This is a genomic window from Rhizobium sp. Leaf453 (assembly GCF_001425605.1).
GTDB lineage: Bacteria > Pseudomonadota > Alphaproteobacteria > Rhizobiales > Rhizobiaceae > Pararhizobium.
In genome coordinates this window covers 57,672-115,342 of record NZ_LMRG01000002.1, presented here as the reverse complement: position 1 = coordinate 115,342, position 57,671 = coordinate 57,672, and the positions used below count along the sequence as shown (strand labels likewise).

The following is a 57,671-nucleotide window of genomic DNA, read 5'->3' as shown; positions in this document are numbered from 1 at the left end:
GCAGCCAGATGGTGGCGGCGACCGCCATGGGATCTCCACGGAGAGCGCGAAGAAACCAGGCGAAGCGTCCGCTTGCCGCCTTGCGTTCGCCGAGCAATTCTGAAGTCGCTTCGGTCATTCCACCCTCACGCGCGGGTCGATCGAAGCGTAGAGCATGTCGACGAGAATATTGGTGATGAAGATCACCACGGCGACGGCGAAGATCGATGCCTGCACGATGGCAAAGTCACGCTTGAGAATACCGTCGATCAGCAGTTTGCCGATACCGGGGAATCCGAAGACGACCTCGACGACCCCACCGCCGCCGGCAAATTGCGCAGCCAGATCGCCGGTGACGGTAATCGCCGGCAGGAGTGCGTTGCGCAGCGCATGCACGAAGATCACGCGCTTGCCGCGGGCACCCTTGGCGCGGGCGGTGCGAACGAAGGTCGCGTTCAGCGCCTCGATCATCGATCCCCGCACGATCTGAACCAAAGTTCCGAATGGCCGGGCGAACAGACAGGCAATCGGCAGGACCCAATAGACCGGGCCATCGAATCCCGATGTCGGCAGCAGGCGGAACGTGACGGCAAAGAGCAGCACGCCCATGAGGCCGAGCCAGAAATCGGGAACGCTGGCGGCAGCCTGGGAGAGGACATTGATGCCACGATCGATCCAGCCACCGGCATTGACGGCTGCGATGGAGCCAGCGACGATTGCTGCAAGGAAAGCAAGCGTTAAAGCGATGGCACCGAGCGCAAGCGTATTCGGCAGGGCTTCGAGCACAACGTCCATCGCCGGCCGGTTGTGCCAGAGGGACATGCCGAAATCGAGCCGGAGCATGTCTCCGGCCCAGTCGAGGAACTGGGCCAGAAGGGATCGGTCGAGCCCGAGGCGTACCCGCATGGCCTCGCGTGCAGCATCGGATGCATCGACCGGCAGATAGAGGTTCACGGGATCGCCGGTGAGCCGCACGAGGATAAAGGCGGATGTCATCAACGCCGCAAGCGCAAGCGCGGCGAAGATCGTCCGTCTGACGAAATAGGCGAGTGACATCCGTTCTCCTCGGGCACCGAGCGGAGGGAGGATCAGCGATAGCTGATCGTCTTCAGCTTGATCTCGTTACCGGCCTGAACATCGGGCGTATAGTTCACCTCCGGCGCGACGCGCGCGATCGTCACCATATGGAACAGCGGCACGATGTTGATCGCATCGACAGCGAGATATTTGAACGCTTCCTGGAACAGGCGCTTGCGTTCATCGCCGGTTGCCTTGGACGCATCGGCGATCAATGTATCAAGCTTCGGGTCGGCGATCGACGATGTATTGCCATCGCTGGTGAAGCGGTTGGGCAGGGTGAAGACCGCGTCGCCTTCGGTATTGTCGATCTGCGTCTGCAGGATAGACGGCTGGCGGCCGGCATCCCACGGCTTCAGGAGTTTCTTCAGCCAAGGGCTGGTTTCCAGCATTTCGAGACGAACATTGAAGCCGGCGTCAGCAAGCATGGCCTGGATCGCCTCGAGGCTTTCGGATGAATTCGGATAGATGCCGATGCGTCCGTAGATGACGATTTCCGTATCGACCGGGACGCCATCGGCGCGCGCGGCGTCCAAGAGGCTGCGGGCTTTTTCCGGATCGTAGGTCCAGACCGGGATATCGGGGTTGTAGCCGAAAACCGAGGGCAGGACGACCTGCATCGCCTTCTGGGCCTGCGCATGGAAGATCGTGCCGATCAGTCCGTCACGATCGATTGCAAGGTTCAGCGCCTCACGCACCCGTTTGTCGTTGAGGGGCGCAACCTCCTGATCGATCCGCAGCAGGGAGGTTTCTGCATTGGGGAATGCGTGGTCGTTTGCCGTCGTGCCGTCCTGCGGTGCGATCTCGTAGGCGATCTGCGCCTCGCCGGTGTCGACCATCGCAGCGCGAACCGCCGATTCCGCACGCCAGAGAACGGTCGCGTTCTGGATGGCGGGCTTGTCACCCCAATATTTGTCGAAAGCCGTCAGCGTGATCGACTGACCCGGTGTCCAGGCTGCGAGCTTGTAAGGCCCCGTGCCGATCGGCTCGCGCGACTTGGTGTCGGCAGGCGTGGCCGGCGATCCGATATCGAGGGTGGCCAGCTTGTTGGGCAGGATGGGCTCGACGATATCTGTACGGATGACAAGCGTCTTCGCATCGACGGCCTCCGTGGTCAGAACAAGCCCTTTCAGCGTGGCAAGGCCGACTTCGCAGGCGAGTGCAGGATCTTGCGCGCGCTTCAGTGCTGCGGCGACTGCGGCTGCATCGAAGGGTTTGCCGTCATGAAAGGTCACCCCTTCGCGCAGCGTGAATTTCCAGGTGAGGTCATCGACCTGCTCCCAGGCGGTGGCGAGGCTGGGCTGGACCGAACCGTCTGCGGGGCTCAGGTTGACCAGCGTTTCGGTGATGTTGTTGCGCAGGACGCGGGCGTTGCCCGAGAGGTCCGTGTCGCAGGGATCAAGCGACTTCGGCTCGTCTGTGACGACGACACTTAACTTGTCTGACGCGGCATGGCCTGGCATGGCCACGCCGGCAGCCAGCGACAATGCAAGAAGCCCGATTTTCGCCGATCTGCCGATGGAAATGGTTGTCACGATATCCTCCTCCCGCAAGGCCTCGCCGTTGCTGTGTTGTATCAGGTAGACCTTGCCGTGAAAGCTGCCGGTTGCTCGCCATGGGCGCAACCGAGCCGCTTTACTTCCTCCCGCAAGCGCGTAGTGTCATATCTGACATTCGCCGGGCAAAAATGCGCACATGAGCGGCAAATGTCAACATTGATAATTCAAATGAGGAATAAATGGTTCATGAATGAACTCAAGCATGGTTCGCCGGTGGTGGAAAAGACCGCGCATCTCTTGGAGGCGGTTGCCGATGCGCGCACCGGAATTTCGCTTGCATCGTTGGTCGAGCATCTGGGCGTGCCGCGTTCCACAGTGTACCGGATCCTCAATTCATTGAGTGCGCATGGGCTTGTCGCGCGTGTCAACGGCGGCTCGATTTACGAGCTCGGACCGAAATTCGTCGAGCTGGCGCGCCGGATTTCTCCCGGTGCGGACAAGGCATTTCTGGTCGAGGCGGCGAAGCCGATCTTGACGGCGGCGGCCGACAGGATCCTCGAATCCTTCAAGCTTGCGGCGCCCGAAGGCCATGAAATGATGACCATATTTGCTGCGCCAAGCCCGGGCGACTATTCGCTTTTCATCAAGGTTGGCGGCCGTTCCAGCAAACATGTCGGGGCAGGCGGCAAGCTCGCGCTCGCGTTTTCCGACTATAGCGAAGTAGAGTCCTATTGCGCTGCCGGTCTGGAGGGGCGCACCCCCTACACCATCACTGATCCGGATGCGCTGAAGGAGGCGCTCGCCGATATCCGGCGCAACGGATATGCGGAGGACAATCAGGAATCCAATCTCGGTGTGCGGGCAATCGCGACGCCGGTTTTCGATTCCGGTAGCCAGCTTGTCGCGACCGTCAGTGTTCCATTCATCGGCGAGGCGACACCGGATCGGGCGCGTTCGATCCGGCGAGAAGCACTGGATTGTGCCGTTCTTCTCACAAAAGCGATAGACGGGCGGCATCCATTATCCAAATAAGAATTATGAATTTCTATATTGAACATTCCAGCTTTGCCTGTTAGTGCTCCTGCAACACGCAATGGAGGACTTCATGACAAATTTGGATTCTTCGGTTCGGGCAAAGCTTGCGCGAACGAATTCGGCAACCCTCAGCACCCTGCTTTTAAAGCGGGGGCTGCGCAATACGGCCATTCGCGGTGTGCGTCCGCTCTCAAATCAGGAAAAGCCGATGATCGGACCGGCGGTGACCGTGCGCTATATCCCGGCCCGCGAGGATATCGACGGCTCCACCTACAGTTCCGACCCCTCGAACCACCAGCGCAAGGCGATCGACACCATTCCGGATGGCCATGTTCTGGTCTTCGATTGCCGCGCGCTTGCCGACGTCGCCGGGATCGGTGCGATGCTTGCGCGGCGTCTTGTCTACCGCAATGCCGCCGGCATGGTTCTGGATGGCGGCGTGCGGGATACCGCAGATATCGCATCCCTCGGTTTCCCGACCTATTGCCTCGGACCGGCGGCACCTGCCAACCTGGTTGCGCATCATGCGTCCGACATGAACCAGCCAATCGCCTGCGGGGGCGTCGCGGTCTATCCCGGCGACATCATCTTCGGCGACGGCGAGGCCGTCATCGTCATCCCACGCGAATATGTCGATGAGATTGCCGATGAAGCCGTCGCCATGGAGGAGCAGGAGGAATTCCTGAAGACCGAAATCGAATCCGGACGTTCCACGCTCGGAGTCTATCCGCCCAACGAAGAAACACTTGTGCGTTACGCAGAGTGGCAAAAGTCGCGTTCAGCGGTGAACTGAGAACGCGGCGAATAATCCGTTGCAATTCCAAGGTTACCGCCCGGAATATGTCGTGCCGGGCAGGAGATCGGCACGACAACAGAACTCGCATGTGTGGAGTTCCTGAAAAGATATCTACCATTTGATGCGTGAAGGGTCTTCCGCCGCCACGTGGCTTACGACAATATGGTCGAAGCACGAGCGATCCAGACACAACGAATCACGCTGATGGGGGCAGGTCATGTTGCCGGACTTTCGAATGGTGTTCGAGTCAGCCCCAGGCCTCTATCTGGTCCTCGACCGGAACCTGACCATCGTCGCGGTGAGCGATGCCTATCTGAATGCGACGATGACGGACCGGGCCGTTATCGTCGGCATGAATATTTTCGATGTCTTTCCGGATAACCCGGAAGATCCGACCGCGTCGGGAACCCGAATTCTGGGGGATTCGCTTCGACGTGTCGTCGAAACAGGTGTCGGTGACGCGATGGCCGTCCAGAAGTACGACGTGCGAAAGCCCGACGGAAGCGGCTTCGAAGCGCGGTACTGGAGCCCCTTCAACAAGCCGGTCCTCGACGAGAATGGCAAGGTCGCCTATGTCATCCACCGGGTCGAGGATGTCACTGAGTTCATCGGACTGAAGAACAGGGACAGCGCGCAGCTCGAAGCCAACGAACAGTTGCGCAGCCGGGCGCAGAAAATGGAGCTGGAAATCTTCCAGCGCGCGCAGGAGGTGGCCGAAGCCAATCGCAAGCTTCGCGATCTCGATCGGCTGAGGACGGACTTTTTCGCTAATGTCAGTCATGAGCTGCGGACACCGCTGACGCTGATCCTCGGCCCGGTCAGGAAGGTTCTGTCGGACGCCTCCTTGTCTGGCGCCGATCGTCGAGACCTCGAAGTTGTCGAGCGAAATGCACTCACCCTGTTGGGTCAGGTCAACGACCTGCTCGATGTCGCGAAGCTTGAAGCCGGCAAGTTCGATCTTGTCTACACGCGTCTGGACGTCACGCGCTTCAACCGGACCCTGTTGTCCAGCTTCGAGGGTTTGGCGCGCGACCGGGGAGTAGCATTTCGCTCGGTCGAGCCCGCTGACCTCGACATGGAGGTCGATGTCGAAAAGCTGCAGCGCATTCTGCTGAATCTCCTGTCAAATGCATTCAAGTTCACGCCTTCAGGCGGTGATGTGGAACTCTCCCTCGAACGCGTCGGCGGCAACGCGGTGTTCAAGGTTGATGATACGGGCCCTGGGATTCCTGAAGAAGACCGCGCCATTGTGTTTGAACGCTTTCGGCAGCTGGACGGCGGCAAGCGGCGGACGAAGGGTGGAACCGGGCTGGGCCTGGCGATCGCCCGGGAATTCGCTTCGCTGCTGCACGGCACACTGCACGTCGATGCCAGCCCGTTGGGTGGCGCGCGTTTCACACTCGTTGTTCCGCTCCGTGCGCCGGAGGGATTTCCAGTCATTGTGGATGAAACATTACAGCAAGCCGGCCTGTCGGACATTGTCAGCCACGAACTCGCGAAGGTTCCCGGAACGGCAGCCGATGTGCCGGGCGTGGAAGGCGGTGCCCGCATTCTCGTCGTCGATGACAACGCCGACATGAGAAACCATATCGTAAGTTTGCTGGCGGAACGCTATCGCGTGGAGACGGCTGATGATGGTTCTGCCGGCCTCGCTGCCGCCCGCCAGTTTCTTCCCGACCTTGTCATCACCGATGTGATGATGCCGGTGATGTCCGGTGATGATATGGCGCGGGCATTGTTGGCTGATCCGGTAACGGCGGAAATTCCCATCTTGATGCTGACGGCAAAGATGGATGATCCCTTGAAGATGGAACTTCTTCAGGAGGGCGTTCGCGATTACATCGCCAAGCCGTTCTCGGCGCGGGAACTTTCGATCAAGATTGAACGGCTGATTGCCGAGCGCCGCAAGGTTCTGGAAGAAAAGTCGATTCTCATCGAGAAACTCCGTCGGTCGAACAGGGACCTGGAGCAGTTTGCCTATGCGACTGCCCACGATCTTCGTTCCCCTCTGCGGTCTATCCATGTGTTGGCGGATTGGATCCACGAGGACGCTGAAGGATTGCTGCCTTCGGAAAGTGTCGATCACTTGCAGAAATTGCGCAATCAGGCCCGCCGCATGGAGAAACTCCTTCAGGACATTCTGACTTATGCGCGGGTAGACCAGATCAACGGGCCTGCAGGCGAGGAGGGCGTTCAGGCGAGTGCGCTTCTGACTGATGTTGTCAGTCTGATCGACCCGCCAGCCGGCTTCGTCGTGAATGTCGATCGCAGATTCAACGGGATCGCGCTTCCACGCATGCCGCTCCAGCAGATTTTTCACAATCTGATCCACAATGCCGTCAAGCACCACGATGGGGTTTCCGGCCGCATCGATATCGATGTCTTCGATCTCGGCGACCGATTTGCCTTCTCGATTCAGGACGACGGGCCGGGCATCGATCCCAAATATCATCAGAAAATCTTCGATATGTTTCAAACCCTGAAACCACAGTCACAAAAAGACGGTAGCGGAATGGGACTGGCGTTGACGAAGAAACACATCAACGGGCACGGTGGTCAGATCACCGTTGAATCGGAGCCGGGTATGGGAGCCCGATTCTCATTTACATGGCCAAAAGCGGCGGCCGGACATCGAGGGCAAGATACGAAATGAATGACAGACTGATCGACGTGCTCATTGTCGAGGACAACGACATCGACACGGAAGCAGTGAGACGTGCCTTTCGGCGGGCAGATTTTCCCAATCCGACACATATTGCCGGCGATGGCGAGGAGGCGCTCGATATGCTTCGTGGCAGCCATGGCCGGAAGAAATTGCCGCAGCCATGCGTCATCCTGCTGGATATCAACATGCCGCGCATGGACGGTATCACCTTGCTCGACGAATTGCGCCGCGACGATGAATTCAAGCAAAGTATCGTCTTCATGTTGACGACCTCCGGACACGAGGCCGACCGGAAGTCGGCTTACGATAAGAACGTGGCCGGCTATTTTCTCAAGGAAAATCTGGGGGCCCTCGTGGAGACGCTGAAGCCCTATTGCCGGGGCAACGAATTTCCGGGCTGACCGCTTCACGGCTTGATCCCGTGAATGCATGCGAAAAGCCGCGTTTAGAGGCTGTGCTGCATTCGTCCGAGAACGTTGGCCAGTCGTTGTGTCCCGATATCGGCTTCTGCTTCCGTCAGGCCGGAGAAACCGAGCAGAAGGCGTGATTGCGCGGCTGCATGGACATACATCGGGGAGACGGGAATGACGATGACGCCGGCCGCATGCGAGGCTCGTGTCAGCGCCTTGTCGTCCGTCCACGTGCCCGTGCTGCGGACGGTAAAATGGATACCCTGCGCCGGGAGGGGGGCGATGAAATGCTCTGAAAGCCGGTCCTCCAGCATGCCGGCCAGCAGATCGCGCGACGCGCGGTAGCTCTCCCTCAGTCGGCGCAAATGGGCGGGAAAATATCCTTCATTCAGGAAATCGGCGACGACCAGTTGGTGCAGAGGGGCGGGGAATCGGTCGATGATCGGCCGTACAGCCCGAAAGGCTGGAACGAGATCGTCGGGCACGATCAGATAACCGACGCGAAACCCCGGAAGAAGCGCTTTGCTGAATGTCCCCGCGTAAATCACGCGGTTTGTCGGATCGAGCCCCTGCAGGGAGGCAATCGGCCGGCCCTCGTATCGGAATTCGCTGTCGTAATCGTCCTCGATGATCCAGCAGCCGCGCCCCTGTGCGAAAGCGAGCAATTCCAGCCTTCGGTCGAGCGGCAGGGCCGAGCCGGAGGGGTACTGGTGCGATGGTGTAACGTAGATCGCGGCGGGTGCCGGCGCGTCATGGGCGTGCAGTGTCGCGGTTATCAAGCCTTCGTCATCGACCGGCATTCCGTGGATTTCCGCCCCGTTTAGCAGAAAGGCCTGTCGTGCCGGTGGATAGCAGGGGTCTTCGATGAACGCCGTTTCTCCCGGCGAAACCAGCACGCGGATCGCGAGATCGAGCGCCTGCTGAGTGCCGGAGGTGATGAAGAACTGGCCGGGCTCGCATCGCACGCCCCGCGACGCTGCGACATGGGCAGCGATTGCGCTTCGCAGTGAAATCTCGCCTTGCGGGTCACGGTAACTGTCCGTGACATAGTCGATATGGCGGTGTGCCAGCCGCTTCAGGAGGCCGGCCGTTCGTGCGTCATGGATGACACGGCCAGTGGCGAAGGGCACCTGCGCCGGTGCGGCCATCTCCATTTGCATGACCCGTCGTGCAGCGACGGAGATATCGCGTCGGTCCATGCCGGCCGTCGTCGTCTGTGCCGCATGGCTCCCGACCGGCATTGGCGGCAAGCCGGAGGCGACATAGGTTCCGGATCCATGCCGCCCGACCGCGTAGCCTTCCGCGATCAGCATGTCATAGGCTTCGGCGATCAATCCACGGGATAGTGTCCATTCGGCGGCAGCCGTGCGCGTCGAGGGCAGGCGTTGATCTGGTTTCAGGATGCTCGCAACGATGGTATCGCGCAGTTGCAGATAGAGTTGCCGCACGGCCGACACTGGGGACGATGGGGTGATCGTCGGCATAAAGCCGGCGGCCGCACTTTCGCGCCGCATTGTGCGGGCACGAGGTCCTTGTCGCGAAGTGGTCCGCATCGGCATCTCGAAGTGGCTCTGGATTTATACGCTATTGTGGCGCTTTCTCCTGCCACATTCAACCACGGTTTCGAGATCCCATGCGCTCATCATCCGCTCCCTTCCTTTTCGCCGGCACAATGCTTGCTGCCGCCGGCTATGGCGCCACCTTCCTTCTGTCGGCCTATTACCGTGCCCATGGCGGCAGTGATGTCGATACCGGCCTGACACTCGGCGCCGCTATGGTCGGCACATTTACGGGCGTCCCGCTCGTCGGCTGGTTCTCAGGCCGGTTCGACGCGGCCCGCATGAGCGCGATTGCCAACTGTGCCGTTGCACTCGGTTTTCTGTTGCTCGCGTTCACCACGGGCGGCGGATTCGGGCTGGCGCTGGTTTCCGGTTTCTTCATCGGTCTCGGATGGGGCATGTTTTACATCGGCGCGCCGATGGCGCTATCCGAGCGGGTGACGGATGCCGACCGAGCGTTCTGGTTCGCCCGTTTCGGTGCGTTCCAGATGGCGGGTATCGGCGGAGGTCCGGTGATCCTCAATCTGCTCGTCCAGCAGGCCGGTCTGTCGGTCGAGACCGCTTTCCAGATCGTCGGCCTAGCTTGCGTCAGCGCATCGGTTCTGCTCTGGACGTTCGGCTCGGTAGCGCCCGGTGGTGCGCGAGGAGTGGCGCTTCGACCCTGGGTGCGCTCCATCACGGTCATCGGTCGCAGTTCCTCGGTGCGTCCCATCCTGATGGTGGTTCTCGGTGCCTGCGTCTTTTCCGGCCTTTTCACCTTCCAGACGACGCTGGTCGAGGGTACCTCCGCCAATGCTGCAAGTTTCTTTGCTGTCTATGCCGTGACGGTGGTCGCAGCGCGGCTGACGCTCGCCCGTTTTCTGGCGACACTGCCGCAGGTCCATCTGGCGACGGGGCTTCTGATATCCATGATCCTCGGCGTCGTGGCGATGTTCGGCGTCGGCATCCACCCGGCTTTCCAGATCCTGTCGGCGGTCCTCACCGGCATCGGTTATGGCCTCGTCTATTCCGTGATCCAGACCTGGGCCGTCAACAACACAGAGCCTGCCTATCGCCATGCGGCGCTGACCTGGTTCGTCCTGTCCTACTTCGTCGGCATCTTCGGCTTTCCGGTTCTCGGCGGCTGGGTTCTTGTGCATCTCGGACGGGAAGTGTTCCTCGGCATGCTGCTGGCTGCCGGGGTCGTCGAACTGCTGATTGCATCCAGTATCGGCTTGCGCAGGGCACAGGCTGCCTGATCAGATAGGCAACTGAACGCCAGCCGCCGGCTCTTCTCCGAAAGGAATTTCCATGACAGATATCACCGTTCGCCCGCTCCGCCTCGAAGACCGCGCGCAATGGGAAGTGCTCTATCAAGGTTATGCGACCTTCTACAACGTCGCTCAGACGGGAGACATGCGCGACACGGTCTGGTCCTGGCTGCACGATCCCGGCAAGGAGGCGCGGGGCCTTGTCGCTGCCGGTCCAGATGGAAAACTGATCGGCCTCACCCATTTTCGGCCCTTCGCCCGTCCGCTCTCAGCCACGACCGGCTGCTTTCTCGATGATCTCTTCGTTTCGCCAGACGCGCGCGGATCTGGCGTCGCCGATGCACTGATCGAAGCCGTGCGCGCGATCGCTGACGGAGAAGGTTGGTCCGTGGTGCGCTGGATTACAGCCGAGAACAATTATCGCGGCCGCGCGGTCTATGACCGGGTGGCGACGAAGACCCACTGGGTCACTTATGACATCAAGATTTGACCGGGGCGCCGGCTGCGGCCCGCGCCTGATGCTGGATAGGCTTGCAAATGCCCCTCACCATCTGCGGAAAGCGTCTGGTGAGGGGCGTGGCAATCAAGCGTAGCGTGCGGCGTACCAGGCCTTGAACAGCGTGTACTGGTTTTCCAGGTGCTTCTGCTGCGAGGCGCTGAGCTTGTCCGTCTCGTTGAAGTGCAGCGTGTATTCCGTGTCGCCGTTCAGCACCATCAGATGCTTGTAGTGCAAGACGAGGTCCGGGCCTTCGTCATAGGTGGAGAGCACGGTCAGCGCTTCCTCGAGTTCGAGTGCGTCGCGCCGCGCCGTAGCGTCGCCCTTGGCGGCTTTTTCGCAGAGCGATACCAGATGCAGGACTTCCTTCGGTAGGGCATTGCCGATGCCGGTGATGGCGCCGCCGGCGCCGCAATTGACGAAGCCATGATAGACGCCGGTATCGACACCGACCATCAGCGTGAGGGCGTCGTCACCCGATGTGATGTTTTCGGCAGCGTAGGTCATGTCCTTCTTGCCGCCGAATTCCTTGAAGCCGATCAGGTTTGGGAAGCGTACGCGCAGGTCGAAGAACAGATCGGCGCGGGTGGCGAAACCGTAGTAGGGGCTGTTGTAGATGACCGCCGGCAGGTTCTTGGCGGCTTCGAGGATGGCCGAGAAATGATCACGCTGGGCCGAGGCGGAGGAGCCGCGCGACAGCACCCGGGGAATGACCATCAGGCCCTTGGCACCAACCTTGGCAGCATGCGCCGCGTGGCTGACGGCGGATTTGGTGTTGATCGCGCCGGTGCCGACGATGACCGGGACGCCGGCTTCCGCCAGCCGTCGTACGCCTTCCTGTCGTTCTTCGTCTGTGAGAAGCGGCCAGTCACCCATGGAGCCGCAATAGACGACTGCGGACATGCCCGCGGCGATCAGTTCCTTGCCCTTGCGGACGAGCGCATCGAAATCGGGTGTACGGTCAGGTTTGCAGGGGGTCATGAGTGCGGGAATGCAGCCGCTGAATATGTTCGCCGTCATTGTCATCTCCTGGGTGCGGGTATGTCCGAATTGCTTTGATGGGAACTGATATATCAGAAGGCGGTTCTGGTGTCTACAGACGGGTTCTCGTCAATAGGAGATTTTATAAGCAAATAATAAAACTGTATTTTCTTGGAAATTTGGTTTGATATTTCAATGGGCCCGCTACGCCACGTAGATGGCGACGTGACGGTCTTCGCGAAGGTATTGGAAAGACTGGTTAGGTGCCGCAGCCACTTGGCTGCCGGCCGGCGCGCGACATCAGGGATAGGTCGCCGCTACTGAACGACGACCTCTGAACTCGATGTTCTGATCGCCGTGCCGTCCATCGTCACGGAAACCTCGACCTGATACCGCCCTGATGGCAACGCACGCTTTTTTCCGGCGAAAGCGGAATAGGCAGCCTTGTTTCGGTCGAGCGGCTCGCCGGTATGGTCGAAGAGCAAATTCCCGGCGTCATCCTTCAGGACAAATCGAATGACGCTTCCGCGCTTCAGATTTGCAAACCACGCCCAGGTCACGAAGATGCCGTCGGCGGTCGATGCGGTCGGTGGTGGGCCTTCCTGAACGAGGGCCTCATAAGCGACCGGCTTTCCGGCGACGCCCACAGCCAGAATGTCCGGCTTTGTCGGCTCCAGGCTTGCGACGATCTCCGGGGAAAACAGGGAACCGGTCGATTGAAACGCTGGCGAGCACCCTTCGGAGAGCTTTCGGCCGGTCAGCGGATCGAGCGTGTCGCCATTGTGTTTGACCGTGATGTGCACATGGGGAAATTGAGCCAGCCCTGATGCGCCGACATCGCCGAGCCTGTCGCCTGTTTTGACCGCATCTCCCGGTTTGACCGCAAGACTGCCTTGCCGCAGGTGGCAGTATTGCACTTCGTATCCGTCCTGAAGCTGCAGGACCAGACCGTTGCCGCACTCCTTGCCGGCAATGCTCGCCCGGTCGCTTTCGGTTTCGACCAGATGGTCCTGTTCACCGTCGCGAACCCGCAGAACCGTGCCATCAGCCACTGCGACGACCGCGTATCCGCTTTCCACGTCCTTCATCGAAAGAATGCGCAGATCGGTCCCCGTATGGCCATCATAGGTCATGCCGCCGCAGAGCGGATCGGCGACGGCATCGCCCTCTGCCATGTCGGAATATTGTTGCATGAAGCATGTTTTCCCGAGTTCACACTGCGCCGGCAGGCGAAGTTCGATTGCGAAGGCAGGAGCGGAAAGCAGTACGGCGGGAAAGGCGCCGGATAGAAGATGACGTGCAAGTCTGGACAAGGGCTTATCCCGGTTGAGGACGAGTTGGCCTGCACCCTACCATAACAAGGGAGGACAAATAATGACTTTCCTGCGGTCAGGCAAAGCTTGGTGCGGATCGTCTGATCCGGTTGGGTCCATGCCATCATGATCAGTGTTGATCGAATTCCATCATCCGAACGGTTGACCGGCCTTCGAGTGAGACTATCCATGTTGATGAGCCAAAGACATCAGCAGGATAGACGGAACAATGCGGATAGCAGTTATCGGTGCCGGTATCATGGGGGCGGATCATGCCCGGATCGTGGCCGAGGAGCTTCCCGGAGCCAGGCTTCAGGTCGTTTGTGACATGGACGGCAAACGCGCCCGGCGTGTTGCCGATACTCACGGAGCACAGGATATTTCCACCGATCCCGCAGGCACGGTTACGCGCGGGGATGTCGATGCGGTTGTTATTGCGAGCCCGGACTTCACCCATGCTCCGCTGTCGCTGGCGTGCATCAAGGCAGGCAAGAGGGTGCTGTGCGAGAAGCCCTTGTCGCAATCTTCCGGCGAATGTCTCGATGTGATGCGGGCCGAACAGACAGCAGGCGAGAAGTTCGTGCAGGTTGGCTTCATGCGCCGCTTCGATCAGTCCTATCTGGAAATGAAGAAGGCTCTGACCGATGGAACGCTCGGTCGCGCGCTGATGATGCACAATTTCCATCGGAACGTGGCGACGCCGGCGGCGGATTTCACGGGCGCCATGGCGATCACCAATTCCGCTCCACATGAATTCGATGTGGTCCGTTACGTGCTGGGTAGCGAATTTGTCTCCATTTCCGCTTTCCAGCCCCGCCGTTCCGATGCGCTTGTCGCTCCGGTTTTCATGGTGCTGGAAACGGCCGATGGGCAGCTCGTCAATATAGAGGTCAACAACAACGCGTCCTATGGCTATGACGTTCGGGCCGAACTGGTCGGCGAGAACGCCAGCATTGCGATGAACCAGGTGGCGTTTACGCGGATTGATCGAAGCCTCGGCCAGAGCACGGGATATGATGCCGACTGGCATGGACGCTATGCCGATGCCTATCGGCGGCAGAACCGCGCATTCCTCCGCTTCGCGCAAACCGGTGTCTTTCCGGAAGGTGCGTCGAGCAGTTGGGACGGATACTGCGCCTCTATTGTCGCGGAAACCGGCGTGAAAGCGTTGCAGGAGGGCCGCAAGGTGCCGATCGAGATGATCGCCAGGCCGGACTTCTACGCCTGAAGCGAGGCTCGTACCCGAAACAGCAAGATTTTCAAAAGGGCAGCGGTTCCGGGATATTTTCCGGTCCGTAGAGGACGACCGGCACTTCGTTTTCCACCTGTATCGCCGCCGGTTCGCCGCCGAAGGAATAGTGCCGCAATATCAGATTGACGGCCTTGCGGACCTGGAGTTCAGGGCTCTGGTCTATGGTGATCGACATGAGGCCTTCCCGCAGCAATTTCGCCGTTTCCTGGGTCAGTTCGTGCCCGACGAAAACCGGGCGGTGCGCCAGAATACCGGCCCGGATCGCATTGGCGACGGCGATGTTGGCCGCGCCGACATTGTAGACCGCCGTTGCTTCCGGACAGCTCCTGAACGCCCTTCGCAGGCCGAGTTCCGATTGATCCCGGTTGTCCATGCCCTCGACGATTTCCGCGATGACCCAGGATGACGGGCTGTCCTCCAGAAAATGCCTGATGCCGCGCAGCCGGTCGGCGTGAGCCTGGAACCCCAGATGGTTGCACAGGATAATGATCTTGCCGGGTTCGCGGCCCATTCTGGTTAGGAAATAGCCGGCGGAGCGGCCGGCCTTGTAATGGTCTGTCCCGGCATAGCCGATGCGTGCGGCACCCGGAACGTCGGTGATGACGGTGACGACGGGAATTCCGCGCGCATTGAGGGCTCGAACGGCGTCATGGATCAGCGGATGATCCGGCATGGAGGAGACGACCGCATCGCAGGTCGTCCTGATCAAGGCCCTGGCGATGGTTTCAGCCTGCTCGTCATCGAGTATGGTGTGATGGATGACGATCGATCCGTCGATGGAATTGGATAGGCGCCGGAACTCGAAGCCCATCCGGGCGATCAGCGGCAGTTCGGGCCTTGCCAGGATGACATCGATACGGATCAGCCGGCGATGGCTCGACGGAAGCAACCGCCGGATGCCGAGTTCGCGCGCGGCCTGCAATACGCGCTTGCGGATATCCTCGCTGACATTGCCGCGATCGTTGATGACGCGATCGACAGTGGCGGTGCCGACCTTGGCACGTCTGGCGACGTCCGTCAGGGTGATCTTGCCGCGTTTGTTGTCGGACATAATGCGCGGCCTCTCCCAGGTGCACTCCGCCGTCATCACTACACCTCGGTTGATTGAAATCAATCAGGATAGTGCCCAGTTCTTCGCGTCTTTCGCCGTTCGGCTGATTGAAAAAAATCAGCAGCGCATTTGACCAGGTTTGGATCGTGACCGCATAAGGCGACATGGCTGGAAGGCTGACAACCGCGGGATTTGAGGAGACGAGGACGTGGCCCGGAATATCGATTTTGCACTCAACCATATTACGGCACCACGGCTTGGAAGCCGCGACTTTATCGATCTCGCGGCACGGCTGGGATGCGGCGGGGTCGAGCTCCGCAATGATCTTGCGGACAAGAACCTGACGTCGCGGGATTTCTTCGACGGTGAAAGCCCTGAAGCGATCGGCGCCTATGCCCGTGAGAAGGGCGTTCGGCTGCTCGGTCTCTCCGAGGCCTATGGTTTCAATCGATGGTCCGAAGCGATGAAGGCCAAGGTGGAACTGCTGATCGCCCAGGCGAAGGAGAGCGGCGCGGAGAGCATCAGCCTCATTCCAAGCAATGACGGTGTCAAGGAAACGGATGAGGCACGGCTCGGAGCCCTTCGCGAAGCCCTTGCCATCATCCGCCCGATGATCGAGGCCGCTGGCATCAAGGCGCTCATCGAGCCGCTCGGCTTCACGACATCTTCACTGCGACTGAAGCGCGAGGCCGTGGAGGCGATCACCGCCGTCGGCGGCAACGATTGCTTCCGGCTGGTGCACGATACGTTCCATCACTTCCTGGCGGGTGAAACGGAGTATTTTCCGGACATGACCGGGATCGTTCACATCTCCGGCGTCGTGGATCCGGAAGTCGCGACCAACCAAATGCAGGATGGTCACCGGATTCTTGTCGATGATCGGGACAGGCTCAGCAATATCGGACAGATTCGCGATCTTTCCGGTCTCGGCTATGCCGGCGCCTATTCGTTCGAACCCTTCGCGACATCCGTCCACGCCGATCCTGCTCTGGAAAACAGCCTCCGCGACAGCATCGCGTATATCAGGGCGGCGCTGGCATCCTGATCGGCTCTTCACCTTGGAATTGGGTCACACGTCTGCTGTGACCCATTTCGCATTTACTGGCTTGCCGCAGCATCCGGCATTTCCCACATCGGCAGGCGATCGGATCAATAGCCCTTGGCAATGTTCGCATCCAGCCGGATCACGCCGGTATGTGAACGATAGGACGCCACTTCCTGTTGCCCGAACATCCTGAGGATCGAGATATCGCTCGACGGGATGACGAGGTCGAAGCCTTCGTCGAGCAGTTTTTGCCAGGAGCGACCGGCGCTGGGCACCGTGCCGATCTTCTTTCCCGCCGCCTTGGCGATCGCGAGAACTTCATCGACGAGCGCGTTTACCTCGGGGTGATCGAGGTCGAGGATGTGGCCGGAATCGGCCGCCAGATCGTTGCGGCCGATGAACAGCATGTCGACGCCGTCGATTTCCGCGATGGCCCTGGCATTTTTGACGCCAAGGACGGTTTCGATCTGGCAGATGACCAGCGTGTGGTCGTCGATCGTATCGACATAGCTGTCGTTCATGCCGTAGTCCGATCCTCGTGCCACGCCGATCGCCAGACCCCGCACGCCTTTCGGGGGATACCGGCATGCCGAGACGACAGCCTGGGCAGCCTCGGCGGTTTCGACCATCGGCACCATGATTCCGTCGGCGCCCTGATCCATCAGGGTCTTGATGATGGCGGGATCATTGGCCGGGACACGAACCAGTGATGCAGCGCCAGTTCCGCGCGCCGCGCGCATGACATTCGCCGCATCGGTGACCGAGCCCAGCCCATGCTCCATGTCGATCATCAGGATATCGTAGCCGCAAAGGCCCATCATTTCGGCGACGGCCGGATTGAACAGTTGGATCCAGCACCCGAAGAGGGATTTGCTGTCTGCAAGGGCCGCCTTGGCTGTGTTGGGGATCATCCGAAAACTCCTCTATTCCTCTGCGGTCATAGTTTCAGAATCGAAGTCGATCCGTCTCCCAGCAGGCCGCGCGTAATGCTGCCGTTCGAAGGGAGCAGCGGGATCAGGCAGGACTGGACCGCGTGATAGAGATCGGGCCTTCCGACAAACACCCGGTTCACTGGCTGCAACTCCTCGTCGAGTTCCGGGATCCAGCCGCCTGACTGCGGGCGGCGGTCGATGAAGTGGTTGTTCACAAAGCCCCAGATCCGGCGATACCATTCCTCGAAGCGTGGATCGTCATCGACAGCGCCAAGCAAGGCGGCAGCGCCGATGCCTTCCGCAGCCGGCCACCAGTAGAGATCGCTGCGATCCGGTCGGTCATCCCAGTCAAGCGTGTAGAAGAAGCCGCCCACCCGATTGTTCCAACCGGTCTCGATGGTCTTCAGGAAAAGGCCCTTGGCCGCCTCGATCATCCAGGTGTGCGCGCGACCGCCAAGTTCCCAAAGCTGCAAGAGAAGGCGGCTCCATTCCAGCGCATGGCCGGGTGTCGTGCCACGCGGTCTGAACATGGGATCGCCGGCGTAATCGAGATCGACGGACCAGTCGCTTCTGAAATGCTCCGCAACCCGCCAGCCCTGTTCGCGGGCGTGCCGGTTGATGATGAGCGATGCGATGCTTTCCGCCATATGCAGCAACTGCCGATCGCCGCTCGCCTCGTATGCGGCCATCAGCGCTTCGGTGAGATGCATGTTGGAGTTCTGGCCGCGATAATCGCTGATCTCGCTCCAGTCCTCGGCAAACTCTTCCCTGGTCGCGCCGGCGGATTTGTCCCAGAAGCGCTTGTCGAGGATCTCAAGGATATCGGCCATCAGCCGATCGGCATCGGGATGGCAGACGACCTTTGCAGAGGAGGCCGCGAGAATGACGAAGGCGTGGCCATAGGCGAGCTTCGCCGGGTTCGTCGCCCCTTCATCGTCCACGCCCCAGAAATAGCCGCCGTTTTTCGTATCGCGATGGCGCTTCCAGATGAAATCCATGCCGTGATCGACATTGCGATCCGCGCCGGGCAGGCCAAGAAGATGGGCAATCGAGAAGCAATGGACCATGCGCGCGGTGTCATGCACCTGCCGTAGCGCACCGGCATGTCCCGCCTGGGCGGGGTTGGGCTGGCCGTTATCGGCAAGGGTTGAAAAGCCACCCTTGGGATTGAAGGACGTGTACTGGAAGAAATCGAACAGCGAGCGGGCCTGGGAGAGCAGCCATTGCCTATGGGCGTCGCGTTCGACGTAACGGGGGCCGGTCATGCCGATCCAGCTTGGCTTGGGTGTATCCGTCATGCGTCGCCCCAGAGTGTCGGCCATATCGAGGGTGCCCCCATCTCACGTCCTCCTCTTGAACGGCTCGAACCAGCCGAGCCCGGCGATCGTCGTGGTTGCCGGCACGTATTCGCAGCCCACGAAACCGCTGTATCCGGCAGCATCCATCATCTCGAAGATGTAGGGATAGTTCAGTTCTTCTCCGTTCGGCTCGTGCCTTGAGGGAACACTTGCGATCTGCACATGGCCGATCAAGGGAAGCAGCCGCTGAAAGGAGCGGGCGATGTCGCCGTGCATGATCTGGCGATGGAAGATGTCATACTGGATGCGGATGTTCGGCAGCCCGATATCGGCGATCAACTGCTCCGTGAACATGAAATCGTTGAGAAAATATCCCGGCATGCTGCGAGGATTGATGGGCTCGAGAAGCAAGACGAGATTTCGCTCGGCGAGCCGTCCGGCAACATATTCGACGGAGCGCCGGTAAGCGGCTGCCGCTTCCGGATCGCTTCGGTCCGCCAGGCCCGCCATTAGGTGCAGGCGTTTCGCGCCCGTTGCTTCCGCATAGTCGAGGCCGAGTTCGACGCTTGCCTTTACATCTTCGAAACGGTCGGGAAGGGAGGCAATGCCTCGCTCTCCGGCATCCCAGTCGCCGGGTGCCAGATTGAACATAGCCTGGGTAAGATCGAGGGATTTCAGCATGTCCGAAAGCCGGTGCGCGGGAATGCTGTAGGGAAAGAGGCACTCGACGGCGCTGAAGCCGGCCTGCGCGGCGGCTTTGTATCGATCCGGGAAGGCAACCTCGTTGAACATCATCGTCAGGTTCGCAGCGAATGTGGGCATGATGGCGACCCTTTCAGCTCTTGTGCTCGGGCAGCGTCGCGCCGGACAATTGGGCGTAGATGCGGGCGACGGAGGAGTCGTCATCCTTGCCCATGCCGGCGCCCGCCGCCGCCAGATACATCTGCAGCGCGGCGGCGGCGATCGGCGCAGGGTAGCGTTCGGAGCGCGCCATATCCTGGATAATGCCGAGATCCTTCACGAAGATCTCGACGGAACTCAAAGGACTGTAATCTCCATCCAGGACATGCGGCATCCGGTTTTCAAACATCCAGGAATTGCCCGCCGATGCAGTAATCACGTCATAGACGGTTGCAAGATCGAGCCCGATTTTCGAAGCTAGTGTGATTGCTTCGCAGGCGACCGCGATATGGACGCCTGCGAGCAACTGGTTGATCATCTTCACCGAGGCACCCACGCCCGCCTTGTCGCCGAGGCGATAGACCTTCTGTGCCAGGGCGGAAAGGACAGCCTCTGATTTCTCGAATGCTTCCGGTTCGCCCGAGGCCATGATGGTGAGTTCTCCGGATGCGGCACGCTTGGCCCCGCCGGAGATCGGCGCATCGAGGAAGAAAACGCCCTTTTCCTTTGCCCTTGCCGCAAGGCGCTCGGCATCCGCCGGGGACATGGTGGCAGACGAGATGAAAACTGCGCCTTGCTGCATGGATTCGATGGCGCCGCCGGTGCCAAAGAGAACCTGTTCCGTCTGTGCGGCATTGACCACGACCGAAACGACGACCGGTGCGTCCTGTGCCACCTCGCGCGGCAAAGCGCCCGAGGACCCGCCTGCGGCTTGCAGGCGTTGTCGTGCCTGCTCCGTGACATCGCAGCCGGCAACGGCGAAGCCTGCGCGCAGAAGCGATTCCGCCATGCCGAATCCCATGGAGCCGAGACCGATGACGGCGACCTTCCCGGGTTCGCCGTGAACATGAGTGGCCATGGAATCTCCTCCAATCCTGACCTGGATGGCTCCATCGGAGTAGGACCGAAGAGGCGCGGGTATTATTGTAAAATGTGATAATTGGGATTGCCGGTGGTGCCAAGCGGTTTCGGGGGCAAAGCCGTCGGTCCCTGCCATGGCGTTGGGTGTGCAATAGGCCGATTGGCAATGGCTTGAATTGCATTGATCTGGAGAAAGCTCCCATGCTCGAAGGAAAAGTCATCTTCATCACCGGGTCGTCGTCGGGCATCGGTCTGGCAACGGCCAAGGCCGCAGTCGACAACGGCGCGAAGGTCATTCTGCATGGCTCATCGAAGGACAAGCTCGAAGCAGCGGCGGCGTCGCTTGGCGGCGTCCCCCATGTTCAGGGTGACCTTGCCGCTCCGGACGCCGCAGAGAAGATTGCCGAGACTGCAATCGCCGTTCATGGCCGCGTGGATGTCCTGGTCAACAATGCCGCGATCTTCCCGCGCACTCCGCTGGAAGCCTCGGATGGCGAAGCCTTCGATCGGATTTTCGCGATCAATACGCGCTCGCCCCTGCTGCTGACGCGACGTCTGGTCGCCCACATGCGCGAGAAGGGGATCAAGGGTTCCATCGTCAATATCGGTTCAGTGAACGCCTATTCCGGGCAACCGGATCTTCTCGTCTATTCCATGTCCAAGGGCGCGCTCATGACCATGACGCGCAATATCGCCGATGGCCTTGCGGCGGAAGGCATCCGCGTCAACCAGTTGAATGTCGGCTGGACGCTGACCGAGACGGAAATCGAAACGCAGCGGGCGCAGGGCCGGCCCGACGATTGGCAGAACAGCCTCCCGGAGGTCTTTGCGCCGTTCGGGCGCATCCTTCTGCCAGAAGAAGTGGCCAATCAGGTTATCTTCTGGGCCTCCGACATGTCCGCGCCGGTGACAGGACAGGTCTATGATGTCGAGAAGTACACATTCCTCGGCCGCAACGTGATGAGCCGGGTGGTCTAGCCCCGACCGACTGCCGATTGAGAGGATGAATGCTGCCCTTGCAGCGGCGCGTTCGCGTACATACCTCACCATTAGTGTAATAAAGCATTTGAGATGAGCCATGGATAAAGCCGCACTCTCGCGATCGATCGTTTCCGTCCGCACAGTCATTCCGGAGGATGCGTTTACCGCGCGATCCCTTGGAACCCTGCGTGAGGGAAGCGGCGTGGTGATCCGGGCGGACGGACTCGTACTTACGATCGGCTACCTGATGGTCGAGGCGGAGGAAGTCTGGCTCACGGATCGGAACGGCAAGGTTACGGCTGGTCATGCCCTGGCCTACGATCAGGAAAGCGGCTTTGGACTGATCAAGGCGCTCGGGCCGCTCGATTGCCCGGCTCTGGTGCTCGGCGATAGTGCCAAGGCCAATCGCGGTGATCCCGTTGTCATGATCGACGGGCAGGGGCAGATGCGGGAGGCCGCCATCGTCGCCAAGCAGGAATTCGCGGGTTATTGGGAATATCTGCTGGACGAAGCGATCTTTACCGCGCCCGCTCACCCATCCTGGGGTGGCGCCGCGCTTGTCGGTCAGGACGGGACATTGCTGGGGATTGGCTCCCTGAAGCTCGAGATGAGCCGTGGCGGACAGGCATCCGATATCAACATGGTCGTTCCCATCAACCTGCTCCGTCCCATCCTCGACGATCTCCTGACCCGCGGAAAGGTGGACAAGCCGCCCCGCCCTTGGCTCGGCGCAATGACCGCCGAGACCAATGGTGACGTCGTGGTCATCAGTGTTTCGCCTGAAGGCCCGGCGGCACAGGCGGGGTTGAAAGGGGGAGACGTGATTTCCGAAGTCCGCGACGAAGAGGTCAGCGGCCTGGCGGACTTCTATCGGCAAGTCTGGAAAAGCGGCGATGCAGGAGCGGAAATTCCCTTCAGGATTCTGCGCAACGGGCGTGAAACCTGGCTGAGGGTCAAGTCTGCGGACCGTGACAGCTTCCTGAAAAGGCCTCAGCTTCAATAACGGTCGCAAGTGGTTCTGCGCAGACGAGCATATCCGGGTGCTTGAGACCGGGGGGGCGGGCCAGCGTGGCATGGTCATTCCTTTCTCTGTAGGTGAAACGGATCGGCGGCACAAACGGTGGTGACCCGTTTGCGCCGCCCAAGGCATGATAGCGGCTGGCTCAGCTTTTTTTCATCTCGGCGAGGTGCTTGCGATAGGCCGGCACCGGCATGCCGCCCCAGCCCCAGTTTTCGAGGTCGACCTCCTCGATCACGACGAAGGTCGCTTCCAGCGGCTTGTTGAGGACATCGAGAAGCACTTGGCTGACGCCCTTGATGATGGCCGCCTTTTCCTCTGCGGTGACTGAATTGCGGTCCGGCGTGGTTCCCTCGCGGGTAACCTGGACAGTTACGATTGGCATTGGCGTCTCCTTCCTGGTTGAATGACGAAATGTTGTGTCGAATTCGAATGCGCCCGGCTTCACCAGCGTCCGGCATTCTGGCCGCCATCGACATGCAGGATCTCGCCGGTGACGAAGGCTGCATTCTCCAGATAAAGGACGGCATCGACAATATCGTGGATTTCGCCCATGCGCCCGACCGGATGCAGCGCCGACAGCGCGGTATGGTTTTCCTGCGGGTGCATCGGCGTCTTGATGATGCCGGGCGAAACCGCGTTGACGCGAATGCCGCTCGTGGCGAACTCTATGGCCAGTTCCTGCGTTGCCGAGGCCAGCCCGCCTTTCGTCAGCGAGGCAAGTGCTGCCGGCACGCCTGCGATCGGCTGATTGACGATGCTCGTCGTGATGCTGACGATATGGCCGGAGCCCCGCTTCAGCATCTCGCGGGCTGCCCGCTGGGTGATGTGGAAGAAGCCGGCGACGTTGACGCTCATGTTGAGATCATAGTCTTCCTGGGTGAAGTCGACGAACGGCTTGGCGGTGAAGACACCGGCATTGTTCACCAGCGTATCGATCCGGCCGAACTGTTCGATCGCGCCGCGCGCGACCCGTTCGGCGGTCTGGGGATCGCCGATGTCACCGGCGATGGTCAGGATATCCGGATCCGCGCTGGGCTTGATCGAGCGCGATGTGGCGACAACCCGGTAATCGCGTTTGCGGTAGGCATCGACGAGGGCTGCGCCAATGCCCTGCGATGCGCCGGTGATGATGACGACTTTCTTCTGCGAGCTCATGAGTATGATCCTTGGTCAGATGCAGCGATCCTTCGATCGCCCTACGCCCTCGGCGTTGGTGCATCCTGTTTAGATCATTCCGGATATGAGCAGAATTAACCTAGTTGGGCAGACAGTCTGCCGATAATCGGCGGGATCAGTCGATCTTGTCAGCTTCTGCGGCTAGACGTGTGAACTGCGCCCGCAAACGGGGCGTCGCGAAATCAACGAAGGCGCGCACCTTTGGAACCGACATGCGGCCGTGGGGCGCGACCAGATGCGCCGGCAGTGGCGGATGCTCGGCATCGGCCAAAACGATCTGCAGTCGCCCATCCCGGACATGTTCGGCGACATGGTAGGAATAAAGCCGGGTCAACCCGGTGCCTGCGACGGCTGACGCAACGGCGGCGCGTACACTGTTGACCGTCAAACGCGGTGAAAACTGCACCGTGCGCGGAATGGTGGAGCCTTCGGCCGGCGTAAAGTTCCAGGAATCAAGCCCGAAATTGGTGAAGGCGATGATCTGATGCTGGGCGAGGTCGCCGGGTTCATCGATGCGCGGGTGGCTGGCCAGATATGCTGGTGAGGCCACGACCACGCGCCGGATATTGCCGCCGAGACGGGTGGTGACCAGCGAGGAATCGGCGAGGTTTCCGATGCGTAGCGCAAGATCGACGCCTTCATCGACGAGGTTGACGAAGCGATCGAGCATCAGCAGTCGCACCGAAACGGCCGGATATTTCTCCAGGAAGTCATCGACGATGCGCCGCAGCACATCCTCGCCCAGGATCGGCGGTGTCGAAATCGTCACGACACCGCGTGGCGCGGATCGTTCGGCGCCGGCCAGCATGTCGGCTTCCTCGAGATCCATCAGCACTCGCTTGCAAGCGGTGATGTATCGCTGGCCGGCCTCGCTGAGCCGCAACGTTCGTGTCGTGCGATGCAGAAGTTGGACCCCGACATGCGCTTCAAGAAGGTTCAACGCCCGGCTGACGGCAGTCGGCGAGCGCTTGAGAAGTCGCGCCGCGCCGGCAAGGCTGCCTTCTTCGACCGCCGTGACGAACACTTTCATTGCATCGATGCGGTCCATGATGAGGCCGATCCGTCAGATTCCGGACCCGTCGAACTGCGGAGCGTCGTCATGCTCCCAGGGCGAAGGCATCGATGCGCGGCTGAGATTGGCGGATGGCATCGGCATCCAACACTTCAGTTCCGGCTCGGCATATTCGATGACGCAACCGGGCGAGGAATCGGCTGCACGCCAGCCTTCCGAACCGAACTGGTCGCCATGCGACCAGTATGCGAGATCGACTTCCGCCGGTCCTTGCTCTGACGGGCGAACCGTGACGAGGATTCGATTGCCGTTTTTCGGGGCGCTCGCCATCGGCCGCCATCTGTCGGATTCGATCATGATTTTTCTCCTGCCTCGCGACGGGGAAAGTGTCGCCTCGCGATGGAAGGCGGTCAACCCAAACTTTTAGCATGCCCGTCGTCCGGGCATGCGGCAGAATTTCCAAGGTTAATCAGGATGCTTCGACAGCGCTGATCACAGCAGCCTGCCATTGGCCATTTCCCGAAAACCGGAAACGATTGTGGGCAAGACGGGGCGCTTCGCAAGGATTGCCAGCATCCGCCGTTGCGCCCACCAGCAGAGGAGGCCCAGCCCGACTCCGCCGAGAACGGAGGCGATGGAAAACAGGACGGGATCGATTGTCCCCGACAACGATGCGAGGATCAATTCCGGGGCGAAGCGATGCAGGAGATAGATATGAAAACCCGCCGCTGAAATTGGAACGATGAGGAATTTTGCCCATTTACAAAGGGGAATCCGAGGCAAGAAAAGGAGCGCGGCGAGAACGGGAATCTGCAGCATGTATTTGACCCGTGTGCCGATCCAGATGCTTTCGTAAAAGGCAAAGAAGACGAAGATCACGGAGCCGATAACAAGCAGCATGGCACGCTTGTTGGTAGTATCCGCCAGCGCGGCAAGCCAGCCGATGGTGGCGAGATAGAGAAACCAGGGCAGCGTGAAGATCTGGCGATTGCCCGGAAGCTCCCAGAACATCGGAATAACGAGACGAGCGAAAATCGCGGCGGCGAGCAGGACGAGTCCGGCCGCGAAAGGATCGCGGGTCGAGATTCCTCTGACCGCAGGAATTGCAAAGAAGGCGGTAAAGACGAGAATCAACTGGCAATAGGCCTCGATGAACCAGTAGAGATAGGGCACCATCGTATGCCGTTCCGGATCGGCGAAGCCCATATTCCCGACCATGAAAACGGAAGCCCAGGGGATGTCACCCCAAGTGGCCGCATAGGCAGATACGATGAGGTAATAGGGGATGAGCACGGCGATCGCCGAACGGAAAAGCCGGGACAGGTTGCAGTGCAGGATGGCGTCCTGCTGATACCGTGCAAAGCCAAAACCGACGAGGATCAGCATGGCTGCCGATCCGCCGGGTATCGGCCAGAGCGTTTCGTGCTGAAGCACAACCAGCAGGATCGCAAGCGCGCGGATGATGAAGGTGGTGTCGAGTGTCACGCGGACTTTCGCGGGCCGGCCGATGGCGGAGAGTTCCGCGACCGACAGGGTTTCCCAGTTCACTGGGGTTTCCCCGAGAATGTCTTCCAGCCCGATGGAAAGCTGCACGAACCGCAGGGAGTCGCCGCCGAGCGAGAGGAATGTATCCTGCGGGCGAACACGCGCGGGATAGAAAAGCTGGGCAAAGATGTCCTGAATGGTTTCGCTCTTCCGGTCCGTATCGCTGGATCGCGCCGCGAACCGGTTCGCCAGCTCCGCGTAATCGATTTTCCCTGCTGCCGTTCTTGGAAGATTGGCGCACATGGTCACGCCGATCTGGCGCCATGTCAGGCCACTGGCGTCGGCGAGACTGCTTTGAACCTCGCGTTCTCTTCCTGTCTCTGTGCAATAGGCGTGGATTTCCGTGTCATTGCCGACAACGGCGCAGCGTATGCCCCGCTTTTCGAGAGCCTCTTCCATGGCATCGTGACTGATACGCAGGCCGGCGATTTTCGAGATACGTTTCAACCGCCCGCAGATCTGGAACAGGCCGTCCTCGTCGAATTGCGCGAGGTCGCCGGTTTTCAGCCGATCGAGTTCCGCGCCACGCGCGAGATCGGTGCGGGACGTGGCGTAACCCATCATGACGTTCGGGCCGCGATAGACAAGCTCGCCGACTGAGTCCGATGTCGTGATTTCGCTGCCCTTGTCGTCTTCGATGCTGAGCATGCCGCCGGGAACGGCGATGCCGATCCGGCTCTCATTGCCCTCAAGCTGCCGGGGCGGAACATAGGCCAGACGAGCGGTGCCTTCGGTCTGGCCGTACATGACGAAGAGTTCAGCATCCCGTTGCCCGAGCGCCCGATTGTATTTTCTGATCAGGTCGGGCGAGAGCCGCCCTCCGGCAACGGTCATGAACCGCAGTGAAGCGGGAATGTGGTTGCGGAAATCGATGCTTTCCAGCAGTTCATAGGAATAGGGAACGCCGGACAGATTGGTACAACCGGACTGTTCGAGGCGGTCGAGGAAACCCGGTTGCGCGATCGACTGCCTCGGAAAATAGAGGCTCGCGCCGACGGCGAGATGGGAATGCAGGACCGAAAGCCCATAGCAATAGTGCAGCGGCAGAACCACGCAGCTTCGATCTGTGGCGGTAAGGCTGAGGTATTCTGCGATGGAAGCGGCATTGGCCTCCATATTGCCGGTCGACAGGCGAACGGCCTTGGGAATGCCCGTGCTGCCGGAGGTCATCATCACCAGACCCAGGTCGGGATGCAGGGTTGTGCCCTGTTCGGTGGCATGGACCGTTTTCCACCGCCCTGCCACGGGCCGCTGGATCAGGTCCGGAGCGAAAGCGTCAGTGACGCCGGAAGCCTGCCTGGGTTCAAGCGAGGGCATTGTCAGGACGGCGTGTCCGCCGGCAAGCGCCGCGAGATAGGCGACGATCGCGTCGAGCGAATGCGCCATCTCGATGGCTATCAGTTGCTTCCCGGCAGGGAGCGCCGTTGCCGCGCGATCCACCTCGGCCGCCAGTTCCCGATAGGAAACGGGTTTACGATCCGCAAACAGGAGCGCGGGTGTATCTCCCCATTCAGCCAGTCGGGAAACAAAATGTGGAGGCATGGCGATCGGGTTCACTCGGACAATTTAGCGAGCGCTTTGTTAGATAGGTGATCGCATTTGTCAAGTTATCGCGCCGGTGCCGCATGCTGTAAGCGGAAGCAATCCGGCTGGACAGGATTCGCTTCAGCCCGTTCGCCCGACGCGGGACAGGAAGATGACGGGAAGGATGCCGATCGCGACGATGGCAAGTGCGGCAATGGAGGCTTCTTCATAGGTACCGCGGGCTGCCTCGCCATAAAGATGGGTCGCGAATGTTTCCAGATTGAGCGGCCGCAACAACAGTGTCGCCGGCAGTTCCTTGACGCAATCGACGAAGACGAGAAGGCCGGCCGCCGTCAGCGCCGCGCGCGAAAGGGATAAGTGGACGCGGACGAAGGTTCCGGTCGCGGTTTGCCCGAGAAGGCGAGATGCTTGGTCGAGTGATGCAGGAATGCGAGCCAGTCCGGAATCGATCCCGCCGGCCGAAATAGCCAGGAACCGGACTATGTAGGCGTAGACCAGTGCAAGTCCCGATCCCATGAAGAGAAGACCGGTGGCAAATCCGAGCCATGTCGTTGCAGCGCGATCGATCGCCTGGTCGAATGTCGCAAGCGCAATGAGAACACCGAGCGCGACAACGCTGCCGGGCGCGGCATATCCGAGGGTCGAAACGCGGTAGCTCCATGTCGAGATCGGCCCCGGCCGCAGGCGGTTGGCGTAGGCGACAGCGAGGCCTGCCGCAAGCGTGCAGATGGTCGCCAGCAGGGCCAGTACGATCGTATTGAACGCTTCCGCGAAGAAGCGCTCGGACAGGCCGGCGAACTGGACCCGCTTCCAGGCTTCAGACGACAGATAGAGTGCGGGGGCGATGAAGCCGATCAGGATCGGCAGAGCACCGGCCGCAAACAGCAACCAGCCCTTGATCGGTGAAGGTCGGTGCGGTTCGAACCGCTGGTGACGCTGCGCACCGGTCGAGTATCGTTGCCGGCGTCGCGCCCAGCGCTCCAGCGCGACGAGCGTGACCACCACCAGCAGCAGAGCAAGCGCGATCTGCGCCGCGCCGGGAAGGTCGTTTCGGGTGATCCATGTCGTGTAGATCGAGACCGTCAACGTGCGCACGCCGAGAAACTCCGCAGCGCCCACATCGTTCAGCGTTTCCATCAGGGCCAGGCTGACGCCGACGGCGACGGCTGGCCGCGCCAGCGGCAGCGCCAGATGCCAGAACAGGCCCCGGCGCGAAATGCCGAGCGTGCGCGCCGCGTCCAGCAGATTGCCGGATTGAGTGAGGAACATCGCCCGGGTCGGGATGTAGACATAGGGATACAGCACGAAGCCGAGCAGGATGATGCATCCCGCCATCGAGCGAATGTCGGGGAGGCGGAACTCGCGCGGGCTGGTATAGCCCAGAATCCAACGGATGGCGCCTTGCACGGATCCGATCGGATGCAGGATATCGAGATAGGCATAGGCGATGATGTAGGTGGGCACAGCCAGCGGCAGCAGCAATGCCCATTCGAGCATGCCGCGACCGGGAAAATCATAGGCCGTAACCAGCCATGCCAGCGATGTCCCGAGAACGGCGGCGAGAATGCCGACGCCGATCAGAAGGATGACGGTGTCGCGTAGGGCGATGGGCAGCACATTTTCGAGAAGATGGAGCCAGAGCCCGGCGGATCCTTGCATGGCCTGAACGAAAAGGGCTGTGATGGGCAAGAGCACCAGCAAGGCCATCGCAATCGCGCAGGCAAGCCAGAGCGCGCCGCTGCGCTGCCCTCTCTTCCTATACCCGATGCTCACTGCCATGCGATGCAACCCATACCTCGGCGTCATTCAACACGGAGGAACCCAAGCCACGAGGCGCCCGTGACATCACGGGCGCCTCGTGCCGTGTTTAGTTGTCGAAGCCGACCTTGTCGACCAGTTCGCTTGCCTGCTTTCTATGGCTGACGATTTCGGCGAGAGACTTGTTGTCGATCTTCAGCTCGCCGAAGGAAGCGATGATCGGATCGGCCGCGATGCCGGCTTTCACCGGATACTCGTAGTTTGCTTCGGCGTAGATCTTCTGGGCTTCATCGGAGACGAGATATTCCAGAAGCTTCACCGCTTCCGCCTTGTTCGGCGCATGCTTGGCGACGGCCGCACCGCTGACGTTCACCTGCGTGCCGCCATCCTTGAAGGTCGGCAAGATCACCTTGATGGCATTGCCCCACGCGGTCTGTTCTTCTCCGCCTTTGCCCGAGCGCATCAGGCCGACATAATAGGAGTTGGCGATGGCAAGGTCGCAGATGCCGCCGAGGATATCCTTGGCGCCGTCACGGTCGCCGCCGGCCGGCTTGCGGGCCAGATTGTCCTTGAGGCCGGTCAGCCACTTCTCGGTTTCATCAGCGCCGTAATGGGCGATGTAGTCGGCAAACAGAGCCGTATTGTAGGGATGCTGGCCGGGGCGGATGCAGACCTTGCCCTTCCATTTCGGATCGGCGAGATCCTCATAATTCAAGGTGGCGAGATCGCTGTCCTTGGGCGCGTAGACGACGCGGGCGCGCATCGACAGGCCGAACCAGTTGCCATTGGCATCGCGAAGTTCCGCCGGTACGGCTTCGGTGAGAACCTTGGAGTCGATCGGCTGCGTCACGCCCTTGTCGACGAGATCGACGAGATTGCCGGCATCGACCATCATCAGCACGTCGGCCGGGGAGCTTGTCCCTTCGGTGGCCACGCGCTCGGCCAGCCCGTCCTTGAGGAATACGGTGTTGACCTTGGTGCCGGTCGTCTTGGTGAACGAATCCAGCAAAGGCTGGATGAGGCCAGGCTCGCGGGTGGTGTAAATATTGAGCTCCGCTGCGGCCGCGACGCTGGTGCTCGAGAGCAATGCGGCTGCCAGAAGCGTCGACTTTTTGCACAGTTGTTTCATGGTGGTTCTCCAGGTGAACAGGCCACGCTGTCGAACATTAATGGACAATAGCAGTCAAGTTTGTCGGGGCCAGTTTACCGTAACCAGTCACGCCAGTGTGACTGCCCGGTGCTCCAGATCGGCAAACAGCAAGTAGCTTTCGGGGAGCACGGCCAAGCCTAAAGTGTCCGCATCAGGCGGCACACGCTGCATCGTCCGGATTTGAAGCAGCGCGTCGAGACCATCGACATCGACGGAGATTTGCTCGATTTCTCCCATGAGGACGCGGTGCCGGACGCGGCCTGTAAAGGTCGCGTTTTTCTCGCTGACCGCAATTCCCTGCGGCCGCAGATAGACGATCACCTGCTCACCATCGGCGGCGTCGAGTGTGTGAGGAAGGCGGCCGAGCGGTGTTTCGATATGTCCACCGGAAAACAGGCCGGGAACCTTGTTGAACGCACAGAAAAATTCAGCGGCATAGGGTGTCTCCGGTCGGTCGTGGATATCGTAACCTGAGCCCTGCTGGACGATGCGTCCGTCTTTCATCAGCACCACCCTGTCTCCGGCCGATAGTGCCTCTTCCGGATCATGGGTTACCATGATCACCGTGGTCTGGGTCTGGCGGAGCAAGGACAGCGTTTCGTCGCGGACGCGTTCCCTCAGTCCGCGATCGAGATTGGAGAAGGGTTCGTCCATCAGCAGGATATCCGGCTTCGGCGCCAGTGCCCTTGCCAGCGCGACACGCTGTTGCTCTCCACCCGAGAGCATGTGGGGATGACGCCCGGACAGATGCGAAATGCCGACCTGCGCGATGACGTCGGCGGCGCGCTTGCAGGCCTCGGCCTTCGGTATGCCCTTGAGGCCGAACATAACGTTCTGCTCGACAGTCAGGTGCGGAAAGAGGGCGTAGTCCTGGAAAACGAAGCCGATATTCCGATTTTCCGGCTCAATGAACGCATCGGGGCCAGAGGCGGGTTGTCCATTCAGGAGAATTCGTCCCCTGTCGGGAACGTCGATGCCGGCAATGATCCGCAGCAGGGAAGACTTGCCGCAACCCGACTGGCCGACCAGACAGATGATTTCTCCCTTGGCGACATCGAGCGTTACATCGCTCAAAGCGGCGGTGCCTCCGAACGACCTGCTGATTCCGTGTATTTCGAGAGCGCCCATGCGTTTCCGTATCCGTGCTGATGCCTGGCAGCGCAGGTATCATAGACTGCCTTGTTCATCGAGAACCGATTTTCGGAGAGCCCGTCAACGTAATGCGCGGCTTTGTGAATGCCGGGCGGCGCAATGTCGCGGGATTGTCATTTCCGGCCTTGATCTCAGAGACGGAAGTTGAAAATCTCGGTTCATTCTTTGTGAAAGGCCATCCCATGATGCGCATGCTTTTCGTGTTGTTGATCGCTGTTTTTCCCACATGTGTCGTTGCCGCAGACGGCCCGCCGAAGGGAAAATGGACGATCGCGTCAGGTGTTCGATTCTCGGAGGGCGGTGGTGTCGCAGAGGTGGAAAAGGGTAATCCCTTTATCGGCAAGACGATCCGGTTTTCCGCGCACGCGGTCGAGGGGCCGGCGCCGTTTGGCTGCAACGATGCTGCCTATATCTGGTCCGACGTGCCTGCCGAAGGTTTCTTCCAGGGCTTTGCCGAAAATGCGGAGAAGGCGGCCACAAATGCCAGGCTGGTGCAACTTCCGGACCCGGCAAGGACGCTGGGCGTGACTTGCGACAAGGGCATTTTTGATTATCACCTGCGGGACGAGAACACGATGCTGATCATGCTCGACCTCGTTGTCTACACTTTCGAGCGGCCGAAATAAGCGGTTCGGCAGGCGGGTTGTTTCAGCCGGGACGGTCCCGGACGAGCTGCTGCCATGCTGCGCCGCAACAAAATAAAATCGATTAGAGAAAACTCAAAAGCGACAAAAATGGACGGATTGGCGGCAAGTCGTACTGGACAGTACGCCTCAATTTTGCTTGTTCGGCCTTCGAATTTTGTCGTGTCGGTGGGGAGAGCGGATTAGCATGGCAAGTAAGATTGGGGCGCTAAGGGAGGTGTTTTCCGGGGAATCGCGTGTTGCGATGACGCCGGACAGTGCCCAGGCATTGCAGAAGCTTGGTTATGGTTGCGTCATCGAAGCCGGCGCCGGCCGAGCAGCCGGCTTTTCGGATGACGCCTATCGCGCGGCGGGTGTCGAGATCGCGCCGTCTGCGGCTTCGGTGTGGGCCGATGCTGATGTGATTGCCAAGGTACGGCCGCCGGAGCTCGGCGAAGTCGCGCAGTTGCGGCCCGGCAAGACGCTGATCTCGTTCTTCTATCCGGCGCAGAACAAGGAGCTTCTGGATGCTGCGAAGGCGACCGGCGCGAACGTGATCGCCATGGACATGGTGCCGCGCATCTCGCGCGCGCAGAAGATGGACGCGCTGTCGTCGATGGCCAATATTGCCGGCTACCGGGCGGTGATCGAGGCGGGCAGCAATTTCGGCCGGTTCTTCACCGGCCAGGTGACGGCTGCCGGCAAGGTGCCCCCGGCCAAGGTTCTGGTGATCGGTGCGGGTGTCGCGGGCCTGGCGGCTATCGGCACGGCGACGTCCTTGGGTGCCATCACCTATGCGTTCGACGTGCGCCCTGAAGTGGCCGAGCAGATCGAATCCATGGGCGCCCAGTTCGTCTATCTCGACTTTACCGACGGTCAGGGGACCGGCCAGCAGGATGGCGCCGCGACCGGCGGGTATGCCGCGCCGTCCTCGCCGGAATTCCGCGAGAAGCAGTTGGCGAAGTTCCGCGAACTGGCGCCTGAGATCGACATCGTCATCACCACGGCGCTGATCCCCGGCCGTGACGCGCCCAAGCTCTGGCTGGAAGACATGGTCGCGGCAATGAAGCCGGGCTCGGTCGTGGTTGATCTTGCGGCTGAACGCGGCGGCAATTGCGACCTGACGGTGCCGGATCAGAAGATCGTGTCACCGAATGGCGTGACCATCGTCGGTTACACCGACTTCCCGAGCCGCATGGCCGCTCAGGCCTCAACGCTCTATGCGACCAACGTCCGCCACATGATGACGGACCTGACGCCGGGCAAGGACGGTGTCGTCGTCCACAACATGGACGACGACGTCATTCGTGGTGCGACGGTCGCCAAGGATGGCGAGATCACCTATCCGCCGCCGCCGCCGAAAATCCAGGCGATCGCCGCGCAGAAGCCGAAGGAAAAGGCGAGGGAACTGACGCCCGAGGAGAAAAAGGCAAAGGAGGTTGCCGCTTTCAAGGCGCAGACGAAGAGCCAGGGCATCCTGCTGTTCGTGGCGACTGCTCTGCTGCTCGTGGTCGGCTCGGTGGCGCCGGCGAGCTTCATGAGCCATTTCGTGGTCTTCGTGCTCGCCTGCTTCGTCGGCTTCCAGGTGATCTGGAATGTCAGCCATTCCCTCCACACGCCGCTGATGGCGGTGACGAATGCCGTGTCCGGCATCGTCATCCTCGGCGCGCTTCTTCAGATCGGCTCGGGCCATTGGCTCGTGGTGATCCTGGCCGCACTTTCGGTGCTGGTCGCCACGATCAACATTGTCGGCGGCTTCCTCGTGACGCGCCGCATGCTCGCCATGTTCCAGAAGTCCTGAGCCAGAGGCCACCATCATGACCATCGGTATCGTTTCGGCCGCCTATATCTCGGCTGCTGTCCTCTTCATCCTCTCGCTCGGCGGCCTGTCCGGCCAGGAAAGCGCCAAGCGCGCCGTCTGGTACGGCATTGTCGGCATGGCGCTCGCCGTCTTTGCGACCGTTTTCGGCCCTGGCGTCGGCAACTGGTTCATCATTCTTTTCATGATCGCTGGCGGGGCGGTGCTCGGTTATTATGTCGCCTCGCGCGTGCAGATGACCGAGATGCCGCAGCTTGTGGCCGCACTCCACTCGTTTGTCGGCCTTGCCGCCGTCTTCATCGGCTTCAACGCCCATATCGAAGCGGCCAACATTGCCGGCATGGATGAGGCGGCGCGATCGGCGCTGTCGGGCTTTGCGGGAATTCTCGCCCACAAGAGCCCGGTCGAACTGGCCATCATGAAGGTCGAGGTCTTCCTCGGCGTGTTCATCGGGGCTGTCACCTTCACCGGCTCGGTCGTCGCCTTCGGCAAGCTGGCCGGCAAGGTCGACGGCAAGGCGAAGAAACTGCCCGGCGGCCATTTCCTCAATGCCGCGGCCGCCATCTTGTCGCTGCTGCTGCTACTGATGTATGCCAACGGCGCGGGTGCGTGGACGCTCATCGTCATGACGCTTCTCGCCTTCTTCATCGGCTATCATCTGATCATGGGCATCGGCGGCGCCGACATGCCCGTCGTCGTGTCGATGCTGAACAGCTATTCCGGCTGGGCGGCGGCCGCCATCGGCTTCACGCTCGGCAACGATCTGCTGATCGTCACCGGCGCGCTGGTCGGCTCGTCGGGGGCGATCCTGTCCTACATCATGTGCAAGGCGATGAACCGCTCCTTCATCTCGGTCATCCTCGGCGGCTTCGGCGGCACGACCGGACCGGCCATGGAAATCTCGGGCGAGCAGATCGCTATCGACGCGGATGGCGTTGCCTCCGCCCTCAACGATGCCGACAGTGTCATCATCGTGCCCGGCTACGGCATGGCGGTGGCACAGGCCCAGCAGTCGGTCTCGGAGCTTACCCGCAAGCTCAGGGCCGCCGGCAAGACCGTGCGCTTCGCCATCCACCCCGTCGCTGGTCGCCTGCCTGGCCACATGAACGTGCTGCTCGCCGAAGCCAAGGTACCCTACGACATCGTTCTGGAAATGGACGAAATCAACGACGACTTCCCCAGCACCGACGTCGTCATCGTTATCGGCTCCAACGACATCGTCAACCCGGCCGCCCAGGAAGACCCGAACTCCCCCATCGCCGGCATGCCGGTGCTCGAGGTCTGGAAGGCCAAGCAGGTGTTTGTCTCCAAACGCGGCCAAGGCACCGGCTATTCCGGCATCGAGAACCCGCTGTTCTACAAGGACAACACCCGCATGTTCTACGGCGACGCAAAGAAGAGCATCGATCAGCTGCTGCCGATCATCTCCTGAACATGAGGATGGGGCCAAAAGGCCCCATTTATGCCTGCGGAATAGTTCGCCTTTGAAAGAGGGCCAACAAAACGCGGGGACTTTTCCTGTTGGCCTCGACAGCGTTGTCGCGGCAAATTATCTATAAAAAATGACGTCGCCGAATGAAGACACCATTGCCAGCCGCATCAGCCGAATCCTTGCCGACAGGATCGTGACCGGTAGCCTTGAGCCCGGCTCCAAGCTTCGTCAGGATCATATAGCCGAGGAGTTCGGGACCAGCCATGTGCCGGTACGCGAAGCCTTTCGGCGGCTGGAAGCGCAGGGGCTCGCGGTCAGCGAGCCGCGGCGCGGCGTTCGCGTTGCCTCGTTCGATCTGAAGGAGGTTCGCGAGGTTGCGCAGATGCGCGCGGCTCTCGAAGTGCTGGCGTTGCGGCACGCCGCCCCTCACCTGACGTCCGCCATTCTCGATCGGGCGGAGGAGGCGACGGTGGCAGGTGACAATTCCCGTGATGTCCGATCGTGGGAGGAAGCGAACCGGCTGTTTCATACCCTCATCCTGGCCCCCTGCAATATGCCGCGGCTGCTGACGTCGATCGGGGATCTTCATGCAGCCAGTGCACGGTTCCTGTTCGCCAGTTGGCGGTCGGAATGGGAAGTACGTACCGATCACGATCACCGCGCCATCCTGACATTTCTTCGACAGGGCAATATCGAAAACGCGGCCGCCGTTCTCGAACGCCATGTCCAGTGGATTGGCCAGAAGCCGGTCAGAAACGCTTCCGGCGCCACACGCGAAGCCTTCGCGATCGTTGGCTGATCGCAGAAATTTTCGGCGATATTTTTCAATAGGTTGATCCGGTTTGGATCTGTCGATGCTCCCCAGCGGTTGAATGTTTGCGTCCTTTGCAATGCTAAGGATGTTGCCTCATGGTGTCGCACGAAAAATTATAGATAATATCAGATTATATCTATAATAAGATTTCTGTGCGTATCTAAAGGGAGTTCAGTCGCAAGTGCTTCAGGAAAAAATCTCGAAACAGCCCGAAATGACCTCGCTTGCCGATGTCAGCGCCCGAGTTTCTTTTGATGACGCAAAAATTATCTATAATTTGCCCTTTAACGATCTCCTGTTCCGCGCCCAGTCGGTTCACCGCGAGCATTTCGATCCCAACGCGGTGCAAATCAGCAGGCTTCTCTCGATCAAGACCGGCGGCTGCGCCGAGGATTGCGGCTATTGCAGTCAGTCGGCCCATTCTCCGACAGGTCTGAAAGCGTCGAAGCTGATGATGGTGGAAAAGGTCATCGCCGAGGCTCGAAAAGCCAAGGCCGAGGGCGCATCCCGCTATTGCATGGGCGCAGCCTGGCGTAGCCCGAAGGCGCGCGACATGGATGTGCTGGTCGCCATGATCGCGGGTGTCAAGGCGCTGGGTATGGAGACCTGCATGACCCTCGGCATGCTGTCGCCGGGGCAGGCGGGCATTCTGGCGGATGCAGGCCTCGACTACTACAATCATAACATCGACACGTCGGAAGAGTTTTATCCCGAGATCATCACCACCCGCACCTTTGCCGATCGTCTCGATACGCTTGCCAATGTGCGGGATGCAGGCATGAAGGTCTGTGCCGGTGGCATTCTCGGCATGGGCGAAACGGTCGATGATCGCATCTCCATGCTGGTGACGCTGGCCAATCTGCCCGAGCCGCCGGAAAGCGTGCCAGTCAATATGCTGATCCCGATTGAAGGCACAAGGCTTGCGGATGCGCCACCTGTCGACTCCATTGATTTCATCCGGACGATCGCCCTTGCCCGTATCCTGATGCCGCGCTCGCATGTCCGGTTGTCGGCGGGCCGCACCCGGATGAGTGATGAAATGCAGGCGCTTTGTTTCTTCGCCGGTGCCAATTCGATTTTCGCCGGGGATGTGTTGTTGACGGCCGAAAATCCAGGTGAAGATCACGATTCCGCGCTTTTCCGTCGGCTTGGGTTGAAGCCGATGGAACTGGGGCAGGCCGAATGACATCGGCACGCCTTGCCCGCTACCAGACGACATTGGCGGGGTTGGAACGAAAAGGTCGCCGCCGTTCGCTCCTGGCACAGGACGGGGCCGACTTCAGCTCGAACGATTATCTTGCGCTGGCGGGTTCTCCGCGTCTGGCCGCCGCTGTCAACGCGGCCGCTCAACGCGGAGTACCAGTCGGCGCGGGAGGATCACGTTTGCTGCGTGGCAACCACCCGGAACATGAGGCGCTGGAGCGTGAGGCGGCGGCATTTTTCGGCGTCGAGCGGGTGGTCTATTTCGGAAGCGGCTATGCCGCCAACATGGCCCTGTTTTCCACCCTTCCGCAGCGTGGTGATCTTATCGTTCATGACGAATTGGTCCATGCCAGCGCTCATGATGGGATCAGGGCCAGTCGGGCGCAAGCCGTGGCAGTTGCCCACAACCATGTTGCCGCCTTCGAGAAGGCGATTGCGGCCTGGCGGGCGGAAGGCGGTGCGGGGTATCCATGGATAGCCGTCGAAAGCCTTTATTCGATGGACGGCGATCGCGCTCCCCTCGCGCAACTTGCGGAACTCGCTGACAGGTATGACGGATTTCTGGTGATCGACGAAGCCCATGCGACCGGCGTCCTCGGGCCGGGCGGTCGAGGATTGTCCGCCGATCTCGATGGTCGGGAAAATGTTGTTGTCCTGCATACTTGCGGCAAGGCTCTCGGCGCATCCGGCGCGTTGCTCTGCGCCAGCGCGACACTTTGCGACTATCTCGTCAACCGGGCGCGCGGCTTCATCTATTCGACGGCGCCGTCGCCGCTGATGGCCGTCGCCGTACGCGAGGGATTGAAAATACTGGCGGAGGAACCGCAGCGCCGGTCTTCCTTCGAAGCTCTGGTATCTTTCGCCAATGCCGCGCTGGTGGCAAATCTCGGTGTCGAGCCCGGCCAGTCACAGATATTGCCCATCATGATCGGCGACAACGGTCGAGCCGTCCGGATTGCCGCGCGCATGCGCGAGGAGGGATTCGACATCCGCGCCATCCGCCCGCCAACGGTCCCGGAAGGCACAGCGCGGCTTCGCATTGCCATCACTCTCAATGTCAACGAAGAGACCATCGAACGCATGTTTGTCCGGCTGCGGACAATCATGGCGGAGGAAACCCCATGATGCCTCGTTTCGTTGTCACCGGCACAGATACCGGCATCGGCAAGACCGTGTTTTCGGCGGCGCTCGCCGCCGCCTTGGGCGGCTCCTACTGGAAACCGGTGCAAGCCGGGTTGGACGAAGAATCCGATAGCGAGATCGTCGGCCGTCTCGGTGAAATCCCGCCGGCACGCATCCTGCCGGAGGCCTACAGGCTAAAGACGCCCGCATCGCCCCATCTCTCCGCGCGGATAGACAAGATCGAGATCAATCCCGAAAAGCTGGCGCTGCCGGAAACGGAGGGGCCGCTTGTTATAGAGGGGGCAGGCGGCCTGCTGGTGCCGCTGACGGACAATCAGGTATTCGCCAACGTTTTCGCGCGCTGGCACTTGCCCGTCATCCTCTGCGCGCGCACCGCACTGGGGACGATCAACCACACGCTGCTGTCGATTGAGGCACTGCGCAGCCGCGCAATCCCGATCCTCGGCGTCGCTTTTATCGGCAACGAGGAGGCCGAAACACAGCGGGTTATCGGCGCCATAGGCAATGTGAGAATTCTCGGTCGTTTGCCGCGTCTTGATCCGTTGACCCCGATGAACCTGCGACAGGCATTCCGGGATCGATTTTCCCTTTCCAACTTTCTGGAGCTGGCGGCATGAACCACACAGCTTCGGCGTCCCCGGTCTGGCATCCGTTTACCCAGCATGCGCTGGAACCGGCGATGAAGCGCATCATCCGCACGGAGGGAGCTCATCTCGTCGACGAGAACGGGTCGCCAATCCTCGATGCGATATCCTCTTGGTGGGTCATCACCCATGGCCATCGTCACCCGGTGATTATGGAAGCGATCAAGGCCGCCTGTGATAGCTATGACCAGATCATCTTCGCGGAATATTCGCATGAACCAGCGGAGCAGCTGGCTCTAGGCCTGATCGAGATCGCGCCCACCGGTCTCGGTCATGTCTTCTATTCCGACAGTGGCTCGACCTGCGTCGAAGTGGCGTTGAAAATGGCGCTCGGCTTCTTCCACAATTCCGGCCAGCCACGCACGCGCATTTGTGTTCTGGAAAACGGCTATCACGGCGACACGATCGGCACGATGTCGGCGGGTGAGCGCGGCGTTTTCAATGCTGCCTATGATCCTCTGCTGTTCGGCGTCGACCGCATCCCGTTCCCCTCTCCGGGCCGCGAACAGGACACGCTCGACGCTTTCGAGGCCTTTTGCGCCAGAGGCCAGGTGGCGGCTTTGCTGATCGAGCCGCTGGTGCTCGGCGCCGGTGGGATGCTGTTCTATCCCGCCTCGATCCTGAGCGCGTTGAAACGGATTGCGGAGAGATACGGTAGCTTGATGATTGCCGACGAAGTGATGACCGGATGGGGGCGGACTGGCAGTCTCTTCGCATGCGAGCAGGCCGGGATCAGCCCGGATATTCTCTGCACGTCGAAGGGGCTGACGGGCGGGGCAGTACCATTGGCAGCAACACTGTGCACGGCAGAGATTTTTGATGCGCACCTCTCCACGGACCGGCGCCGCACTTTCTTTCATTCAAGTTCCTACACGGCCAATCCGATCGCCTGCGCCGCAGCCGTTGCCAACCTATCCGTCTGGAAAAACGAACCGGTCAAGTCCAGGATCAACATGCTGCAATCCATGCAGGCGCAGAGGCTCAGCCGCTTCCGGTCCGATCCGCGTTTTGCCAATGTCCGCCAGTCGGGCACGATAACCGCGCTTGATCTCCGCGTGCCTGTGGGTGGTTATCTCTCCGATGTCGGGCCAAAACTACGGGCATTCTTTCGCGAGCGGAACTTGCTTATTCGCCCTCTCGGTAACGTCATCTATCTAATGCCGCCCTACTGTGTTTCCGTTGAGGATCTCGATCGCGCCTATGATGCAATCGACGAAGCGGCGGCAACCTTCGCGGTGGGCCGGTTATGAGAAGGATACGGTCGTCCAGGCTTGGCGGTTTCGGCCATTCCGTTCCGGCAAGACGTGTCGAAAACACCGAAATTGAGAACAGGCTGGGCCTGGAGCACGGCTGGATAGCGCGCCGCACCGGGATCCATGCACGGCACTGGGCCGAACCCGGCGATACATTGTCCGGGCTGGCGGCCCAGGCTGGTGCGGCAGCAATCGAGAATTCCGGAATAAGCCGTGGAGATATCGCGCTGACCCTGCTTGCGACATCGACGCCGGACCATCTTCTGCCGCCTTCGGCGCCCCTTCTTGCCTGCCGCCTCGGTCTGAAGAATTCCGGCGCGATCGATCTGGCGGGGGCCTGTTCAGGGTTTCTCTATGCGCTGACATTGGCGGACGGTTTCGTTCGGACCCAAGGGCGCCCGGTCCTTGTCGTTGCGGCCAATATTCTCAGCCGGCGGATCAACCTGGCGGAACGAGCGAGTTCCGTTCTGTTCGCCGATGCGGCCGGCGCTGTTGTGCTGGTGCCTTCGGAGGATCCGCAGACGGGTGTTCTCGGCCTCGACCTCGCTTCCGACGGTCTCCACTATGACCTGATCTCCATCCCGGCAGGTGGCAGCAGCCGGCCTTTTGCGGCCGGCATGACGGCGGATGAATGCTTTATGACCATGCGCGACGGACGAGCGATGTTTACCCAGGCGGTCGATATGATGAGCCGATGCGCAATGCGGGCTTTGACAAATGCCGGGCTGACGGCGGCGGACATCCATCGTTTCGTACCGCATCAGGCCAATGCCCGCATCTTCGATGCCGTCTGCGATACCCTCGATATTGACCCGCAACGAACGCTTAGAAGCATCGCGGATTATGGAAATTCATCGGCGGCGACGATTCCGCTATCCCTCTCGCTTGCGCACCAGGCCAGCCCGTTTTCTTCCGGCGAGCGGTTACTGCTCACCGCCGCCGGAGCGGGGCTGACCGGCGGCGCCTGTGTCATTGGGTGCTGATCCTCTCGGTGGTCGAAACAGACGGATCGTGCGAGTGGGAACCGTTCAATTCAACGGTATGGCGTTGTCGGCCTTGCTTGCCTGGTAGACGTTGGACAGTTCGTCGTATTTGCGCCGGATGGCCTCGGCGCGGTCGGCAAGAGCTTTTCGCTGCGGTTCGGGAAGGCCGTCGATCAGGGCGTGGATGGACTTCCCCTTCCAGAATGCATTCGTCCTGTTGTAGCCGCCCGGTTCGAGGGTGAAGACTTCCTTGAGGATCTTGAGGTCGTGGGGGATCGAGAAGGCATCCCGGGAATCCTCATGGCTGAAGAAATAGTAGAAATTGTCGAAGCCGGCCCAGGTGATTGCGGAAAGGCACATTGAGCAGGGTTCGTGCGTCGACAGGAAGATCAGGTCGCGCGAGTCGGGGCGATCTGTCCCTGTCATTTCATAGAAGCGCTTCAGCGTGTGGACTTCGCCGTGCCAGAGCGGGTTTTCCGTTTCATTGTTGGTCTCGACGAGAACGGTGGAAAGGTCGGATTTCTTCATCAGGGCCGCGCCGAAAATCTTGTTGCCGGCGGCGACACCTGCTTCCGTCGCGGGAATGATGCCGCTCTCCATCGTCTCGAGAAGGGCGTCGAGAAGTTCATATTGGTCTGTCTGCTGTGTCATATGCGGATCCTTGCCCAAAGCGTGTCGTGCTTCGGGGTTTCGTTGCGAGTTCGGAGTGAATGTCAGTGTGCTTCGGCGACGACCAACGGCACCTCGGTACCCTTTGCGTCGTAGAGTTTGCCGCCGAGGAAATAGTCACCGTCATGAAGGCGGGCGATGTCCTGATAGCGGATCGTACGTTCGGTCGCTGCGACGAAGACCGATTGCTGATCGGAGTTGCCGGCGGTCAGGTGGTTGAACAGAAGGTTGAGCGAGATCGCCATCAGGGCGGCCGAACTGATGCCGGAATGGAAGATTGTCGCCACCCATGCCGGAAAATGCTCGTAGAAGCTCGGAGCGGCGATCGGGATCATGCCGAAGCCGATCGATGTCGCGACGATGACGAGGTTCATGTTGTTTTCGTAGTTGACCTTGGACAGCGTGCGAATGCCACTGGCTGCGACCGTGCCGAACAGCACCAGCCCGGCGCCACCGAGAACCGACGTGGGGACGGAAGCCACGACGCGGCCCATGATCGGCAGGAGGCCGAGCGCAACGAGGAAGAGACCGCCGGTCGCCACCACATAGCGGCTCTTTACACCCGTCACGGCGACAAGGCCGACATTCTGCGCGAAGGCACTCTGGGTGAAGGAGCCGAAAACCGGAGCCAGAATGCTGGACAGCATGTCTGCTCTCAATCCATCGCCCAGACGGCGGGAATCCACCTTCGTTCCGACGATTTCCCCCACGGCAAGGATGTCCGCCGACGTCTCCACAAGGGTGACCATGATGACGATGAACATCGAGATGATGGCGGCGATCTCGAATGTCGGATAGCCGAAGTGGAAAATCTGGGGCAGGGCGAAGACCGGGCCGTTTGCGACCTGCGAAAAGTCCGTCATGCCGACGGCATAGGCGATGGCAGTGCCAATCACGAGCGAAAGCAGGATCGAAAGCCGAGAAATCGATGCGCGGCCGAGTTTGCTGAGAAACAGCACGATGACGAGGGTCACGGCGGCCAGTTGAATGTTCGCCGGGCTGCCGAAATCCGGTGCATTGCGATTGCCGCCCATGGCCCACATGGCCGCCACCGGCATGAGGGTCAGGCCGATCGTCGTGATGACAATGCCGGTCACGAGCGGCGGGAAGAAGCGGGTGATGCGCGAAAAGACCGGCGTGATCAGAAGGCCGATCAGCGACGCCGCGATAACAGCACCCAGAATGGACGGAATGCCGCCATTGCCTGAAATGGCAATCATCGTCGCCACGCCGGAGAATGATACGCCCTGCACGAGTGGCAAGCGGCTGCCGAAGAACGGAACGCCGATGGTTTGCAGGATCGTTGCCAGTCCCCCGGCAAAAAGCGATGCCGTTACGAGCAGGCCGATTTCAGCGGAATTCAATCCGGCGGCTTGGCCAAGAATAAGCGGGACGGCGACGATGCCGCCATACATTGTCAGGACATGTTGCAGACCGAAGGCGATATTGGCTCCAATGCTGAGCCGTTCGTCTTCGGGGTTCGTGCATTCAGAATTTTCCTCGATATTTGCTGCCAAGGTCGTCTCCTCCGTACCTTTGCGAATGTTCCGTCTCCCACGGAACACGTTGAAGGCTAGATCAAGAGGATGCAGTTGGCTTTCGTGAAAAAGGCGAAACACCTTATTCATAATCTGGATGGTCGTTGAGTGTGGGCAGCGAAACTGCCCCGATCTCGGGAACAAAAGATGGGGCCTCGCGACCCCATCTTTTTGTAAGCTGTTATTGACCTTCTCCCGTCGTTCAGGCCGCCTGTTTGGGCGAGGCGGCGTCCTCGGCCATCTTGCGGGCCGTAACGAAATCCACCTTGCCCGAGCCGAGAACCGGCACCTTGCCGACAACCACTTCGGCCGGCACCATCATGTCCATGGCGCCATTGGCTTTGGCGAAGCTCATGAAATCGGCGCGGATGGCATTGGGAGCATCGGTCAACAGGATAAGGCGCTCGCCCTTTTTCGCATCCGGTATAGACGAGACGACGGAGAGCGCATCGGGCCAGAGCTTGCCGGCCAAAGCCTCGACAGCGGCCAGCGAGACCATCTCGCCGCCGATCTTGGCGAAACGCTTGGCGCGGCCGCAGATTCGAACGAAACCGTCTTCATCGATCGTGACGATGTCGCCGGTGTCGTGCCAGCCATCGGCCAGCGGTTCGAGAACGCCGGGATTTTCGGCGCGCAGGTAACCCGCCATGACATTGGCGCCGCGCACATGCAGGCGCCCGCCTTCGTCAATGCCCGGAACAGGCTCCAGCTTCCACTCCATGCCCGGCAGGATCTTGCCCACCGTGCCGGACTTGTTGAACATCGGCGTGTTGATGGAAATGACCGGCGCTGTCTCAGTGACGCCGTAGCCTTCCAGAATACGCAAGCCGAATTTCTCCATATAGGCCTGACGTGTCGAAGCCTTGACCGGTTCGGCACCCGAGAAGATGTAGCGGATCGAACGGAAGTCGTAGGGATGTGCAGTGCGGGCATAACCGTTCAGGAACGTATCCGTGCCGAAGATGATGGTGGCGTTCGAGGCGTAGATCAGCTCCGGCACGATGCGGTAATGCAGCGGCGACGGGTAGAAATAGACAGGAACGCCGGAAATCAGCGGCAGGATCGTGCCGGCCGTCAGGCCGAATGAATGGAACACCGGCAGGATGTTGAACACCTTGTCGCCCGAATGGAAATCGATGCGCGAGGCAGCCTGGGCGGCGTTCGACAGGATATTGGTGTGGGTCAGCACCACGCCCTTCGGGCTTCCTTCGGAACCGGAGGTGAACAAGATGACGGCGGGATCGGTCGGGTTCGCCTTGACGAGCGGGCGGCTGCGGCGCAGGAGGCCGGCGATCTTGTCCAGTGTCGTAATGGAGGCGCGCAGGTCGTCGAGCCAGACGATCTTCACATGCTTTTCCATCTCCTCGATCACCGGGCCAAGCTTGGCCTGTGTCACGAAGGCACGCGAGGTGAGAACGTGCCGGACTTCCGCCGCCTTGCAGGCCGCGAGGATATTGGTGGCACCGGCGGTGAAGTTCAGCATGGCCGGCACCTTGCCGGCGGTCATCACGCCGAGAATGGTCGCGACAGCGCCGTTGGCGTTCGGCAGCATGACGCCGATGTTCTTTTCCGGAAACATCTTCTGGAAGCGAGCGCCCAGAACTGCTGCGCCTGTCAGGAGCTTGCCGTAGGATAGCGAGCCTGTCACTGGATCTTCGGATGCAAGTCGGCCCATGCCGGTTTCGTGCGCCGTTTCGATGACGCGCTCCAGTACGGTGGTCGCCGTATTGGTGGTGCGGAAGAGCAGCATCGACATGACCTGGTAGAGGGCGGCACCCGCGGCGATCCGGCGCTTGCGGCCCTTGAGTTCTGCCGGGACGTCGAGTTTGACGGGTTCGAGGATGGTAACCTTGACCTTCGGGAACAGGCGGCGGCGAACCTGGCCGCCGGAGAGGCGCGAGAAATAGCTCTTTTCCAGGCCGTCAATGCGGACGGGCACGACCATCGAGCCGGTCTTGTCGGCGACCATGGCGGCGCCGTCATAGACCTTCATCAGCGTACCGGTGACGGTGAGGCGGCCTTCCGGGAAGATGCCGATCGAATTGCCCTCCTGGACGATCTTGATCAGCGAGCGCGTCGCCATCGGCTTCGTCGGATCCAGCGGCAGGAACTTGCACATCTTCAGGAAGGGTTTGACCCACCAGGCTTGGGCGATCTTGTAATCGACGGCAAAGACCGGTTCTTCTTCGGTGATGGCGAGCGCCAGGGCGCCGTCGAGGAAGCTGACATGGTTGAGCGCGATGATCGGCGCCTTGCCGGCTTTCTTGACGTTTTCCAGTCCTTCGACTTCCAGACGCATGAAGGCGCGGAACAGGATCGAGATGAAATCGCGGAAAGGGTTGGTCGGCAGGGTCGCCAGCATCAGCCAGACGATGCCGACATTGATGACCGACAGGATGAGAATGATCATCGGAACCGTCAGGCCAGCGGCCTGAAGGCCTGCTACCAGCGCGAGACCCGTGGTGATGAACACGGCCGAGAGCACGTTGGCGGCGCCGATGACGCGGGCACGGCGATCCTCATGCGCCCAGGTCTGCATGGCGGCGAAAGTCGGGACAGCGAGAAAGGCGCCGCCGATGGCCATGCCCGCGAGGTCAATCGCCACGCGGATGGTGTTGGGGCCTGCGAAGAAATCGGCAATCGTTTCTGCTTCGGTGACGGATTGCAAGCCCCAGAGGTTCCAGGCGAGGTGCATGCCGAACAGCGCGATGATCACGGTTCCGACAGGAGCCGGCAACAGGACGACGCGACCCGCCGACATCCAGCCGGCAATGGCCGAGCCGACGGCGATCGAGACGGCGAAAACGGCGAGATAAGCCGGCACGACGACTTCCGATCCGCCGAGGATTTCCGTGACCATGACCGGCAGCATCGACATGACGAAGGCGCCGACGAACCAGAACCAGGAATTCATCAGGGCAGAACGCCAGATGCGGGTGTCCTGCCGCAGTTCGTTGATCAGCGTATAGCTCGAACGCAGGACGTTTTTGTCAATCACAAGGTCCGGGGCTTTCGAACCGGTAGCCGGGATCATACGGGCGGCGATCCAGCAGAGCACGGCCAGGCCCATCATCATCGGGCCGAAAACCCAGACATTGTCGCCCTCGGTGAAGGCCAGTGCGGCGACGATCGTGCCGGTCAGGATGGCGATGAATGTGCCGCCTTCGATCCAGGCATTGGCCTTGGGCAGATCCTTGCGCTCCAGATGATCCGGGAGGATGCCGTATTTGATCGGGCCGAACAGCGCGGAGATGACACCGAAGCCGAACAGCGCCAGCAGCAGGATCGGGATGGACGAGAAGGCAATACCGATGACGGCGACGGCGGCGACTCCGATCTCGGAGCGCTTCAGCAGTTCAGCCATTCTCGCCTTATCGTACTTGTCCGCCAATTGCCCAGCCATGGCCGAGAGCAGCAGGAAGGGCAGGATGAAGATGCCGCCCGCCAGAGTGACGAGCGAAGCGCCCTCGGCGGCCATCTGCGCCAGGATCACGAAGACAAGCGTGTGTTTCAGGAAATTGTCGTTGAAGGCGGAGAGGAACTGCGTCCAGAAAAGCGGCGCAAATTTCCTCGATGTCATCAGATTGCGTTGCATGGCGGGTTCCTCGTGCGATCCGGGCAGATAGCCACAGAGTTGTTGCGCAATGGTTGCGAGCGGCAACAACTCTGTGGTGTGGTTAAGGAAAATTAATTGTCACCGCTGCGATTGAAATTGACGAGAAGCTTCTCGGTCTTGGCATCCTCAATCTTACGGATCAGCTTTTCGGATTCGGCGTTATCGCGCAGCGTCTTGGTGATGTTGACCGTGGTCTGAACGAGCATCAGGATGCCCATGGCCAGATAGCCTTTGCCCCAGAGATCGAGCGGCATCATGTAGAGGCCGAGCGCCAGCATGAAGGCGGCGCTGCCGAAGGAGATGTAGGAGAAGCTGACCCAACTGGCGGAGTGTTTCTGGAAACTGTCGTTCATGGTCGTGATCCTTTTTTGACGGGTGTCGGGTTCTTGAGGGACGTATCAGGCGGCGGAATTCATCTGGCTGCGAAGGCGGGAAAGAACGTCATCCGCCGAAGTGCGCAGGGGCGCCCCGCATCCGGCATTGGCAAGCTTCTCGATCACACGCTCCGGCGCCAGGCCTTCCAGTTCCTGAAGGGTGGCGGCGGCCACCTCATTCTGCGCCTGCCGGGTGCGAAGCCGCGACAGTGTCTCCTCCGCATCAGCCAGGGTGGCTAGCCGGCGCCCGGTATGAATCCTGCCGAGCTTCTGGACTTCCTCGGTCGCGCGCACCACACGCTCACCGCGCTGCAGGTCGTGGAAACGGGCTTCGGCGGCCCGAAGCGTGTCTTTGGCCTTGTCGATCGCTGTTGAGAACTGCGCCTGGGCGGCAGTCGATGCGTCACGCTCGGCCTCCAAATGAGCGATGGTTTCGGCCGCTTCCCGTGCCAGCAGCGTATCGCCTTTTTGCAGGGCGGCAAGCGTGCGAGCCTCGAGATTGGCGATATGCCCGAGGATTGCCGCATGCTGCTTCTTTTCCTGCGCGTTCTGGGCGATGGCTACAGCGACCGCGCGGCGGGTCGACTGGATCGCGAGGCTCGCGTCGCGAATCTGCTGTGCGAGCAGGGGCACGGCGTGTCGGTCGGCGAATGCCTGTTCGGCCTCATGTGCCTGGCCGCGCAGCAATGTGAGAATTAAATTGAACATGTTCTTCCTCCACTGTATGAACAATGTTCATGAATATACGCGAAAATGAACAATGTTCAATATGTAAAATGAACGTCGTTCATATTTTTGGATTGGATATGGTTAATGGCCGGCAAGCGGGAAGAAAAACGTGAGGATCTGAAGGCGAGGCTGATCGAGGCCGCGCGCAATCGCATCAGTGCCGACGGGCTGGCAAACCTGCGTGCCCGCGACGTCACCCAGGATGCAGGATGCGCGCTTGGCGGCCTCTATACGGTGTTCGCCGATCTGGATGAGTTGATCATCCACGTCAATTCCGGAACCCTGAAGGCGCTGGAGGCATCGCTAACCCTGCAGGAGGTCAAGGACAGGACGCCGACGGACCGGATGCGCAATCTGGCGAAAGGTTATCTCGCTTTCGCGGTCCATCATCGTCATCTTTGGAAGGCGCTGTTCGACCATCGTCCGGCAGAGGGCCAGCCGTCGCCGGAATGGCATCTTCAGGAGCACATGTTCCTGATGGACGTCATCGCCGAACCGCTTGCCGAATTGCAGCCCAGCCTGTCGGCCGAAGACCGCGCCAGTCGTGCCCGTACCCTGTTTGGCGCCGTCCACGGCGTGATCACCATCAGCCTCGAAGCCCGCTTCGTCGGCGTTCCCATGGAGCGGCTGGAACGTGAACTCGACGAATTCGTGCAGACGATTGCGGCAGGGTCGAAGGCGAGGCAGGCCGAGTAGTCAAGCCACGCACCGTCGCAGACGATGCATTAGGGAGTAACAGCTGTTTCTCCTGTTACGAAGCGGAGGCGCCACGTCTTGCCAGCTGATGTTCGCGCCAGATGGTGAAAAAGCCGGCGCCGACGACGATCAGGGCGCCTGCGATCATGTTCAGGGTTATGGTTTCGCCAAACAGGACGACCGCAGCGATAACGTTTAGCACAAGCTGGAAATAGGTCACCGGCTGGACTTCTGCAGCCTGCAGCAGTCCGTAGGCGCGGATCAGGAAGTAATGGCTGAGCGTGCCGCAGACGCAAAGGGCGGCAAGCAGCGACCAGTCGGAAGGAGCAATGGCCGTCCAGTAGAATGGTCCGATCAGCGAGACGGCGACAGCACCGGTGATACCGGCATAAAACAGGCTGGTCACGGCAGAATCTTCGTGGCTCACGGCACGGGTCGCGATGCTGTAGAGCGCGAAAAGCAGGGCTGCCCCGAGAGGAAAAAACAGCGACATATCAAAATGAACATCGATGGGATTGATGATCACCAGCACGCCGAAAAGACCGACAATCACGGCTGTTCCGCGCCGCCATCCGACAGCCTCGCCAAGGAGCGGGATGGACAGGATCGTGATGATCAGCGGCGTGACCTGGAAGATCGACTGGCTCATGGCGAGCCCGGCATAGACATAGGAGAAAACGATCAGCACGATCTCCGCGACGAGCAGGATGCCTCTCGCGATCTGCAACCATGGACGGTTCGTCTTGACAGCTTGCCTTATGCCGCCGGGCGAGGATGCGGCGAAGGCGCAGACGAAGATCGCGAAGGCCCAGAACCGGATCATCGTGATGAAAAGCGCGGGATAGCGATCGCCGAGATATTTGGTGATCGCATCCTGGCCGGCGAAAATGCAGATGGCCAGGAAAGCGAAGAGATAGCCGCGGGTCTTGGAAGTCATGATCTGAGCAAATTTGGTCTCGTTTCCAACGCTGATAGCACATATCCGGTGCCGTGCCAGTCCGAACGAAATTGCAACGGTCAGGATACTGTTGTTTTTCGAGGGTTCCCGTGACGGGCCGTGATATAGTGCGGATATGCGCAGTGATGTTCGGCCAACCGACCGAGCATGGCGATCGGGAGGCAAACGATGGCAAGGGAGAACGACAAGGCGGAAGAGCCAGCGCGGCTAGATCTCGTCCGCCACTATAGACCCGTGGCGATCCGCTCCGTGGTGGCCGCGCACGCGATGATTCCGAAGGTTAAGCAGCACCCCGAGTTCGACCCACCGGACACCGGTACGCAATTCTCCCTACCGGCGGGTTTCCATAGTCCGCCGGATGACTAAGAAGAGACGCTACTCTGCAGAGCCGCGAGACGTCATCTCTCGATCGTCGATGCGCGGCTACCGCATTCCTGTCAGAAGACGCTTCCATTGGTGCGGACGGCCTCCGCATAGGCCATCATCAGCGGACCTACCCCCTTGGCGTCATCGCATACGACGGGCTCCGTGAGGTAGTAGTGGGGTGTTCCGTCGCGATAGGGGCCGTCGATCGAGCCAAGCCCCGCTACCTGGCATATCCCGGTAAAGCGGATCATCCCTTCACTTTCTGCCAATCGGGTCTCAACAAGCGCGGACAGTGCCCGTTTTCCTGCAGCAGCAAATTGCTCGGCAGTTGGTCCCGTTGCAAGGTCCAGCCTTGCCGCGCGCATCAGGGCATATGCAAACATGGCCGTGGCGGAACTCTCCTCATAGTTGCCCTCCAATTGAGGCGCGTCGAGGACTTGCTCCCAGAGCCCCGAGGAGGTCTGTCGAGCGGCGATTTCATTCAGTATGGCAATGGTTTTTTCTCGCAATGCTGAACTGTCCGCGCTGGCGGGAAGGATGACCAGTGCGTCGATCAGCGCCATCGCCAGCCAGCCTATCGCGCGCGCCCATACAGCCGGCGATTTCCCGGTGTCGCCATCGGCCCAACGCTGTTCACGGCTCTCATCGTATCCGTGCACGTAAAGCCCGCCGCGGTCGACCGTCAGCGCGAGCGCGGAATCGAATTGCTGCAGCGCATCCGCGATCAGTGACGCATGGCCGGTCGCAAGCGCGTATTCGATCTGGAATGGCAGAGCCATGTAGAGCCCATCCAGCCAAACCTGATGCGGGTACCGCCGCTTGTGCCAATAGTTGCCGGTCCGGATGCGGGGGTGGTCTTTCAACTGACCGATCAGGTGCTCGGCGGCAGCAGTGTAGCGTGTCTCTCCGGTAAGTGCCGAGAGCGGAAAGAGCACACGACCCGAAAGGATATTGTCGATATTGTATTCTTTCGGATCGTAGCCTGCGAGCAGGCCCTTGCTGCTGACCTGTGCCGATACAAGGCGCGTGAGATGGTCTACCCAGCGATCCTCGCCGGTTGCTTCATATAGGAGCTGCAAACCCCGATAGATGCAGCCGTCCTCATAGCACCATGCGCCAGCCTTGTACGGTTGGTAGCGGGTGGCGAACTGGTCGAAATAGGCGGTCGGATTCATCGGTTGTCTCGGTCAAGGGGAAGAGAAATTGTGGCTGTCGAAAGGAGAGCGGGATCATCGCAATCAATGTCTGCATATTCGGCGACGATGGCCTCGTGACGCATCGGGCGCACCTGGTCAGCCATGATCGGTGGTGTCGCGACGGCGTCGGCACAGTGTGAGGCAACCGTTACGCGTCGGATGCGGACGTTGCGGATCGGTGCCTCCGGCAGTCCGAGGAATACACCGGCGGCATGGGCGAGGCCGCGAATCTCGACATCATCGACCGACACGCCGTCGATTATCGGTGTTCCCGGGCCAAGTGGTGCCGCCATGCGCGATTGCACCCAGTCGTCGTGTCCATCCGCATCGCAGTGATAGAATGCGTTGACCGACATGGCTGTTTGCACGTCGTCCATCATGACGCGGCGCATGGCAATGCCGGTAATGACGCCACCTCGGCCGCGCCTTGTCTTGAGTCGCAATCCCCGGTCGGTGCCGATCATGTCGCAATCCTCGATGGTCACGTCATGCACGCCGCCGGACATTTCCGAGCCGACGACGAGACCTCCATGGCCGCGTTCCATCAGGCAGTGGTGGATGCGAACGCCGCGGGTCTCTGCGAGATGATCCTCCGTGCCTCCGGCGACACGCTTGCCGGCCTTGATGGCGATACAGTCGTCACCGACCGAGAAGCGGACGCCGGCGATCGTCACGTCGCGGCAAGACTCCGGGTTGAGACCGTCGGTGTTGGGGCTGTCATGGGGGGCCTCGATCGCGAGGCCCGCGGCGACAAGTCCTTCGCACCCTTGCGGGTGAATTGTCCATGAGGGAGCGTTGCGGATCGTGAAGCCGAGCAGCGTAACGTCCTTGCAGGAAATCAGATGCAGGCCGCGGGGTCTGCGGGCGCCGTTCCGTGTCTCCTTCGGCCATGTCCACCAGTCGCCGAGATGACCGGAACCATCCAGGATGCCGGCACCTTCTATGGTGATGTTTCGGGCATCGATCGCGTAAACCGGCGCAGCAAAGCAGGCGTCGGGCAGTCCTTCCCAGCTTCCGAGCATATGGCCGAAATCGTCTCGCGCCGGCAGGATCGGCCAGCCCTCGCGGATCGATGGCGCGCGAAGGACCGCCCCCTCTGCGAGTTCAAGTGTCATGTCGCTCTTGAGGCGAATTGGGGGAATGGTCCAGATGCCGGAAGGAAGCCGAAGCGTCCCGCCTGTGGGAACGGACGCAAGCGCATCTGCAATCGCCTCCGCATTGGCGCGCGTGCCGTCCCGATCGTCCGGTTCGACGTCCGGCCGTATACCGAATTGTCGAGCCTCGATCAGACCGGCGCAGGCCGGGGTCTCGAATTCCAGGTGAGCAAAGCCATCGGCTTCGAAGCGATAACGCGTCGCCGGACTCAGACCGTAGATGATCATGACCGCCAGATCAGTGGGACCTTCGCGTGATGGTACATCCGCATCCACGGCGGTCAGCCGCCACGCGACCGTGTGCGGCAGGCGATATCGTGCGCCGGGCAGGGGTAGGCAAAGCGCAGCCGTTCGCGCTGACAGCGCGACGGTGGAAGGCTGGGTCATAGTTCGTCTCGTGTTGTTACCCGTCGCCACACAAGAGCGACGGGCGGTTGGTCCCGTCAGTCGTGTCTGGTCAATCGTATTCGGCCAGTACGTCGTTCACGGTGTCGATGATCTGTTTGGCTGCGTCGTCGGCGTTCAACTGGCCATAGGCGTATTCCTCAAGCGTATCGATGAACGCCGCGCGGATTTCCGGATGTTCGTTGAATGGGGAGACCACCGGACCCGCCGACGCCATGACGATGGCGTTGGCGGCGCGAACCTCGGGCTCGCCCTGGGTGCCGAGCCTTGCTGCCGCCGCTTTCGATGCCGGCAGGCCGCGTGAGGTTCCGAGTGCATCGATCCCTTCCGGTTCGTTCAGCAGGCAGTTGACGATCTGAGCGGCGGCTTCCGGTGCCTTGGAGTGCTTGGAGATCGAAAACACCATCGAGGGCTTGGCGTAGACGCCGTCGGTGACTGCGCCGGCGACCTTCAGGATCGGAAAGGGTTTCAGCACCTGACCGTCTTTCAACGGATCGGCATATTTCGAATAGGTCGAGTCCCACTCGTAGGAGCCGGAGATCTTGCCTTCGGCCCAGGCCGGCTTCTCGAACAGGTTGACGTTGCCCTCGGCCGCTTCCTCCTTCTGCGACTTGATTGCGCCGGTCTCGACCAGCTTGCCAAGGAAGGATATACCTTCCGCCAGTTGTTCCGGCGTCCATGCGACGCGGTTCGTGGCCGGGTCGACCATGTCCTTGCCGGTTTTCTGCACGACTGTCAGGATCGTCAGCAGATGCGCCGTCTCCTTGACGGCGTTGAAGGTGTAGTAATCCTTGCCGATCTTTTCCTTGATCGTCTTCGTCGCCTCGAAGAACTCGTCCCAAGTCTTCGGGATCGGAACTCCGGCCTTCTCGAAGGTCGTGGTATTGAAGAAGAAGACGCGGCCGGTGGTGGAGACCGAAAGCCCCTGCAGGATGCTGTTCATCGAGCCGGCGGTCAGGTCGGCGTCGGTCCAGTTGGAAAGATCGATACCCTTCACTTGGCGAAGGTCGGCAAAGCCGGTTCCGTCCTTGGAAAACAGCGGGAGCCAGGGCCAGTTGACCTGGACAATGTCGGGTTCCGTCCCGCCGGCCATCTGCGTTGTCAGTTTTTCGAGATAGCCGTCGAAGCCGGTGAACTCGCCCTTCACAGTGTGGCCGTACTTGGCGCCGCAAGCCTCGATCGCCTTCTGGGTCGCCACGTGACGGCTCTCACCGCCCCACCAACCCATGCGCAGTTCGGCGGCTTGCACTGCCGTCGCCATCGCGAGTGCCGAAAATGCAGTGCCAGCCAGAGCGGCGAGCATCCTGGTGTTCTTCATTGCTTTACTCCTCCCTTGGTTCAGGCCGCGATGCTGCCTCCTCGCAGCGATACGTTGCGGCCGTCGATCTTGTTGAAAACATGCAATTTCGTGGGGTCTGGCCGCAGGCGGACGATGTCGGACCGCCCCAGCGCTTCGAACTCACCGGCACCGACGACGCAGACGAGCTTGCGTCCTTCGAGTTCCGTATGCAGGTAGACCTCGTGGCCCATGAATTCGGCATTGGCGAGCCTTGCCGACAGGCCTGGCCCTTCGCTGCCGGCGAGCGAGAAATGTTGCGGACGAATGCCGATGATTGCATCCGAAGGTTTTTCGGACAGGCGGCGTTCAAGATCGCTACCGATCGCAATCTTCTGGCTGCCGACGATAAAATCGCCTCCCTCCAGGGCACCGTCCACGAGGTTCATTTCCGGACTACCGATGAAGCCGGCGACGAACAGGTTCGCCGGATGATTATAAAGTTCCTTCGGTGTTGCCGCCTGCATGATGCGGCCAGCCTGCATGACGCAGATGCGGTCGCCCATCGTCATGGCTTCGGTCTGGTCGTGCGTCACGTAGATGACGGTCGAGGACAGACCTTCGGCCTTCAACTGACGGTGAAGGTCCGTGATGCGCACCCGCATCGATGCGCGCAGCTTGGCGTCGAGATTGGACAGCGGTTCATCGAACAGAAACACGCCCGGCTTCTTGATCAGCGCCCGCCCAAGCGCCACACGTTGCGCCTGCCCGCCGGACAGCTGTTTCGGCAGGCGGTCGAGCAACGGTTCGATTTCCAGCATTCGAGCGACATCGGCGATCGCCGCATCGATCTCGGGCCTGGAGCATCCGGCGATCTTCAATCCGAAGGCAAGGTTTCCACGCACCTTCATGTGCGGATAGAGCGCGTAGTTCTGGAAGACCATGGCGATCGAACGCTTGCCGGGCGGCAGGTCGTTGACCCTTCGGTCACCGATGATGATCTCGCCTGCGGTAATCTCTTCCAGGCCTGCGACCATCCTGAGCGTCGTGGACTTGGCGCAGCCGGACGGACCGACCAGCACCATAAATTCGCCATCGGTGATGTCCAGGTTGATGCCATGGACGGCCTTGAGCGTGCCGCCATAGACTTTTTCGAGATTCTTGAGTTGGACGCCTGCCATGTTCAGCCCTTGATCCCCCCGGAGGAGATTCCTTCGATGAAGTATCGTTGCGCAGCGAAGAAAACGATCAGCGCCGGTGAGATTGCGAGTACCGACATCGCCAGGATGCGGTTCCATTCGAATGCTTCTGTCGTGTCGATGGAAAGCTTGAGCGCCAGGCTGACCGGGTATTTGTCGACCGAAGAGAGGTAGATGAGCGGCCCAAGGAAATCGTTCATCGTCCACATGAACTGGAACAGGCAGACCGAGATCAGCGCCGGCGCCAGCATCGGCACGACGATGTAGACGAGCGTCTGCAGGCTGTTGGCCCCATCGACGCGGGCGGCCTCCTCCATGTCGGAGGGGAGCGAGCGCAGGAACTGCACCAGCATGAAGACGAAGAACGCATCGCCGGCCAGCGCGGAAGGCACCCAGAGCGGCAAGAAGCTGTCGAGCCAGCCGAGGTCGCGGAACAGGATATACTGCGGGATACGGGTGACCACGTTCGGCAGGAGCAGGATGGCGATCACCGATCCGAACAGCACCTTCTTCAACGGAAAGTCGAAGCGCGCAAACGCATAGGCCGCCATAGTGCAGGAGATTGCCGTGCCGATCACTTTCGGCAGGATGATCAGGAATGAGTTCCAGAAGAACCTTCCGAATGTGTAGGGGGTGGAGGTCTGCCAGCCCTTGATATAGCCGTCGAGTGTCGGATTTTGCGGCAGGAATCCCGCGCCTGAGAAAATCTCGGAATTCGTCTTGAAGCTTGCCCCGACCAGCCAGATCAGCGGGTAGAGCATGACGAAGCCGACCAGGAACAGAAGCGCGTAGCGTATCGCGGTCGAGAAAAGCCGCAGCCCTGCTCGCCGTTTGGCCCGGGCAGTTTCGTCCATGGTGAGATCGTTGGAGGTGGTGATATCGGTCATGGCTCAGCTCCGCTTGTCGCCGGCGTAATAGACCCACTTCTTGGAAGACCAGAAGGCGATCAGGGTCAGTACCGTGATGATCGTGAAGAGAACCCAGGCGATTGCTGAGGCGTAGCCCATGTTGAACTTCTTGAAGGCTTCCTCGTAGATGTAGAGCGGCAGCAGATAGGTCGCCTTCAATGGCCCGCCCTGCGTGATGATGTAAGGGCCGTTGAACTCTTGGAATGCCTGGACCATCTGCATGATCAGGTTGAAGAAGATAACCGGCGTCAGAAGTGGCAGGGTGATGAAGAAGAAGATGCGTACCTTGCCGGCACCATCGATCGCGGCGGCCTCATACAGCGACTTGTCGATGGACTGCAGCGCTGCCAGGAAGATGACCATGGCCGAGCCGAACTGCCAGCAGCGCAGGAGCGTGATCGTCAGCAGCGCGTTGGTCGGATCGCCGAACCAGTCGATCGGGCCGAGACCGATCGTCGCCAGAGCCATGTTGACCAGGCCTTCGGTTGCAAACATGTAGCGCCATAACACCGCAATCGCGATCGAGCCGCCGAGGATCGATGGCACATAGAACGCAGTTCGGAAAAGTCCGATGAACTGCAGCCGATAGTTGAGAACGGTCGCGATGAAGAGCGCAAAAGCCAGCTTCAGCGGAACCGTCAACAGGACATAGAGCAGCGTTACGTTCAGCGATTTGAAAAACGTGCGATCACGGGTGAAGAGCCGCTCATAGTTGGCAAGGCCCGTCCAGTCCGGGCTGCTCATCAGATCGTATTTGGTGAAGCTCAAATAGAGCGAACCAAAGAACGGAATGGCCGTGAAGACCAGCAAGCCGATGATATAGGGGCCGAGATAGCCGAGCCCCAAGAAGCGCTGCCCTTTCATGAGTCTCCTCCCGGATGGTCTTGGGCGGTGACAAATGAAGATGCAATTTTGTACAGGTTGGTTTCTTGGA

The 57,671-nt window shown here is 60.5% G+C and carries 51 protein-coding genes (1 of these 51 only partly in view); 20 read left to right on the top strand and 31 right to left on the bottom strand.

What is annotated here, in order from left to right:
* The 3 genes in view from ASG68_RS05215 to ASG68_RS05205 are tightly spaced (at most 32 nt apart) and all read right to left on the bottom strand, a layout consistent with a single transcriptional unit that may run on beyond the window.
* Positions 1-118: the start of an ABC transporter permease gene (locus tag ASG68_RS05215; RefSeq protein ID WP_062585167.1), read on the bottom strand. 800 nt of this gene lie to the left of the window's left edge; the window shows 118 of its 918 coding nt (coding positions 1-118); it begins with the start codon at positions 116-118; its stop codon lies beyond the left edge, outside the window.
* A complete protein-coding gene (locus tag ASG68_RS05210; RefSeq protein ID WP_062585165.1) occupies positions 115-1,035 on the bottom strand; it encodes an ABC transporter permease in 921 nt (306 codons plus the stop codon). The genes ASG68_RS05215 and ASG68_RS05210 overlap by 4 nt, the downstream gene beginning before the upstream one ends.
* A 32-nt stretch (positions 1,036-1,067) precedes the next feature.
* Positions 1,068-2,519, bottom strand: a complete 1,452-nt coding sequence (locus ASG68_RS05205) for an ABC transporter substrate-binding protein (RefSeq protein WP_156373714.1) — start codon at positions 2,517-2,519, stop codon at positions 1,068-1,070.
* Positions 2,520-2,801: 282 nt separating this feature from the next.
* On the opposite strand from ASG68_RS05205, the gene ASG68_RS05200 reads away from it, so the two are divergent.
* From ASG68_RS05200 to ASG68_RS05185, 4 genes are all read left to right on the top strand, one after another.
* On the top strand, positions 2,802-3,587 hold the full coding sequence (locus tag ASG68_RS05200; protein WP_062585163.1) for an IclR family transcriptional regulator: 786 nt from the start codon (positions 2,802-2,804) through the stop codon (positions 3,585-3,587).
* 73 nt (positions 3,588-3,660) lie between these two features.
* Positions 3,661-4,383, top strand: coding sequence for a ribonuclease activity regulator RraA (locus tag ASG68_RS05195; RefSeq protein WP_062585823.1), 723 nt, complete (start codon positions 3,661-3,663; stop codon positions 4,381-4,383).
* 220 nt (positions 4,384-4,603) lie between these two features.
* The gene (locus ASG68_RS05190) at positions 4,604-7,039 is read left to right on the top strand and encodes an ATP-binding protein (RefSeq protein WP_082499552.1); all 2,436 of its coding nucleotides are present in this window, start codon (positions 4,604-4,606) and stop codon (positions 7,037-7,039) included.
* Positions 7,036-7,452 (top strand): response regulator, encoded by a 417-nt coding sequence (locus tag ASG68_RS05185; protein WP_062585158.1) that lies wholly within the window; start codon positions 7,036-7,038, stop codon positions 7,450-7,452. The genes ASG68_RS05190 and ASG68_RS05185 overlap by 4 nt, the downstream gene beginning before the upstream one ends.
* A 44-nt stretch (positions 7,453-7,496) precedes the next feature.
* On the opposite strand, the gene ASG68_RS05180 is transcribed toward ASG68_RS05185, so the two are convergent.
* On the bottom strand, positions 7,497-8,975 hold the full coding sequence (locus ASG68_RS05180; RefSeq protein ID WP_062585156.1) for a PLP-dependent aminotransferase family protein: 1,479 nt from the start codon (positions 8,973-8,975) through the stop codon (positions 7,497-7,499).
* Between the two features lie 119 nt (positions 8,976-9,094).
* On the opposite strand from ASG68_RS05180, the gene ASG68_RS05175 reads away from it, so the two are divergent.
* Positions 9,095-10,258, top strand: coding sequence for an MFS transporter (locus ASG68_RS05175; RefSeq protein ID WP_062585153.1), 1,164 nt, complete (start codon positions 9,095-9,097; stop codon positions 10,256-10,258).
* Positions 10,259-10,310: 52 nt separating this feature from the next.
* The gene (locus ASG68_RS05170; protein WP_062585151.1) at positions 10,311-10,760 is read left to right on the top strand and encodes a GNAT family N-acetyltransferase; all 450 of its coding nucleotides are present in this window, start codon (positions 10,311-10,313) and stop codon (positions 10,758-10,760) included.
* A gap of 93 nt (positions 10,761-10,853) precedes the next feature.
* On the opposite strand, the gene ASG68_RS05165 is transcribed toward ASG68_RS05170, so the two are convergent.
* A complete protein-coding gene (locus ASG68_RS05165) occupies positions 10,854-11,786 on the bottom strand; it encodes a dihydrodipicolinate synthase family protein (RefSeq protein WP_062585149.1) in 933 nt (310 codons plus the stop codon).
* 278 nt (positions 11,787-12,064) lie between these two features.
* On the bottom strand, positions 12,065-12,940 hold the full coding sequence (locus ASG68_RS05160; protein ID WP_062585147.1) for a M23 family metallopeptidase: 876 nt from the start codon (positions 12,938-12,940) through the stop codon (positions 12,065-12,067).
* A 349-nt stretch (positions 12,941-13,289) separates the two neighbouring features.
* Between ASG68_RS05160 and ASG68_RS05155 the strand changes: the two genes are divergently transcribed.
* The gene (locus ASG68_RS05155; RefSeq protein ID WP_062585144.1) at positions 13,290-14,288 is read left to right on the top strand and encodes a Gfo/Idh/MocA family oxidoreductase; all 999 of its coding nucleotides are present in this window, start codon (positions 13,290-13,292) and stop codon (positions 14,286-14,288) included.
* Positions 14,289-14,319: 31 nt separating this feature from the next.
* Here the strand turns inward: ASG68_RS05155 and ASG68_RS05150 are convergent, their stop codons facing one another.
* Entirely contained in the window at positions 14,320-15,363 is a 1,044-nt protein-coding gene (locus tag ASG68_RS05150) for a LacI family DNA-binding transcriptional regulator (protein ID WP_062585141.1), read from the bottom strand.
* 208 nt (positions 15,364-15,571) lie between these two features.
* Between ASG68_RS05150 and ASG68_RS05145 the strand changes: the two genes are divergently transcribed.
* Positions 15,572-16,408 (top strand): TIM barrel protein, encoded by an 837-nt coding sequence (locus tag ASG68_RS05145; protein WP_062585139.1) that lies wholly within the window; start codon positions 15,572-15,574, stop codon positions 16,406-16,408.
* Between the two features lie 104 nt (positions 16,409-16,512).
* On the opposite strand, the gene ASG68_RS05140 is transcribed toward ASG68_RS05145, so the two are convergent.
* The 4 genes from ASG68_RS05140 to ltnD are packed head-to-tail and all read right to left on the bottom strand — an operon-like array spanning position 16,513 to position 20,397.
* The gene (locus ASG68_RS05140; RefSeq protein WP_062585137.1) at positions 16,513-17,319 is read right to left on the bottom strand and encodes an HpcH/HpaI aldolase family protein; all 807 of its coding nucleotides are present in this window, start codon (positions 17,317-17,319) and stop codon (positions 16,513-16,515) included.
* Positions 17,320-17,345: 26 nt separating this feature from the next.
* Positions 17,346-18,638, bottom strand: coding sequence for an AGE family epimerase/isomerase (locus tag ASG68_RS05135; RefSeq protein WP_062585821.1), 1,293 nt, complete (start codon positions 18,636-18,638; stop codon positions 17,346-17,348).
* Positions 18,639-18,680: 42 nt separating this feature from the next.
* On the bottom strand, positions 18,681-19,460 hold the full coding sequence (gene otnI, locus ASG68_RS05130; RefSeq protein WP_062585135.1) for a 2-oxo-tetronate isomerase: 780 nt from the start codon (positions 19,458-19,460) through the stop codon (positions 18,681-18,683).
* A gap of 13 nt (positions 19,461-19,473) precedes the next feature.
* Positions 19,474-20,397 carry an L-threonate dehydrogenase gene (gene ltnD / locus ASG68_RS05125; RefSeq protein ID WP_062585133.1) on the bottom strand — a complete coding sequence of 308 codons (924 nt, stop codon included), beginning with the start codon at positions 20,395-20,397 and terminating at the stop codon, positions 19,474-19,476.
* A 203-nt stretch (positions 20,398-20,600) separates the two neighbouring features.
* On the opposite strand from ltnD, the gene ASG68_RS05120 reads away from it, so the two are divergent.
* Positions 20,601-21,377 carry an SDR family NAD(P)-dependent oxidoreductase gene (locus ASG68_RS05120; RefSeq protein ID WP_062585131.1) on the top strand — a complete coding sequence of 259 codons (777 nt, stop codon included), beginning with the start codon at positions 20,601-20,603 and terminating at the stop codon, positions 21,375-21,377.
* A 100-nt stretch (positions 21,378-21,477) separates the two neighbouring features.
* Positions 21,478-22,383: a S1C family serine protease gene (locus ASG68_RS05115; RefSeq protein ID WP_062585129.1), complete on the top strand. Its 906-nt coding sequence runs from the start codon at positions 21,478-21,480 to the stop codon at positions 22,381-22,383.
* Positions 22,384-22,543: 160 nt separating this feature from the next.
* On the opposite strand, the gene ASG68_RS05110 is transcribed toward ASG68_RS05115, so the two are convergent.
* The 8 genes from ASG68_RS05110 to ASG68_RS05075 form a co-directional block, all read right to left on the bottom strand.
* Positions 22,544-22,783 (bottom strand): tautomerase family protein, encoded by a 240-nt coding sequence (locus tag ASG68_RS05110; protein WP_062585126.1) that lies wholly within the window; start codon positions 22,781-22,783, stop codon positions 22,544-22,546.
* Positions 22,784-22,842: 59 nt separating this feature from the next.
* Complete coding sequence (locus ASG68_RS05105; protein WP_062585124.1) at positions 22,843-23,556, bottom strand: SDR family NAD(P)-dependent oxidoreductase; 714 nt, start codon at positions 23,554-23,556, stop codon at positions 22,843-22,845.
* 136 nt (positions 23,557-23,692) lie between these two features.
* Entirely contained in the window at positions 23,693-24,625 is a 933-nt protein-coding gene (locus ASG68_RS05100) for a LysR family transcriptional regulator (RefSeq protein ID WP_062585122.1), read from the bottom strand.
* 15 nt (positions 24,626-24,640) lie between these two features.
* Positions 24,641-24,946 (bottom strand): hypothetical protein, encoded by a 306-nt coding sequence (locus ASG68_RS05095; RefSeq protein ID WP_062585119.1) that lies wholly within the window; start codon positions 24,944-24,946, stop codon positions 24,641-24,643.
* 135 nt (positions 24,947-25,081) lie between these two features.
* Positions 25,082-27,676: an AMP-binding protein gene (locus ASG68_RS05090; RefSeq protein WP_082478108.1), complete on the bottom strand. Its 2,595-nt coding sequence runs from the start codon at positions 27,674-27,676 to the stop codon at positions 25,082-25,084.
* Positions 27,677-27,799: 123 nt separating this feature from the next.
* Positions 27,800-29,458: an ABC transporter permease gene (locus ASG68_RS05085; protein ID WP_082478106.1), complete on the bottom strand. Its 1,659-nt coding sequence runs from the start codon at positions 29,456-29,458 to the stop codon at positions 27,800-27,802.
* Between the two features lie 88 nt (positions 29,459-29,546).
* Entirely contained in the window at positions 29,547-30,566 is a 1,020-nt protein-coding gene (locus tag ASG68_RS05080) for a Fe(3+) ABC transporter substrate-binding protein (RefSeq protein ID WP_062585112.1), read from the bottom strand.
* An 87-nt stretch (positions 30,567-30,653) separates the two neighbouring features.
* Positions 30,654-31,715, bottom strand: coding sequence for an ABC transporter ATP-binding protein (locus ASG68_RS05075; protein ID WP_062585110.1), 1,062 nt, complete (start codon positions 31,713-31,715; stop codon positions 30,654-30,656).
* Positions 31,716-31,921: 206 nt separating this feature from the next.
* Here ASG68_RS05075 and ASG68_RS05070 point away from each other — a divergent pair, with 206 nt between their 5' ends.
* The 9 genes from ASG68_RS05070 (at position 31,922) to ASG68_RS05030 (ending at position 41,653) form a co-directional block, all read left to right on the top strand.
* Positions 31,922-32,365: a hypothetical protein gene (locus ASG68_RS05070; protein WP_156373709.1), complete on the top strand. Its 444-nt coding sequence runs from the start codon at positions 31,922-31,924 to the stop codon at positions 32,363-32,365.
* Positions 32,366-32,570: 205 nt separating this feature from the next.
* On the top strand, positions 32,571-34,163 hold the full coding sequence (locus tag ASG68_RS05065; RefSeq protein ID WP_062585106.1) for a Re/Si-specific NAD(P)(+) transhydrogenase subunit alpha: 1,593 nt from the start codon (positions 32,571-32,573) through the stop codon (positions 34,161-34,163).
* A gap of 16 nt (positions 34,164-34,179) precedes the next feature.
* A complete protein-coding gene (locus ASG68_RS05060; protein WP_062585104.1) occupies positions 34,180-35,613 on the top strand; it encodes an NAD(P)(+) transhydrogenase (Re/Si-specific) subunit beta in 1,434 nt (477 codons plus the stop codon).
* A gap of 130 nt (positions 35,614-35,743) precedes the next feature.
* Positions 35,744-36,412 (top strand): GntR family transcriptional regulator, encoded by a 669-nt coding sequence (locus ASG68_RS05055; protein WP_062585099.1) that lies wholly within the window; start codon positions 35,744-35,746, stop codon positions 36,410-36,412.
* A gap of 229 nt (positions 36,413-36,641) precedes the next feature.
* The gene (bioB, locus tag ASG68_RS05050; protein ID WP_062585097.1) at positions 36,642-37,613 is read left to right on the top strand and encodes a biotin synthase BioB; all 972 of its coding nucleotides are present in this window, start codon (positions 36,642-36,644) and stop codon (positions 37,611-37,613) included.
* Positions 37,610-38,755, top strand: coding sequence for an 8-amino-7-oxononanoate synthase (locus ASG68_RS05045; protein WP_062585094.1), 1,146 nt, complete (start codon positions 37,610-37,612; stop codon positions 38,753-38,755). The genes bioB and ASG68_RS05045 overlap by 4 nt, the downstream gene beginning before the upstream one ends.
* Entirely contained in the window at positions 38,752-39,390 is a 639-nt protein-coding gene (gene bioD, locus ASG68_RS05040; RefSeq protein WP_062585092.1) for a dethiobiotin synthase, read from the top strand. The genes ASG68_RS05045 and bioD overlap by 4 nt, the downstream gene beginning before the upstream one ends.
* A complete protein-coding gene (locus ASG68_RS05035; RefSeq protein WP_062602472.1) occupies positions 39,387-40,667 on the top strand; it encodes an adenosylmethionine--8-amino-7-oxononanoate transaminase in 1,281 nt (426 codons plus the stop codon). The genes bioD and ASG68_RS05035 overlap by 4 nt, the downstream gene beginning before the upstream one ends.
* Complete coding sequence (locus ASG68_RS05030) at positions 40,664-41,653, top strand: beta-ketoacyl-ACP synthase III (RefSeq protein WP_062585090.1); 990 nt, start codon at positions 40,664-40,666, stop codon at positions 41,651-41,653. Before ASG68_RS05035 ends, ASG68_RS05030 begins: the two co-directional genes overlap by 4 nt.
* Positions 41,654-41,698: 45 nt before the next feature.
* Here ASG68_RS05030 and ASG68_RS05025 read toward each other — a convergent pair whose 3' ends face one another.
* From ASG68_RS05025 to ASG68_RS05005, 5 genes are all read right to left on the bottom strand, one after another.
* Positions 41,699-42,304: a deaminase gene (locus ASG68_RS05025; protein ID WP_062585819.1), complete on the bottom strand. Its 606-nt coding sequence runs from the start codon at positions 42,302-42,304 to the stop codon at positions 41,699-41,701.
* Positions 42,305-42,366: 62 nt separating this feature from the next.
* Complete coding sequence (locus ASG68_RS05020; RefSeq protein WP_062585088.1) at positions 42,367-43,839, bottom strand: nucleobase:cation symporter-2 family protein; 1,473 nt, start codon at positions 43,837-43,839, stop codon at positions 42,367-42,369.
* 223 nt (positions 43,840-44,062) lie between these two features.
* The gene (locus ASG68_RS05015) at positions 44,063-47,455 is read right to left on the bottom strand and encodes an acyl-[ACP]--phospholipid O-acyltransferase (RefSeq protein ID WP_062585086.1); all 3,393 of its coding nucleotides are present in this window, start codon (positions 47,453-47,455) and stop codon (positions 44,063-44,065) included.
* A gap of 92 nt (positions 47,456-47,547) precedes the next feature.
* Complete coding sequence (locus ASG68_RS05010; RefSeq protein WP_062585084.1) at positions 47,548-47,829, bottom strand: YiaA/YiaB family inner membrane protein; 282 nt, start codon at positions 47,827-47,829, stop codon at positions 47,548-47,550.
* Between the two features lie 45 nt (positions 47,830-47,874).
* A complete protein-coding gene (locus ASG68_RS05005; protein ID WP_062585082.1) occupies positions 47,875-48,558 on the bottom strand; it encodes a PspA/IM30 family protein in 684 nt (227 codons plus the stop codon).
* 105 nt (positions 48,559-48,663) lie between these two features.
* Here ASG68_RS05005 and ASG68_RS05000 point away from each other — a divergent pair, with 105 nt between their 5' ends.
* The gene (locus ASG68_RS05000) at positions 48,664-49,275 is read left to right on the top strand and encodes a TetR/AcrR family transcriptional regulator (RefSeq protein WP_062585080.1); all 612 of its coding nucleotides are present in this window, start codon (positions 48,664-48,666) and stop codon (positions 49,273-49,275) included.
* A gap of 55 nt (positions 49,276-49,330) precedes the next feature.
* On the opposite strand, the gene ASG68_RS04995 is transcribed toward ASG68_RS05000, so the two are convergent.
* From ASG68_RS04995 to ASG68_RS04960, 7 genes are all read right to left on the bottom strand, one after another.
* A complete protein-coding gene (locus tag ASG68_RS04995) occupies positions 49,331-50,212 on the bottom strand; it encodes a DMT family transporter (RefSeq protein WP_062585078.1) in 882 nt (293 codons plus the stop codon).
* A gap of 458 nt (positions 50,213-50,670) precedes the next feature.
* Positions 50,671-51,774 (bottom strand): glycoside hydrolase family 105 protein, encoded by a 1,104-nt coding sequence (locus ASG68_RS04985; protein WP_062585075.1) that lies wholly within the window; start codon positions 51,772-51,774, stop codon positions 50,671-50,673.
* Complete coding sequence (locus ASG68_RS04980) at positions 51,771-53,336, bottom strand: glycoside hydrolase family 28 protein (protein WP_062585072.1); 1,566 nt, start codon at positions 53,334-53,336, stop codon at positions 51,771-51,773. The genes ASG68_RS04985 and ASG68_RS04980 overlap by 4 nt, the downstream gene beginning before the upstream one ends.
* A gap of 70 nt (positions 53,337-53,406) precedes the next feature.
* Positions 53,407-54,672, bottom strand: a complete 1,266-nt coding sequence (locus ASG68_RS04975) for an ABC transporter substrate-binding protein (RefSeq protein WP_062585070.1) — start codon at positions 54,670-54,672, stop codon at positions 53,407-53,409.
* Between the two features lie 20 nt (positions 54,673-54,692).
* Positions 54,693-55,811, bottom strand: coding sequence for an ABC transporter ATP-binding protein (locus ASG68_RS04970; protein ID WP_062609147.1), 1,119 nt, complete (start codon positions 55,809-55,811; stop codon positions 54,693-54,695).
* 2 nt (positions 55,812-55,813) lie between these two features.
* Complete coding sequence (locus tag ASG68_RS04965; RefSeq protein WP_062585065.1) at positions 55,814-56,716, bottom strand: carbohydrate ABC transporter permease; 903 nt, start codon at positions 56,714-56,716, stop codon at positions 55,814-55,816.
* 3 nt (positions 56,717-56,719) lie between these two features.
* A complete protein-coding gene (locus ASG68_RS04960; protein WP_062585062.1) occupies positions 56,720-57,601 on the bottom strand; it encodes a carbohydrate ABC transporter permease in 882 nt (293 codons plus the stop codon).
* Positions 57,602-57,671: the final 70 nt, after the last annotated feature.

Bases quoted from the DNA above. Each gene is read 5' to 3' on its own strand.
- ASG68_RS05155 (WP_062585144.1), top strand. From the start codon at position 13,290: ATGCGGATAGCAGTTATCGGTGCCGGTATCATGGGGGCGGATCATGCC.
- ASG68_RS05185 (WP_062585158.1), top strand. From the start codon at position 7,036: ATGAATGACAGACTGATCGACGTGCTCATTGTCGAGGACAACGACATC.
- ASG68_RS05085 (WP_082478106.1), bottom strand. From the start codon at position 29,458: ATGGCAGTGAGCATCGGGTATAGGAAGAGAGGGCAGCGCAGCGGCGCG.
- ASG68_RS05110 (WP_062585126.1), bottom strand. From the start codon at position 22,783: ATGCCAATCGTAACTGTCCAGGTTACCCGCGAGGGAACCACGCCGGAC.
- ASG68_RS04970 (WP_062609147.1), bottom strand. From the start codon at position 55,811: ATGGCAGGCGTCCAACTCAAGAATCTCGAAAAAGTCTATGGCGGCACG.
- ASG68_RS04960 (WP_062585062.1), bottom strand. From the start codon at position 57,601: ATGAAAGGGCAGCGCTTCTTGGGGCTCGGCTATCTCGGCCCCTATATC.
- ASG68_RS05190 (WP_082499552.1), top strand. From the start codon at position 4,604: ATGTTGCCGGACTTTCGAATGGTGTTCGAGTCAGCCCCAGGCCTCTAT.
- ASG68_RS05115 (WP_062585129.1), top strand. From the start codon at position 21,478: ATGGATAAAGCCGCACTCTCGCGATCGATCGTTTCCGTCCGCACAGTC.
- ASG68_RS05045 (WP_062585094.1), top strand. From the start codon at position 37,610: ATGACATCGGCACGCCTTGCCCGCTACCAGACGACATTGGCGGGGTTG.
- ASG68_RS05180 (WP_062585156.1), bottom strand. From the start codon at position 8,975: ATGCGGCGCGAAAGTGCGGCCGCCGGCTTTATGCCGACGATCACCCCA.
- ASG68_RS05070 (WP_156373709.1), top strand. From the start codon at position 31,922: ATGATGCGCATGCTTTTCGTGTTGTTGATCGCTGTTTTTCCCACATGT.
- ASG68_RS05010 (WP_062585084.1), bottom strand. From the start codon at position 47,829: ATGAACGACAGTTTCCAGAAACACTCCGCCAGTTGGGTCAGCTTCTCC.
- ltnD (WP_062585133.1), bottom strand. From the start codon at position 20,397: ATGGCCACTCATGTTCACGGCGAACCCGGGAAGGTCGCCGTCATCGGT.
- ASG68_RS05120 (WP_062585131.1), top strand. From the start codon at position 20,601: ATGCTCGAAGGAAAAGTCATCTTCATCACCGGGTCGTCGTCGGGCATC.
- ASG68_RS05175 (WP_062585153.1), top strand. From the start codon at position 9,095: ATGCGCTCATCATCCGCTCCCTTCCTTTTCGCCGGCACAATGCTTGCT.
- ASG68_RS05015 (WP_062585086.1), bottom strand. From the start codon at position 47,455: ATGCAACGCAATCTGATGACATCGAGGAAATTTGCGCCGCTTTTCTGG.
- ASG68_RS05150 (WP_062585141.1), bottom strand. From the start codon at position 15,363: ATGTCCGACAACAAACGCGGCAAGATCACCCTGACGGACGTCGCCAGA.
- ASG68_RS05075 (WP_062585110.1), bottom strand. From the start codon at position 31,715: ATGGGCGCTCTCGAAATACACGGAATCAGCAGGTCGTTCGGAGGCACC.
- bioB (WP_062585097.1), top strand. From the start codon at position 36,642: ATGACCTCGCTTGCCGATGTCAGCGCCCGAGTTTCTTTTGATGACGCA.
- ASG68_RS04975 (WP_062585070.1), bottom strand. From the start codon at position 54,672: ATGAAGAACACCAGGATGCTCGCCGCTCTGGCTGGCACTGCATTTTCG.
- bioD (WP_062585092.1), top strand. From the start codon at position 38,752: ATGATGCCTCGTTTCGTTGTCACCGGCACAGATACCGGCATCGGCAAG.
- ASG68_RS04965 (WP_062585065.1), bottom strand. From the start codon at position 56,716: ATGACCGATATCACCACCTCCAACGATCTCACCATGGACGAAACTGCC.
- ASG68_RS05060 (WP_062585104.1), top strand. From the start codon at position 34,180: ATGACCATCGGTATCGTTTCGGCCGCCTATATCTCGGCTGCTGTCCTC.
- ASG68_RS05195 (WP_062585823.1), top strand. From the start codon at position 3,661: ATGACAAATTTGGATTCTTCGGTTCGGGCAAAGCTTGCGCGAACGAAT.
- otnI (WP_062585135.1), bottom strand. From the start codon at position 19,460: ATGCCCACATTCGCTGCGAACCTGACGATGATGTTCAACGAGGTTGCC.
- ASG68_RS05025 (WP_062585819.1), bottom strand. From the start codon at position 42,304: ATGACACAGCAGACAGACCAATATGAACTTCTCGACGCCCTTCTCGAG.
- ASG68_RS05210 (WP_062585165.1), bottom strand. From the start codon at position 1,035: ATGTCACTCGCCTATTTCGTCAGACGGACGATCTTCGCCGCGCTTGCG.
- ASG68_RS05000 (WP_062585080.1), top strand. From the start codon at position 48,664: ATGGCCGGCAAGCGGGAAGAAAAACGTGAGGATCTGAAGGCGAGGCTG.
- ASG68_RS05135 (WP_062585821.1), bottom strand. From the start codon at position 18,638: ATGACGGATACACCCAAGCCAAGCTGGATCGGCATGACCGGCCCCCGT.
- ASG68_RS04980 (WP_062585072.1), bottom strand. From the start codon at position 53,336: ATGACCCAGCCTTCCACCGTCGCGCTGTCAGCGCGAACGGCTGCGCTT.
- ASG68_RS04985 (WP_062585075.1), bottom strand. From the start codon at position 51,774: ATGAATCCGACCGCCTATTTCGACCAGTTCGCCACCCGCTACCAACCG.
- ASG68_RS05090 (WP_082478108.1), bottom strand. From the start codon at position 27,676: ATGCCTCCACATTTTGTTTCCCGACTGGCTGAATGGGGAGATACACCC.
- ASG68_RS05095 (WP_062585119.1), bottom strand. From the start codon at position 24,946: ATGATCGAATCCGACAGATGGCGGCCGATGGCGAGCGCCCCGAAAAAC.
- ASG68_RS05005 (WP_062585082.1), bottom strand. From the start codon at position 48,558: ATGTTCAATTTAATTCTCACATTGCTGCGCGGCCAGGCACATGAGGCC.
- ASG68_RS05165 (WP_062585149.1), bottom strand. From the start codon at position 11,786: ATGACGGCGAACATATTCAGCGGCTGCATTCCCGCACTCATGACCCCC.
- ASG68_RS05035 (WP_062602472.1), top strand. From the start codon at position 39,387: ATGAACCACACAGCTTCGGCGTCCCCGGTCTGGCATCCGTTTACCCAG.
- ASG68_RS05140 (WP_062585137.1), bottom strand. From the start codon at position 17,319: ATGATCCCCAACACAGCCAAGGCGGCCCTTGCAGACAGCAAATCCCTC.
- ASG68_RS05160 (WP_062585147.1), bottom strand. From the start codon at position 12,940: ATGCAACAATATTCCGACATGGCAGAGGGCGATGCCGTCGCCGATCCG.
- ASG68_RS05030 (WP_062585090.1), top strand. From the start codon at position 40,664: ATGAGAAGGATACGGTCGTCCAGGCTTGGCGGTTTCGGCCATTCCGTT.
- ASG68_RS05100 (WP_062585122.1), bottom strand. From the start codon at position 24,625: ATGGACCGCATCGATGCAATGAAAGTGTTCGTCACGGCGGTCGAAGAA.
- ASG68_RS05065 (WP_062585106.1), top strand. From the start codon at position 32,571: ATGGCAAGTAAGATTGGGGCGCTAAGGGAGGTGTTTTCCGGGGAATCG.
- ASG68_RS04995 (WP_062585078.1), bottom strand. From the start codon at position 50,212: ATGACTTCCAAGACCCGCGGCTATCTCTTCGCTTTCCTGGCCATCTGC.
- ASG68_RS05105 (WP_062585124.1), bottom strand. From the start codon at position 23,556: ATGAGCTCGCAGAAGAAAGTCGTCATCATCACCGGCGCATCGCAGGGC.
- ASG68_RS05080 (WP_062585112.1), bottom strand. From the start codon at position 30,566: ATGAAACAACTGTGCAAAAAGTCGACGCTTCTGGCAGCCGCATTGCTC.
- ASG68_RS05170 (WP_062585151.1), top strand. From the start codon at position 10,311: ATGACAGATATCACCGTTCGCCCGCTCCGCCTCGAAGACCGCGCGCAA.
- ASG68_RS05200 (WP_062585163.1), top strand. From the start codon at position 2,802: ATGAATGAACTCAAGCATGGTTCGCCGGTGGTGGAAAAGACCGCGCAT.
- ASG68_RS05055 (WP_062585099.1), top strand. From the start codon at position 35,744: ATGACGTCGCCGAATGAAGACACCATTGCCAGCCGCATCAGCCGAATC.
- ASG68_RS05205 (WP_156373714.1), bottom strand. From the start codon at position 2,519: ATGCCAGGCCATGCCGCGTCAGACAAGTTAAGTGTCGTCGTCACAGAC.